59 protein-coding genes, 1 tRNA gene and 2 pseudogenes (1 of these 62 only partly in view) are annotated in these 54,867 nt (G+C 64.6%); 23 read left to right on the forward strand and 39 right to left on the reverse strand.

The features are described from left to right. Positions 1 to 342: 342 nt before the first annotated feature. The 11 genes from OB916_RS11930 to OB916_RS11980 are packed head-to-tail and all read right to left on the reverse strand — an operon-like array spanning position 343 to position 8,919. Complete coding sequence (locus tag OB916_RS11930; protein WP_315909586.1) at positions 343 to 1,143, reverse strand: amylo-alpha-1,6-glucosidase; 801 nt, start codon at positions 1,141 to 1,143, stop codon at positions 343 to 345. After that, a complete protein-coding gene (locus OB916_RS11935) occupies positions 1,043 to 1,423 on the reverse strand; it encodes a hypothetical protein (protein ID WP_315909522.1) in 381 nt (126 codons plus the stop codon). Before OB916_RS11935 ends, OB916_RS11930 begins: the two co-directional genes overlap by 101 nt. Before the next feature lie 42 nt (positions 1,424 to 1,465). Further along, on the reverse strand, positions 1,466 to 3,121 hold the full coding sequence (locus OB916_RS11940; protein ID WP_315909523.1) for a proton-conducting transporter transmembrane domain-containing protein: 1,656 nt from the start codon (positions 3,119 to 3,121) through the stop codon (positions 1,466 to 1,468). Beyond that, complete coding sequence (locus OB916_RS11945; protein ID WP_315909524.1) at positions 3,118 to 4,713, reverse strand: complex I subunit 5 family protein; 1,596 nt, start codon at positions 4,711 to 4,713, stop codon at positions 3,118 to 3,120. Before OB916_RS11945 ends, OB916_RS11940 begins: the two co-directional genes overlap by 4 nt. After that, a complete protein-coding gene (locus OB916_RS11950; RefSeq protein ID WP_315909525.1) occupies positions 4,710 to 6,173 on the reverse strand; it encodes a proton-conducting transporter transmembrane domain-containing protein in 1,464 nt (487 codons plus the stop codon). The genes OB916_RS11945 and OB916_RS11950 overlap by 4 nt, the downstream gene beginning before the upstream one ends. After that, on the reverse strand, positions 6,170 to 6,520 hold the full coding sequence (locus tag OB916_RS11955; protein ID WP_315909526.1) for a cation:proton antiporter subunit C: 351 nt from the start codon (positions 6,518 to 6,520) through the stop codon (positions 6,170 to 6,172). The genes OB916_RS11950 and OB916_RS11955 overlap by 4 nt, the downstream gene beginning before the upstream one ends. After that, a complete protein-coding gene (locus OB916_RS11960) occupies positions 6,513 to 6,929 on the reverse strand; it encodes an MnhB domain-containing protein (RefSeq protein ID WP_315909527.1) in 417 nt (138 codons plus the stop codon). The genes OB916_RS11955 and OB916_RS11960 overlap by 8 nt, the downstream gene beginning before the upstream one ends. Further along, positions 6,926 to 7,453 carry a DUF4040 domain-containing protein gene (locus OB916_RS11965; protein ID WP_315909528.1) on the reverse strand — a complete coding sequence of 176 codons (528 nt, stop codon included), beginning with the start codon at positions 7,451 to 7,453 and terminating at the stop codon, positions 6,926 to 6,928. Before OB916_RS11965 ends, OB916_RS11960 begins: the two co-directional genes overlap by 4 nt. Further along, positions 7,450 to 7,764, reverse strand: coding sequence for a monovalent cation/H(+) antiporter subunit G (gene mnhG, locus OB916_RS11970; protein ID WP_315909529.1), 315 nt, complete (start codon positions 7,762 to 7,764; stop codon positions 7,450 to 7,452). The genes OB916_RS11965 and mnhG overlap by 4 nt, the downstream gene beginning before the upstream one ends. 28 nt (positions 7,765 to 7,792) lie before the next feature. Next, complete coding sequence (locus OB916_RS11975; protein WP_315909530.1) at positions 7,793 to 8,059, reverse strand: cation:proton antiporter; 267 nt, start codon at positions 8,057 to 8,059, stop codon at positions 7,793 to 7,795. Beyond that, positions 8,056 to 8,919 (reverse strand): Na+/H+ antiporter subunit E, encoded by an 864-nt coding sequence (locus OB916_RS11980; RefSeq protein ID WP_315909531.1) that lies wholly within the window; start codon positions 8,917 to 8,919, stop codon positions 8,056 to 8,058. The genes OB916_RS11975 and OB916_RS11980 overlap by 4 nt, the downstream gene beginning before the upstream one ends. Before the next feature lie 104 nt (positions 8,920 to 9,023). Between OB916_RS11980 and OB916_RS11985 the strand changes: the two genes are divergently transcribed. Both OB916_RS11985 and OB916_RS11990 read left to right on the forward strand, forming a co-directional pair. Further along, positions 9,024 to 9,398: a DUF7857 domain-containing protein gene (locus OB916_RS11985; protein ID WP_315909532.1), complete on the forward strand. Its 375-nt coding sequence runs from the start codon at positions 9,024 to 9,026 to the stop codon at positions 9,396 to 9,398. Continuing rightward, positions 9,395 to 10,093, forward strand: coding sequence for a MinD/ParA family ATP-binding protein (locus tag OB916_RS11990; protein ID WP_315909533.1), 699 nt, complete (start codon positions 9,395 to 9,397; stop codon positions 10,091 to 10,093). The genes OB916_RS11985 and OB916_RS11990 overlap by 4 nt, the downstream gene beginning before the upstream one ends. Positions 10,094 to 10,102: 9 nt before the next feature. Here OB916_RS11990 and carB read toward each other — a convergent pair whose 3' ends face one another. Further along, positions 10,103 to 13,333, reverse strand: a complete 3,231-nt coding sequence (gene carB, locus OB916_RS11995) for a carbamoyl-phosphate synthase large subunit (protein WP_315909534.1) — start codon at positions 13,331 to 13,333, stop codon at positions 10,103 to 10,105. A 154-nt stretch (positions 13,334 to 13,487) separates the two neighbouring features. Here carB and OB916_RS12000 point away from each other — a divergent pair. Then, positions 13,488 to 13,905, forward strand: a pseudogene (locus OB916_RS12000) (phosphomethylpyrimidine synthase ThiC); the annotation flags it as partial. Positions 13,906 to 14,045: 140 nt separating this feature from the next. Here the strand turns inward: OB916_RS12000 and OB916_RS12005 are convergent. Together OB916_RS12005 and OB916_RS12010 are read right to left on the reverse strand one after the other, a co-directional pair. Next, the gene (locus OB916_RS12005) at positions 14,046 to 16,559 is read right to left on the reverse strand and encodes an efflux RND transporter permease subunit (RefSeq protein WP_315909535.1); all 2,514 of its coding nucleotides are present in this window, start codon (positions 16,557 to 16,559) and stop codon (positions 14,046 to 14,048) included. 176 nt (positions 16,560 to 16,735) lie between these two features. Further along, positions 16,736 to 17,338: a hypothetical protein gene (locus tag OB916_RS12010; RefSeq protein WP_315909536.1), complete on the reverse strand. Its 603-nt coding sequence runs from the start codon at positions 17,336 to 17,338 to the stop codon at positions 16,736 to 16,738. 195 nt (positions 17,339 to 17,533) lie between these two features. Here OB916_RS12010 and OB916_RS12015 point away from each other — a divergent pair, with 195 nt between their 5' ends. Beyond that, complete coding sequence (locus tag OB916_RS12015) at positions 17,534 to 18,031, forward strand: universal stress protein (RefSeq protein ID WP_315909537.1); 498 nt, start codon at positions 17,534 to 17,536, stop codon at positions 18,029 to 18,031. Positions 18,032 to 18,063: 32 nt separating this feature from the next. Here OB916_RS12015 and OB916_RS12020 read toward each other — a convergent pair whose 3' ends face one another. The 4 genes from OB916_RS12020 to OB916_RS12035 all read right to left on the reverse strand — a co-directional run bounded on the left by OB916_RS12020 (position 18,064) and on the right by OB916_RS12035 (position 21,615). Continuing rightward, positions 18,064 to 18,738: a LiaF transmembrane domain-containing protein gene (locus tag OB916_RS12020; RefSeq protein WP_315909538.1), complete on the reverse strand. Its 675-nt coding sequence runs from the start codon at positions 18,736 to 18,738 to the stop codon at positions 18,064 to 18,066. A 77-nt stretch (positions 18,739 to 18,815) separates the two neighbouring features. Further along, a complete protein-coding gene (locus OB916_RS12025; RefSeq protein ID WP_315909587.1) occupies positions 18,816 to 19,346 on the reverse strand; it encodes a YqaA family protein in 531 nt (176 codons plus the stop codon). A gap of 114 nt (positions 19,347 to 19,460) precedes the next feature. Then, a complete protein-coding gene (gene mfnA / locus OB916_RS12030; protein ID WP_315909539.1) occupies positions 19,461 to 20,516 on the reverse strand; it encodes a tyrosine decarboxylase MfnA in 1,056 nt (351 codons plus the stop codon). A 208-nt stretch (positions 20,517 to 20,724) separates the two neighbouring features. Beyond that, on the reverse strand, positions 20,725 to 21,615 hold the full coding sequence (locus tag OB916_RS12035; RefSeq protein WP_315909540.1) for a PhzF family phenazine biosynthesis protein: 891 nt from the start codon (positions 21,613 to 21,615) through the stop codon (positions 20,725 to 20,727). A gap of 102 nt (positions 21,616 to 21,717) precedes the next feature. Between OB916_RS12035 and OB916_RS12040 the strand changes: the two genes are divergently transcribed. Next, positions 21,718 to 22,428, forward strand: a complete 711-nt coding sequence (locus OB916_RS12040; protein ID WP_315909541.1) for a phosphoribosyltransferase — start codon at positions 21,718 to 21,720, stop codon at positions 22,426 to 22,428. 51 nt (positions 22,429 to 22,479) lie between these two features. On the opposite strand, the gene idi is transcribed toward OB916_RS12040, so the two are convergent. After that, positions 22,480 to 23,031: an isopentenyl-diphosphate Delta-isomerase gene (idi, locus tag OB916_RS12045; RefSeq protein ID WP_315909542.1), complete on the reverse strand. Its 552-nt coding sequence runs from the start codon at positions 23,029 to 23,031 to the stop codon at positions 22,480 to 22,482. A gap of 192 nt (positions 23,032 to 23,223) precedes the next feature. Here idi and OB916_RS12050 point away from each other — a divergent pair, with 192 nt between their 5' ends. After that, the gene (locus OB916_RS12050) at positions 23,224 to 24,234 is read left to right on the forward strand and encodes an AAA family ATPase (RefSeq protein WP_315909543.1); all 1,011 of its coding nucleotides are present in this window, start codon (positions 23,224 to 23,226) and stop codon (positions 24,232 to 24,234) included. A 9-nt stretch (positions 24,235 to 24,243) separates the two neighbouring features. Here OB916_RS12050 and OB916_RS12055 read toward each other — a convergent pair whose 3' ends face one another. The 6 genes from OB916_RS12055 to OB916_RS12080 all read right to left on the reverse strand — a co-directional run bounded on the left by OB916_RS12055 (position 24,244) and on the right by OB916_RS12080 (position 28,509). After that, positions 24,244 to 24,834, reverse strand: coding sequence for an IMP cyclohydrolase (locus OB916_RS12055; protein ID WP_315909544.1), 591 nt, complete (start codon positions 24,832 to 24,834; stop codon positions 24,244 to 24,246). A gap of 124 nt (positions 24,835 to 24,958) precedes the next feature. Then, complete coding sequence (locus tag OB916_RS12060; RefSeq protein WP_315909545.1) at positions 24,959 to 25,294, reverse strand: ArsR/SmtB family transcription factor; 336 nt, start codon at positions 25,292 to 25,294, stop codon at positions 24,959 to 24,961. A 76-nt stretch (positions 25,295 to 25,370) separates the two neighbouring features. Next, on the reverse strand, positions 25,371 to 25,616 hold the full coding sequence (locus tag OB916_RS12065) for a thioredoxin family protein (RefSeq protein ID WP_315909546.1): 246 nt from the start codon (positions 25,614 to 25,616) through the stop codon (positions 25,371 to 25,373). A 36-nt stretch (positions 25,617 to 25,652) separates the two neighbouring features. Then, entirely contained in the window at positions 25,653 to 26,816 is a 1,164-nt protein-coding gene (locus OB916_RS12070) for a permease (RefSeq protein WP_315909547.1), read from the reverse strand. 225 nt (positions 26,817 to 27,041) lie between these two features. Continuing rightward, positions 27,042 to 27,542, reverse strand: coding sequence for a macro domain-containing protein (locus OB916_RS12075; protein WP_315909548.1), 501 nt, complete (start codon positions 27,540 to 27,542; stop codon positions 27,042 to 27,044). A 79-nt stretch (positions 27,543 to 27,621) separates the two neighbouring features. After that, the gene (locus OB916_RS12080; protein WP_315909549.1) at positions 27,622 to 28,509 is read right to left on the reverse strand and encodes a universal stress protein; all 888 of its coding nucleotides are present in this window, start codon (positions 28,507 to 28,509) and stop codon (positions 27,622 to 27,624) included. A gap of 94 nt (positions 28,510 to 28,603) precedes the next feature. Here OB916_RS12080 and OB916_RS12085 point away from each other — a divergent pair, with 94 nt between their 5' ends. Further along, positions 28,604 to 28,978, forward strand: coding sequence for a metal-sulfur cluster assembly factor (locus OB916_RS12085; protein WP_315909550.1), 375 nt, complete (start codon positions 28,604 to 28,606; stop codon positions 28,976 to 28,978). Here the strand turns inward: OB916_RS12085 and OB916_RS12090 are convergent. The 6 genes from OB916_RS12090 to arsD form a co-directional block, all read right to left on the reverse strand. Next, entirely contained in the window at positions 28,975 to 29,418 is a 444-nt protein-coding gene (locus OB916_RS12090) for an arsenate-mycothiol transferase ArsC (protein ID WP_315909551.1), read from the reverse strand. The genes OB916_RS12085 and OB916_RS12090 overlap by 4 nt on opposite strands. 99 nt (positions 29,419 to 29,517) lie before the next feature. Beyond that, on the reverse strand, positions 29,518 to 30,771 hold the full coding sequence (locus OB916_RS12095; RefSeq protein ID WP_315909552.1) for a M20 family metallopeptidase: 1,254 nt from the start codon (positions 30,769 to 30,771) through the stop codon (positions 29,518 to 29,520). 63 nt (positions 30,772 to 30,834) lie between these two features. Further along, complete coding sequence (gene hcsS / locus OB916_RS12100) at positions 30,835 to 31,017, reverse strand: halo-CC-star protein HcsS (protein WP_315909553.1); 183 nt, start codon at positions 31,015 to 31,017, stop codon at positions 30,835 to 30,837. Then, positions 31,017 to 31,379, reverse strand: coding sequence for a halo-CC-star protein HcsL (hcsL, locus tag OB916_RS12105; protein WP_315909554.1), 363 nt, complete (start codon positions 31,377 to 31,379; stop codon positions 31,017 to 31,019). Before hcsL ends, hcsS begins: the two co-directional genes overlap by 1 nt. Then, positions 31,376 to 33,268, reverse strand: coding sequence for an arsenical pump-driving ATPase (arsA, locus tag OB916_RS12110; RefSeq protein ID WP_315909555.1), 1,893 nt, complete (start codon positions 33,266 to 33,268; stop codon positions 31,376 to 31,378). The genes hcsL and arsA overlap by 4 nt, the downstream gene beginning before the upstream one ends. 1 nt (position 33,269) lies before the next feature. Further along, positions 33,270 to 33,596, reverse strand: coding sequence for an arsenite efflux transporter metallochaperone ArsD (gene arsD / locus OB916_RS12115; RefSeq protein WP_315909556.1), 327 nt, complete (start codon positions 33,594 to 33,596; stop codon positions 33,270 to 33,272). A gap of 244 nt (positions 33,597 to 33,840) precedes the next feature. Here arsD and OB916_RS12120 point away from each other — a divergent pair, with 244 nt between their 5' ends. Beyond that, entirely contained in the window at positions 33,841 to 34,236 is a 396-nt protein-coding gene (locus tag OB916_RS12120) for an ArsR/SmtB family transcription factor (protein ID WP_315909557.1), read from the forward strand. Positions 34,237 to 34,264: 28 nt separating this feature from the next. Here the strand turns inward: OB916_RS12120 and OB916_RS12125 are convergent, their stop codons facing one another. Beyond that, entirely contained in the window at positions 34,265 to 34,714 is a 450-nt protein-coding gene (locus OB916_RS12125) for an arsenate-mycothiol transferase ArsC (RefSeq protein WP_315909588.1), read from the reverse strand. 56 nt (positions 34,715 to 34,770) lie between these two features. Here OB916_RS12125 and OB916_RS12130 point away from each other — a divergent pair, with 56 nt between their 5' ends. The 4 genes from OB916_RS12130 (at position 34,771) to OB916_RS12145 (ending at position 38,681) form a co-directional block, all read left to right on the forward strand. After that, positions 34,771 to 36,060, forward strand: a complete 1,290-nt coding sequence (locus OB916_RS12130; RefSeq protein WP_315909558.1) for an RNA-guided endonuclease InsQ/TnpB family protein — start codon at positions 34,771 to 34,773, stop codon at positions 36,058 to 36,060. A gap of 446 nt (positions 36,061 to 36,506) precedes the next feature. Beyond that, a complete protein-coding gene (locus OB916_RS12135) occupies positions 36,507 to 37,799 on the forward strand; it encodes an RNA-guided endonuclease InsQ/TnpB family protein (protein ID WP_315909559.1) in 1,293 nt (430 codons plus the stop codon). Positions 37,800 to 38,168: 369 nt separating this feature from the next. Beyond that, positions 38,169 to 38,582 carry a hypothetical protein gene (locus OB916_RS12140; RefSeq protein ID WP_315909560.1) on the forward strand — a complete coding sequence of 138 codons (414 nt, stop codon included), beginning with the start codon at positions 38,169 to 38,171 and terminating at the stop codon, positions 38,580 to 38,582. A gap of 26 nt (positions 38,583 to 38,608) precedes the next feature. Further along, positions 38,609 to 38,681, forward strand: a tRNA-Gln gene (locus OB916_RS12145). A gap of 96 nt (positions 38,682 to 38,777) precedes the next feature. On the opposite strand, the gene OB916_RS12150 is transcribed toward OB916_RS12145, so the two are convergent. After that, positions 38,778 to 39,194, reverse strand: a complete 417-nt coding sequence (locus OB916_RS12150) for a GIY-YIG nuclease family protein (protein WP_315909561.1) — start codon at positions 39,192 to 39,194, stop codon at positions 38,778 to 38,780. A 153-nt stretch (positions 39,195 to 39,347) separates the two neighbouring features. On the opposite strand from OB916_RS12150, the gene OB916_RS12155 reads away from it, so the two are divergent. Genes OB916_RS12155 through OB916_RS12170 form a run of 4 tightly spaced genes read left to right on the forward strand, consistent with a single transcriptional unit; the run spans position 39,348 to position 42,271 of the window. Continuing rightward, positions 39,348 to 39,581 carry a FeoA family protein gene (locus OB916_RS12155; RefSeq protein ID WP_315909562.1) on the forward strand — a complete coding sequence of 78 codons (234 nt, stop codon included), beginning with the start codon at positions 39,348 to 39,350 and terminating at the stop codon, positions 39,579 to 39,581. Next, positions 39,578 to 41,458: a ferrous iron transport protein B gene (gene feoB, locus OB916_RS12160; protein ID WP_315909563.1), complete on the forward strand. Its 1,881-nt coding sequence runs from the start codon at positions 39,578 to 39,580 to the stop codon at positions 41,456 to 41,458. Before OB916_RS12155 ends, feoB begins: the two co-directional genes overlap by 4 nt. Beyond that, the gene (locus OB916_RS12165) at positions 41,455 to 41,616 is read left to right on the forward strand and encodes a hypothetical protein (protein ID WP_315909564.1); all 162 of its coding nucleotides are present in this window, start codon (positions 41,455 to 41,457) and stop codon (positions 41,614 to 41,616) included. Before feoB ends, OB916_RS12165 begins: the two co-directional genes overlap by 4 nt. Before the next feature lie 43 nt (positions 41,617 to 41,659). Further along, positions 41,660 to 42,271 carry a rhomboid family intramembrane serine protease gene (locus OB916_RS12170; protein ID WP_315909565.1) on the forward strand — a complete coding sequence of 204 codons (612 nt, stop codon included), beginning with the start codon at positions 41,660 to 41,662 and terminating at the stop codon, positions 42,269 to 42,271. A gap of 35 nt (positions 42,272 to 42,306) precedes the next feature. On the opposite strand, the gene OB916_RS12175 is transcribed toward OB916_RS12170, so the two are convergent. The 4 genes and pseudogenes from OB916_RS12175 to thsA all read right to left on the reverse strand — a co-directional run bounded on the left by OB916_RS12175 (position 42,307) and on the right by thsA (position 46,689). Next, entirely contained in the window at positions 42,307 to 43,062 is a 756-nt protein-coding gene (locus tag OB916_RS12175) for a ribonuclease H-like domain-containing protein (RefSeq protein ID WP_315909566.1), read from the reverse strand. Between the two features lie 88 nt (positions 43,063 to 43,150). Continuing rightward, positions 43,151 to 43,981 carry a hypothetical protein gene (locus tag OB916_RS12180; protein ID WP_315909567.1) on the reverse strand — a complete coding sequence of 277 codons (831 nt, stop codon included), beginning with the start codon at positions 43,979 to 43,981 and terminating at the stop codon, positions 43,151 to 43,153. A 743-nt stretch (positions 43,982 to 44,724) separates the two neighbouring features. Then, positions 44,725 to 45,114 (reverse strand): annotated as a pseudogene (locus tag OB916_RS12185) (zinc ribbon domain-containing protein); the annotation flags it as partial. A gap of 21 nt (positions 45,115 to 45,135) precedes the next feature. Beyond that, complete coding sequence (thsA, locus tag OB916_RS12190; protein ID WP_315909589.1) at positions 45,136 to 46,689, reverse strand: thermosome subunit alpha; 1,554 nt, start codon at positions 46,687 to 46,689, stop codon at positions 45,136 to 45,138. A 184-nt stretch (positions 46,690 to 46,873) separates the two neighbouring features. Between thsA and OB916_RS12195 the strand changes: the two genes are divergently transcribed. The 5 genes from OB916_RS12195 to OB916_RS12215 all read left to right on the forward strand — a co-directional run bounded on the left by OB916_RS12195 (position 46,874) and on the right by OB916_RS12215 (position 50,853). After that, positions 46,874 to 47,692 (forward strand): amidohydrolase family protein, encoded by an 819-nt coding sequence (locus OB916_RS12195; protein WP_315909568.1) that lies wholly within the window; start codon positions 46,874 to 46,876, stop codon positions 47,690 to 47,692. A 68-nt stretch (positions 47,693 to 47,760) separates the two neighbouring features. Further along, positions 47,761 to 48,396, forward strand: a complete 636-nt coding sequence (locus tag OB916_RS12200; RefSeq protein ID WP_315909569.1) for a MogA/MoaB family molybdenum cofactor biosynthesis protein — start codon at positions 47,761 to 47,763, stop codon at positions 48,394 to 48,396. A 92-nt stretch (positions 48,397 to 48,488) separates the two neighbouring features. Further along, positions 48,489 to 49,199 carry an O-methyltransferase gene (locus OB916_RS12205; RefSeq protein ID WP_315909570.1) on the forward strand — a complete coding sequence of 237 codons (711 nt, stop codon included), beginning with the start codon at positions 48,489 to 48,491 and terminating at the stop codon, positions 49,197 to 49,199. Between the two features lie 138 nt (positions 49,200 to 49,337). Then, positions 49,338 to 50,156, forward strand: coding sequence for an aldo/keto reductase (locus OB916_RS12210; RefSeq protein ID WP_315909571.1), 819 nt, complete (start codon positions 49,338 to 49,340; stop codon positions 50,154 to 50,156). A gap of 31 nt (positions 50,157 to 50,187) precedes the next feature. After that, positions 50,188 to 50,853 carry an MBL fold metallo-hydrolase gene (locus OB916_RS12215; protein ID WP_315909572.1) on the forward strand — a complete coding sequence of 222 codons (666 nt, stop codon included), beginning with the start codon at positions 50,188 to 50,190 and terminating at the stop codon, positions 50,851 to 50,853. A 134-nt stretch (positions 50,854 to 50,987) separates the two neighbouring features. Here OB916_RS12215 and OB916_RS12220 read toward each other — a convergent pair whose 3' ends face one another. Further along, a complete protein-coding gene (locus OB916_RS12220) occupies positions 50,988 to 52,544 on the reverse strand; it encodes a (R)-citramalate synthase (protein WP_315909573.1) in 1,557 nt (518 codons plus the stop codon). A gap of 221 nt (positions 52,545 to 52,765) precedes the next feature. Here OB916_RS12220 and OB916_RS12225 point away from each other — a divergent pair, with 221 nt between their 5' ends. Then, complete coding sequence (locus tag OB916_RS12225) at positions 52,766 to 53,650, forward strand: IS1595 family transposase (protein ID WP_315909574.1); 885 nt, start codon at positions 52,766 to 52,768, stop codon at positions 53,648 to 53,650. Between the two features lie 108 nt (positions 53,651 to 53,758). Here the strand turns inward: OB916_RS12225 and OB916_RS12230 are convergent, their stop codons facing one another. Beyond that, positions 53,759 to 54,151 (reverse strand): DUF192 domain-containing protein, encoded by a 393-nt coding sequence (locus OB916_RS12230; RefSeq protein WP_315909575.1) that lies wholly within the window; start codon positions 54,149 to 54,151, stop codon positions 53,759 to 53,761. A gap of 86 nt (positions 54,152 to 54,237) precedes the next feature. On the opposite strand from OB916_RS12230, the gene OB916_RS12235 reads away from it, so the two are divergent. Next, positions 54,238 to 54,867: the 5' portion of a deoxyribonuclease IV gene (locus OB916_RS12235; protein WP_315909576.1), read on the forward strand. 198 nt of this gene lie beyond the right edge of the window; 630 of the gene's 828 nt are visible here — the first part of the coding sequence; it begins with the start codon at positions 54,238 to 54,240; its stop codon lies beyond the right edge, outside the window.

Below are 54,867 nucleotides of genomic sequence, written 5' to 3' on the forward strand. Positions count from 1 at the left end.
TTCGGGACAATAATGATCGTGGCGTCGATGACCTGATGGAAGAAATCGATCACCTGTTCGTTCATTCAACAGCTGACGCTAACGTGCAAAGCTGAGTTAGTAGTCATAACAGCCCGGGAGGAGTAGTTGTAGTACTTGTCTTTCCCGCTCATGCGTGTCTCACCGGTCTGTTCCGCGTGGAAATCGCGGACGAGCCTGCGTTCATACAGGACGAGACGCCGTCAAGGCGGAAACGACATCGGATGACAGCCATATCGGAGACGGGAAGCGGTCAGTCTCGACGGCGCGGTCGAGGCGTTCTCGAGTCGAATTGCAGCCCTGGTGTCGCCGAGAGAGGGAGAGTCAGGCGGTCCGCTGGGAGACTTCGTGTCTCCCGTTGTCCTGGCGGGACTGGAGCGCGGCGTGACAGACCAGCAGGGCGCCAGCAGCCCAGGCCTGTGGTTCGCAGGCCACGCCGTACTCGATCGGGACGGCCGTCCGGTCGCGCTCGAACCCGGCGAACAGTTCGGGAACCCTCCGGTTCCCGCGGGCGTCAGCGGCCTCGAAGAGCCCCTCAGCGACGCGTTCAGCAGCGCCGGGCCGGTCATAGTTGAGCATACCCAGGACGATCAGCGAGTTGTCGTGTGGCCAGACGCTCCCGAGATGGTAACTCTGCGGGTTGTACGCGTCGTGGTCGGCGGAGATCGTCCGGATTCCCCACCCCGAGAACATGTCGTCAGCGACCAGTCTGTCGACGACGGCGTCCGCGCGGTCCTCGGGGACGACCCCGCTCCAGAGACACTGCCCGGGGTTCGTGGCGACGCAGTCGACGGGCTCGTTGCCGCCGTCGAGCGCGACGGCGTAGAACTCCCGCTCCGGTAACCAGAACTGCTCGTCGAAGGAACGCTTGAGATCGCGGGCCCGCTCGCGAAGCGACTCCGCTTCGGTCTCCTCGCCGAACTCCGCATGGAGATCTGCCGCCCGGACGAGCGCGTCGTAGTAGTAGCCCTGTACCTCTGCCGGCGCGATCGGCCCCTCGGGAACAGCCGTACGATAATCCGTATCAGATGTCCAGACGATCGCGGCAGTCCTCGAAGAACCCCGGGACCGAGATCTCCGCGCCCTCGGCGAGCTTGATAACCACGCCCGTCTCGTCGGTGAGATAGAGGTGAACGGCCATCGCTTTCTCGTGTTTGACCAGCAACGCCTCGGCGTCGCCCAGGTGGAAGTAGACGTCCTCGACGTGATCACGGCTCAACACCGCCATCGAGCGGTGGATGATCGTCTCGAGTTCCAGACCGGAGATCTCGGTTTTGAGATCCTCGCGGATGTACTTCACCTTGTAGGAGAACGTCCGGTGGTTGAACGAGGCGACCCACCGGAGGTCATCCCCAAAGTTCGTCTCCAGCCACTCGACCAGCGCGTCGTAGTTCGGTGCGGCCATACCCATACAACGCCGCCGTCGGGTAAAAATCTGGAGGGTCAGTCAACTCAGCAAGAACACGACGACCAGCGCGGCGACGAGCGTCAACAGCAGGACGCTCCGTCCGATCGACGCGGGTCGGCCCACGTCGACACTGGCCGCCCGGTAGATCGCGACTCCAGTCGACCGGCGACTTCGACCGAGAGTGTCTGCGACGCCGGTGGCCGCCCGGACGACACTGTCCCGGAGCACCGCACCTGCCGGATGGTAGACGCTATCGAGATCCGGGACGGCTGTGATCCGCTTGAGCGGGCGCCGGAGAACGGCGAACGCGACCAGCCCGACCGCGGCGATCCCCAGTGCCTTCTCGAACTGCGAGGCGGCGAAGACCTTGGCGGCGTCCCTACCGGCCGGGAGCAGGTCCAGCAGGAGATCCGGAAAGAGTCCGAACCCGACGACGACCGCGGCAATTCCGCCCATCGCGGTGATCTGTGCGGGCGTGGCGCGGCCGGGGTCGTGACCGTACTGGTCGGCCCTGACGAACGCGTAGTAAGCGATCTTGGCGAAGGAGATCACGGTGCCTACACCGCCGACGAGAAGCATCCACCACAGCGCGTCCAGCCCGGCCGCGTCGACGCTATCGACGACCATCCCCTTGCTGACAAAGCCCGAGAAGCCCGGGATGCCCGAGATCGCCAGCGCGGCCACTGCGAACGCCGCTGCAGTCGCCGGCATCGCCCGGCCGAGGCCGCCGAGTCGCTTGAGGTTCTCCGTGCCGGTCTCGATGAGGACGACGCCGGCGATCATGAACAGCAACGTCTTGTAGAGGACGTTGTTCGCCAGGTGGGCCATCGCGCCACCGTAACCCAGCCCGGAGGCGACGCCGACGCCCGCGACCATGTAACCGACCTGCGAGACGATGTGGTACGACAGCAGCCGACGGAAGTCCGTCTGGAGGATGGCCATCGTCACGCCAAACAGCAGCATCGTGCCGCCAGCGTACGCAAGCAGGACGTTTCGGCCGGGGACGACGCGGACGAGCGTGTAGACGCCGACCTTCGTCGTGAAGCCACAGAGGACGACCGACGTAGTGACGCTGGGCCGGGGGTAGGTGTCGACGATCCAGACGTGGACGCCGAGCATGCCGACGTTGACGAGCACGCCCGCTGTGGCCAGGACGCGGGGGAGTCCGGTCGCGATTCCCGCAGCGTAGACGAAGGATCCGGTCGCGGCGTAGTGAGCGACGACCCCCGCGATGAGCAACGCACCGCCGATCTGGTGGTAGACCGCGTAGCGATAGCCCGCCCGGCCCGCCGTCGAGCGCCAGACGAGAACGGTCGCGGCGACAGCCATCAGCTCCCAGCAGACGACCAGCGTCAGCCAGTCACCGGCGAAGACAGCCCCGAGGCTCGCACCCGCATACGCCAGTGCGATCGCCGTCTCCTGGCGGTCGGCACCGCTCCCGTAGGCGTAGACGGTGTTCGCCGCGGCGATGAACGCGAGCACTCCACCGACGACGCGAGCGAATCCGTCGACTGCGACCGGGCGAGCCGGGAAGCCGAACAGCGTCGCGTCGGTGACGGTCCCCAGCGGCGTCGTCAGCGCGACGACGAGTGCACCCAGTGCGGCCAGGACGCCGGCAGCGTGGCCGATCCGTCGGGGGACGACGGCTGTGACGGCGGCCGCAACGAGCAGGAAGACCGCTGGCGGGACGATCATCCGAACACCTCCGCGACGGCCTCGGTGGCGAGGTCGAACAGCGGGAGTCGATCCGGAACGAGCCCCAGCACGATCGCGCCGAGCGCGACGGCGACCACCGGGACGAGCAGTGCCGGTGCGCTCTCCCGCCAGACCCGCGACGGAGCCTCCCAGGCGCGTGCGCCTGCACGGTCAGAGAGAGACGATCCCGCGGTCGACGCCGACGATTCGCCGTCAGGCGCGCCGCCGTCCGCCGCAGTGCGTCCGGCCTCGTCACGCGCTGGCCCCGAAGCGAGCGGGTCACCCCGGAAGAACGCGGCCCGGATCATCGGCCAGAACAGCAGCAGTTTCAGCACGCCGGCGGCCAGCAGCGCGGCCGCGAAGCCGATCGCGTCGGCGCGGAGGCTTCCGACGAGGAGGTACCACTTGCTGACGAACCCGGCGACCAGCGGGAAGCCCGCCAGTCCGGCAGCGGTGACGGCGAAAGCGGCCATCGCGACCGGGTGCCGGCGCCCGAGCCCGTCCATGTCGTCGACGTCCGTGACGCCGCTCTCGACGTACAGCAGGCCGGCGACGAAAAAGAGGGAGATCTTCATGAAGGCGTGGGCGGGGACGTGCAACAGCGCCCCGAAGACGGCCGTCCGCTCGGCCAGGCCGAACCCGAGCGCGATGTAGGCCAGTTGACTCACCGTCGAGTACGCCAGCGCGCGCTTGATCCGCGTCTGCCTGAGCGCGACCACGCCGGCGTACAGCATCGTCACCGCCGCGAGCGTCGACAGCGGCAGGCTCAACCCCAGATCCGCCACCGTCTCCGGGCCGTAGACGTGGGTGACCACCCGGCCCAGCCCGAACGCGCCGCTCTTGACGACCGCGACGGCGTGCAACAGCCCGGAGACGGGCGTCGGTGCGACCATCGCGGCCGGGAGCCAGGTGTGCAGCGGCACCAGTGCCGTCTTGACGCCGAACCCGGCGACCAGAAGACCGAACGCCGCCCGTGCGAGCAGCGGGTCGGCCGCGAGGCCACCGACGCCGCCCGGGACGAACGAGAGCGTGCCCGCGGCGACGTACACCAGCGACAGGCCCGCCAGCAACGCGACGCCGCCGCCCAGCGTGTAGAGGAGGTACGTCCGGCCGGCCGCTCGCGCCTCGTCGCTCTCGCTGTGGACGACCAGCGGGTAGGTCGCGACAGTCAGTAGCTCGTAGCAGACGAACAGCGTCAGGAGGTTCGCGGCCAGGGCAACGCCCATCGTCGCCGCGATAGAGGCCGCGAACGCGGCGAAGTACCGCCCCTGGGAAACCTCGTCGTGGCCGCGCATGTATCCGACGCTGTAGACCGAGGTCACGAGCCACAGCGTCGCCGCCAGCAGCGCGAACATCGCTCCCATCGGGTCGGCCCGCAGCGACAGTTCGACGTCGGCGACGTAGGTCCCGGCGACGGCTTCCGGGCGAGCGCCTGCGAGGACCACCCTCGCGAGCCACCCGGTGGCCCCGAGCGTCGCCAGCGCCGCGGCGAACGTCCAGGCCTCCCGGACGTTCGGGCGATCCCGGAAGTACAGAATCGCCAGGACCGCGGCGGCGGGCGCGACGACCACCGCAACCGGCAGGAGACTCACGGGACCACCCCCATTGCGAGGCCGGCATCCAGCCCGTCCAGTACCGGCGCGAGCCACCCTTCGACGAGGGGGCCGACGCCGCCCAGCGCGAGCGTCGCGAGCACGGCGACGGCGACAGCGGCGTACATCCCAGGTGAGGCCGCTCCAGTGGGCCCGGCATGGGTGTCACCCTCCCCGACGTACATCCGTTCGAGGACCCGGCCGAGATAGACAAGCCCGAACAGCGTGCTCGCCAGCACGAGCGCGGCGGCGGTCCACGAACCGGCCTCGATCGCGCCCAGCGCGATGTAGAACTTCCCGGCGAAGCCGACGGTCGGCGGGATGCCGATCAACCCGAGCGCGAGGACGGCAAAGCCGGCCGAGACATACGGGGAACGACGGGCCAGCCCGGCGTACTCCGCCACGGTCCGAACGTCGTGCGTCCGCGCGAGCAGACCGACGACGAGGAAACTCCCAGCTTTCATCACGGCGTGGCCGATCAGGTGGACGACGCTACCGGCAATGGCGGTCGGCGTGGCGACGACGAACCCGACGACGACGATGCCGAACTGCGCGAGCGAAGAGTACGCGAGCAGACGGGCGACCGACTCGGAGCGGTACGCCAGCAGACTCCCGGCGACGATGCTGGCGGCGGCCAGCCCCAGGAGCGCGGCGTCGACGACGGCCTCGGCGACGCCGGGGAACACCGCGAGCAGGAGTCGCCCGAGAGCGTAGGCCGCGACTGTCGAGGCCAGCGCAGCAAGCAGCGCCGCGACGCCCGGCGGCGCGGCCTCGTAGGCGTCCGGTTTCCAGGTGTGCAGCGGGAACAGCGCCACTTTCACCGACAGTCCGAGAACCATCAATCCCAGTGCCGCGAGCGCGAGGGGATCGCTGGCGGCCGGAAGCGCGGCCCGGAGCGCGGCCATATCCAGCGTCCCGGTCGCCACGTAGGCGTAGCCGACCCCGAAGAGGTACAGCGACGCGCCGACGGTGCCCACGAGGAGGTACTTCAGTGCCGCCAGCGCGGCCGCGCCGCGGTCCGCCTGGGCGACCATGCCGTAAGAGGCCAGTCCGCTGATCTCCAGGAAGACGTAGAGGTTGAACACGTCTGTGGTGACACAGACACCGGTCAACCCACCGATCAACAGGAGATAGAGGCTGTAGAACGCCCCCGAGCGCGGACCGCCCCGGCGCGTGTACGCGAGCACGGCCAGAGCCGCGAGCGCGATCAGGACGACGAACGGCGCGGAGAGCGCGTCGACCAGCAGACCGATGCCGAACGGCGCGGGAATCCCGGCGACCTGCGTCCGGACGGGGTCACCGGCCAGCGCCGCGGCGGCAACCCACACGGCGAGGACGCTCTGGACGAGCAAGACGCCGAGCGCCAGCGGCCAGCCGGTCCGCGGGCGCAGACGTGACGCCACCGCCGGGAGGGCGCTCCCGGCCAGCGGTACCGCGACGAGGAGTGCCGGGTCGATCACTCTCGACCCTCCTCGATGGCTGCCCTGACGGCGTCTTCCCTGAGCGTCCCGTATTCGGCGTGGATCCTGACCAGCAACGCCAGCGCCACCGCAGTCACCGAGACGCCGACGACGATAGCCGTCAGGATGAGCACCTGCGGCAGCGGGTTGGCGTACGGGCCTGCCTTCGCGACGTTGGGTGCGCTCCCGCCCTCTCGTGCCGCCGCGGTCACGAAGAACAGGAAGATACCTGTCTGGAAGACGTTCAGCCCCAGGACCTTCTTGACGAGGTGCTCGTCGTCGACGAGGACGGCCAGGCCGATCCCGACCAGGGCGATGGCCGCGAGATACGGCAGTCGCTCAAGCATCGTCGGCCCTCGCGAGTTCGAAGAAGAGCCCGGTCACGACGCTGGCGACGGTGACGCCGATGGCGACCTCGATCACCTCGACGGGGTAGACCGGCGAGACGCCGAAGGCCGTGGTATCCAGAAACGGCCGACCCACCACGAGGGCGGCCCCGGCGACGGCGGCGAACGACAGCAGACCGAGCGCGGCGAAAGCGACGATGCGGACGCCGGGAAGCGTGGCCTCGGTCTGGGAGACGCCGAAGGCGAACGCGAAGAGGACGGCGACGCTGGCGACGATGACGCCGCCCTGGAACCCACCGCCGACCGACTTCGTGCCGTGCAGCAGCGTGAACAGCCCGAACGTGAGGATGAAGGGCGCGACTACCCGGACCGTGTGGGTGACGACGGGGCTCTCGTGGTAGGGTTTCACGCGTCACCCCTCCCGCGGACGACCAGGACGGCGACGACGGCGGTGAAGACGACCGCGATCTCCCCGAAGGTGTCGAACCCCCGGAAGACGACAAGCACTGCCGTCACGGCGTTGTCGATCCCGTACGCGCCCGTCTCCTGGAGGTAGTACGCGGCGGCACCGTCGAACGCGGGTGCATCGGGGTCGCCGACTGCCGGAAGCGACGGGACCGTCGCGACCAGTGCCGCAGTCAGCGCCCCGACCACGATCACTACGGTGGGTGAAACCGACAGCGAGAACGACCGTCCGCCAACGGGACGGGTCGTCCGGGAGAGCACGGCGACGAACAGCGCGGTGACCACGCCGGCGCCGACTGCGGCTTCGGTCAGCGCGACGTCGGGGGCGTCGAAGACGACCCACAGCACTGCCAGCCCGAGGCTGTAGGCCGCGAACGCGACGGTCGCGACGAGGACGTCGCGGGCGAGTGCGGTCACGACGGCGACCGCGACCACGAACGCTAGCAGCGCGGCAACGAGCGGCGTCACTCTCCGTCCCCCCGGGTCCAGGGTTCGATACCTTGCTCGTGGGCCGACCTGACGATGGCGTGCGTGGCGGTGGGGCTCGTCACGAGGACAAACACCGCAAGCAGCGCGAGTTTCAGCGTCGGCTGACCCGCCCCGAAGACGACGGCTGCGCCGGCCAGCGCGAGCAGCGCCCCCAGCGTCTCGCTCTTGGAGGTGGCGTGGGCCCGGCTGTACAGGTCGGGCAACCGGACGAGACCGACGAGGGCGACGACGGTGAACGCCAGCCCGCCGGCGACGAGCGCGGCGGCGACCGCAGTGGCGGGGGCGACCATCAGCGGTCACCTCCTCGAAGGAGAGCCATCAGAGGACACCTCCGCGCTCGACGAGGAACTTCGCGAGCCCGATCGACAGCACGAAGTTCAGCAGGGCGTAGACCAGCGCCACGTCGAGGACGCCGGGCGCATCGAGGCCGGCAGCGACCAGCGCGAGGACGACGACGGTGATCGTCCCGACCGCGTTGACGGCGACGACGCGATCCTGGACGGTCGGGCCGGCGACCACGCGGTACAGCGTCCCGAGCCCCGCGAGGACGAACCCGGCTGCCCCGAGCAGGAGCCACTCGGTCACGACGCTCCCCCCTCGAAGACGAACCGGACGGCTCGCTCCAGCGGCCCGCCGGCCAGTCCCTCGCGGCTCTCGGCAGTCAGCGAATGGACGAGCAGCCCCTCCTCGTCGGCGTCGACGGTGAGCGTCCCCGGGGTCAGGGTGATGGCGTTGGCCAGCACCGCCCGGCCGAAGCGATCCTCGACGTCCGGCTGGAAGACAACGGTCTCGGGATCGATCGGAAGCGACGGGCTGAGGATGACCGCCGCGATAGCGACGTTGGCGCGAACGATCTCGTAGAGCAGGTACGGAAGGAACAGCGTCGCTCGCGCGATCCGGGGGAGGGTCCGCCCGACTGTCGGCTCGGTATCGAAGACGACGGGCGCGAGGGTCGCGGCGACGACGCCTGCGGCCGCAGCGCCGGTCACGAGATCGAACGGGTCGAGCGGGTCGCCCAGAAGGAGGTAGAACGCGTACGAGACGAGGAAGGTGCCGACGAACCGTCGGGTCGTCGCGCGGTGGCGAAGTCGAGGGTGGCGGGTCTGCCGGCCCGCCGGAGCGAGTTCGATCGGCGTCTCTGTGGCCTCGCGGACGGCGTCGGGCCCGAGCGTCCCGGGATCGACGAGAATCTGCTCGGCGTCGTCGGCACGGGCCCGGATCGCAGCCAGCGCGTCCGCCGTGTCGACGACCCGGACGGTCACCCCCGGAGGGACGTCGAGCCCCCCGAGTCGCCGCTCGACGGCGGCTCTCTCGTCGGGATCGACGAGAACGACGACCTCTACCGGGGTTCCGGATTCGACGACGGCGTCGCGGGCTTCCGCGAGCGCGTACTGGAGCGTTGGCTCGGCGGCGCCGGCGACGAGGAGTCGAGATGTGTCGGCCATGGAACCTCTGTACGACCCGGCAAACTTATACCCTCTCCCGGAACCGACCACGGCCACCAGTAGCCGTGTCCACATTTATATACGAATGCGCGGCGAGTAGCCGTATGGTCTCGATCGAGTCGGACGCCAGCAGGCGCGACGCCGTGACCCTCGTTTCGGTTCGGGTGTCGAACGCCCGGCGGACGCCCCAGCGCGTCACCATTCGGAGCAGGCTCGACGGGCCGGTCTGGGCGCCGCGGACGGGCGTCGTCGACGCGCCCGACTGGGACGACGGGGTCTGGACGGGGACGATCAGGCCGGGACGGACGCGAGGGATTGGGTTCGCGAGCCCGGCAACGCTTCCCGAGGTTCCAGGCCTCGATCCGGTCGAGCTCGTGGAGGCGAAGCGAGCGCACAACGACGAATCCGACCCGGAGGAGGTCGTCGCAAAACTGGAGGGATGGGCACCGCCGACAGCACTGTTCGCCGACGAGCCATGATCCTGGCCGTGTGTGGTGGCAAGGGCGGCGTCGGCAAATCGACGGTGTCGTTGAATCTCGCCCGCGAACTCGACGCTGTCGTCGTCGACGGTGACCTCACGACGCCGGATCTCCCCTGGGGGCGGGGGCCGGACCTCCACGACGTGCTCGCCGGGCGTGCGTCCCCGCTCGATGCCGTCGAGCGGATCGGAACCGTCGACGTACTCCCCTGCGGTCGGACGCTCGCCGGGGCGCGGGCCGCCGATCTGGAACGGATCACCGACGCCGTCGGTCCGCTCGATCGCCGGTACGGCCGGGTGATCGTAGACTGTCCTGCCGGCATGGGTGCAGACGTCGGCTCGCAACTGTTCAGTGCCGACGCCGCCGTCCTGGTGACCGTCCCGACGCGTGCGGGGCTGTCGAGTGCGCTCCGGACGCGCCAGCTGGCACGGGCACTCGAGACGCCAGTCGTCTCGGCCGTGCTCAACAAATCGACCGACGACGAGGTGATCGCCGACCGGCTCGAACGGGCGATCGGCGCACCGGCGGTCACGATCGAACGTCACGACGACGTCTCCCGGGCCCAGCGCACGTGGCAACCGGTTCGTGACGCCTGTCCGGACAGTCCGGTCGTCGAGGCGTTCGAGACCGTCGCGGAGACGATAACTGACGCCGAACGGGAACTCAGAGAACGAAGTCGTCGCGCTTCTGTTTGATCCCCGTGACTACCGTCCCCACTCGCGCTGGTCGGTGGGGCGCTCGCCGATGGCCTGGACGTTCAGCGGTTCGTCGGCGCTGTTGATCGCTTCGAGACCCGCCTCGCCGCTTTCGATCGTCGAGAAGTAGGTCACGGTCTCCTCGACGCAGGCTTCGAGGATCTCGCGGTTGCGCGAGAGCACGAGGTCGATCTCGCCGTTTCTGATCGCCTCGACGACGGCGTCGGTGTCCTCGAAGTCGTCGAGATCCACCGTCTCGAAGTGCTCTTCGTACCCGAGCACCGGCAGGTCGACCAGGGCCGTCCCCGCCAGGGGGATCGGCTTGCCGACAGCCATCTGTGCCTTCTGATAGGCCTTGCCGAAGCTGCCGGCAGTGCCCATGACCTCGCCGGTGGATTTCATCTCCGGGCCGAGACGCGGGTCGGAGCCGGGCAGGCGGTCGAACGGCAGGACGACCTCCTTGATCGAGACCTGATCGGGGATCTGCTCCTGGATGTCCAGTTCCTCGAGGGTCACGCCGGCCATGACCTGCGCGGCGATCTTCGCGATCGGGACGCCCGTGCTCTTGGAAATGAACGGCACCGTACGGGAGGAGCGCGGGTTCGCCTCCAGGACGTACACCGTACCGTCGCGAACTGCCAGCTGGACGTTGAGCAGGCCGACGGTATCGAGCGCTGTCGCGATCTGCTCGGTCACCTCGCGGATGCGCGGCATGACTTCCTTGATCTCCTGGCTGCGCGGCGGGATCATGCAGGCGGAGTCCCCGGAGTGGACGCCCGCAGTCTCGACGTGTTCCATCACGCCGCCGATCAGCACGTTCTCTCCGTCGGCCACGGCGTCGACGTCCAGTTCAACCGCGTCGGCGAGGAAGTCGTCGACGAGAATCGGCTTGTCCGGACTCACGCGGACGGCCTCCTCGATGTAAGTCTTGAGGTCCTCGTCGTTGTAGACGACGTCCATCGCGCGGCCACCGAGCACGTAGCTCGGACGCACCAGCACGGGGTAGCCGATCTCCTGGGCGAGTTCCAGCGCCTCCTCTTCGCTGGTGGCCGAGCCGCCCTCGGCCTGGGCGATGCCCAGGTCGTCCATCAGGCGGTTGAACCGATCGCGGTCCTCAGCGAGGTCCATCGCGTCGACACTGGTGCCCATGATCTCACAGTCCAGTCCCCGGCGTTCGATCTCCTGTTCGAGCGGGTGGCCGATGTCAACGGACGTCTGGCCGCCGAACTGAACCATCACGCCGTCAGCGTTGGTCGCTTCGATCACGTCCGCGACCTCCTCGGCGGTGATCGGCTCGAAGAACAGGCCGTCGGAGGTGTCGTAGTCCGTCGAGACCGTCTCGGGGTTGTTGTTGACGACGTGGGCGTCGATGCCCATCTCGCGTAGCGCGCGGACGGCGTGGACCGAACAGTAGTCGAACTCCACACCCTGGCCGATGCGGATCGGGCCGCCGCCGACCACGACGACGCTCTCGACGTCCCTGTCGACCATCAGTTCGTCGCGGTCGATGCCCGAGACCGGGTCCCGCGTCGAGTAGTAGTACGGCGTCGTCGCTTCGAACTCCCCGGCGCAGGTGTCGACCAGCTTGAAGTCCCGGTCGGTCGTCTCGGCCTCGACGGTCTCGACGGTGACGCTGTCTGGAATCGTTGATTCTGTGGCGGCCCCACCGTCGGCAGCCGCCTCAGTGCCCTCGTCACCGTCGTCTACCTCGACGTCCGCGGGCAGCCACGAGCGATGAGTGTCGTTGAACTCGCCGCCGGCGATGGCGGTGATCTCCTGGTCGGTGAAGCCGGCCTGGCCGGCGGTGTAGAAGTCGCCCTCGGCGGCCGCATCGGCGGCCTCGGCGACTTCCTGGTAGCGTTCGAGATACCACTCCTGGATGTCGGTCAGTCCGGCGATCTCCTCGACGGAGTAGCCCCGTCCGAACGCCTCGAAGATCGCGTACGTGCGGTCGGGCGTCGGGCGTTCCAGATACTCCGATTCGAGGGTCGCGTCGTCGACCTCGGTCCAGTCGACGGCGGGATCGTACTCGCTCGACCGGAGGGCCTTCAGCATGCTCTCGGGGAACGTCCGGCCGATAGCCATCGCCTCGCCGGTCGATTTCATCGCGGGGCCGAGCTCGAACTCGACGTCGCGGAACTTGTCTTTGGGCCAGCGCGGCACCTTCGTGACGATGTAGTCGATCGCGGGCTCGAAGGCGGCGGTCGTCTCGCCGGTGATTTCGTTTTCGATTTCGTGGAGGCGCTTGCCCATCGCGACCTTGGCGGTCACGCGAGCGATCGGGTAGCCCGTCGCCTTCGAGGCCAGCGCGGAGGAGCGGGAGACGCGGGGATTGACCTCGACGACGCGGTACTCGCCGCCGGGCGTTCCGTCGTCGTGCCACGCGAACTGGATGTTACAGCCACCCTCGATGCCGAGTTCGCGGATCACCTTCAGTGCGGCGTCGCGCATCTCCTGGTGACCCTTGTCGGGAATGACCTGGCTGGGCGTGACGACGATCGACTCGCCAGTGTGGATGCCCATCGGGTCGATGTTCTCCATGTTGCAGATGATGATCGTCGAGTCGGCGGCGTCCCGCATAACCTCGTACTCCAGTTCGACCCAGCCGTCGATGGACTCGGTGATCATCACCTCGTTGTTCCGCGAGAGGCGCAGCCCCTTGCGGGTGGCCTCCTTGAGTTCGTCCATGTCGTCGATGACGCCCGATCCTGCGCCACCCAGCGTGTAGGTCGTCCGCATGATGACCGGTAGCCCACCGACGCTCTCGACGGCCTCTTCAACCTCGTCCATCGACTCGATGGTGACGGATTGAGGGACCGGCTCGTTCACCTTGTGCATCCGGTCGCGGAACTTCTCACGGTCCTCTGTCGCGTAGATGGTGTCGAGGGGGGTGCCCATGACCTCGACGTCGTGCTCGTCGAGGACGCCTTCCTCGGCGAGTTCCGCGGTGACGTTCAACCCGGTCTGGCCGCCCAGCCCGGCGATGACGCCGTCCGGCTGCTCCTTGCGGATGATCTCGGCGATGGCCTCGGTGTTGATCGGTTCGAGATAGACCTTGTCGGCCATCTCCGGGTCGGTCATGATCGTCGCCGGATTGGAGTTGACGAGCACGACCCGTGCGCCCTCCTCCTGAAGCGCGCGACACGCCTGTGCGCCGGAATAGTCGAACTCCGCGGCCTGGCCGATCTGGATCGGGCCGCTCCCGATCAGCAGAATCGTGGGTCTTTCGTCGTCTGTCATTGTCCCACCGGAGTCCGCACATCGTAATAAGTCCGGCGAAAGATTACGAACCTCGAAATCGAGTTTCGGAAATCGTAATGTGGGCGAGTGTCACACCGGGACGGTCCGAGTGCCGTGTGACTGGCGATCGTTGCTACAGGAACCTTATCGCGTAGCCGGTCGGAGAAGTGCCCACGCCGCCGACGTCGCCAACGACCTTCCCCGGAGCACGGGACTGGGACGACGCCATCTCCGAGGCCCGCTATCAGTTCGACTGGCGCGAGCAGTTCGACCTCGCGCTGGATCCCCAGCGGGCGAAAGCCTATCACGATCAGACGCTCCCCGAGGACAACTACAAGGAGGCCCGCTTCTGCTCGATGTGTGGCGTCGAGTTCTGTTCGATGCGAATCGATCAAGACGCCAGGGACGGCGACGGCGAAATGGGCGCGCTAGAGACGGGAACAGACCTCGAGAACTCGCCCGCAGCCGAGGCGAGCCGGCCGCCGGTCGGCACGCACGACGCCAGCGGCGTCCCCGAGGAGATCGAGATCGACGGCGTAACGTTCACGCCAGAGTGTCACGCCGACGATTGATGCGGACTGCTGTACGTCTGTTCTGCATTGGTCGCCCGACTGCGTCCTCGTGAACGAAGGCTCGGAAGTCGAGCTCGACGAGTCTTTCGGCGGGCGGTCAGAGTGGCAAATCGCTATAGCAGTCACAATGGTAGGCTACTCTACGCTTCCCCGAACCGAGCCCACAGTTTCAGGATACTCGGGAGGACGAAAACCGCGACCACGAACGAACTGAGAAGTGCGAACGCGACCAGAAATCCGATCTGGCGGACGTCCGGAAACGCCGACAGCGAGAGCGTCACGAACGCCGCCACCGTGGTCACGGTACTCCCGAGGAGTGCCCCACCAGTCCCGGCTGTCGCCGACTCCAGGGCCGCCATGACGTCCGGCGTTCGCTGCAGTTCCTGTGCGAACCGTTCGCTGATGTGAATCGTGTAGTCAGTCCCGAGGCCGATCGCGAGGCTCATGAGCAACGCAGTGAGCAGTGTCAGCGGGACGTCGAACACCCACATCGCCCCGAAGACCCACGTGACGACCATTCCGATCGGAGCGACGGTCACTGCCCCCAGACTCGCGCTCGATTCCTTGAGGCGATAGAAGACCATCAACAACAGAAAGATGACGCCGAGTGCAATGAGAAGCGTCTGGATGACGTTGTCAGTGAGAATGTCTATTTCGACGAGGAAGATAACGTCCTCACCCGTCGCGGTGGCTGTCACATCCGGGCCGGCGTCAATAATACTGGCACTGTCTCGCATCGCATTCGCCGAGTCACGGAAATCAGCGTCCTGTCTGACGGGCATGATGATGCGCGCCGAGCGATATTCACCGTCGCGTCGCTCGATGACAGCTGCGGCCCGGTCCGGCGCAGCCTCGAACAACGCGTCGTACACCTCGCGGACGTTCCGGTCCGGAACGCCGTCCCCCGTCGCATCTGCCGCCTCGAACGTCGCGGCGAAGCTCTCGTTTTCGGCTGCGGTCACACGCATCACCGTGAGGGGACTCTGGACGTCCGTCGTTCCATCCGCTCGCTGGAAGGCGACGCCGGACTCGACAAACGTCCGTTGTGCACGCGACATTCGTAGCTGCGTCTCCGCAGTGGTTACGTCCCCCTCTATCAGGATCTGTCCGGAGGTCACACCCGGACCGGATCGCATGAAATTCTCCTGCACGTATCCCGCGTTGTTCAGGTACTCGTACTCGTCCATCCCGAATGGCTCAGGGAGATCCTGTTGCCACTGGGCCGGCTGATCGGGTTCATACGCCAGACTCGTATCGAGCGCTCCGAACGCGAGGATGCCACCGGCAGTGAGCAGGAGTGCGATGACGACGACACTCACTGCGGAGAGACGTGCCGCCGAAACGCCGGCGGTGAGAAAGCGCCGCACGCGCCCGGATCCGATACCGAGGGCCGGTTTGCGCCGATCACGGCCGAATCGCTCGGCGAGACTGTCGAGTTCGACCTTCAACGCGGGAACGATCGTCACGAACACGACGAACGCGGCGACGACACCGAGCGCAGTAGCGATGACGAGGACTCGAATGTCCGACAGCGGGCTCGTCGCGTTCGACAGGAATCCGATTGCGGTCGTCATCGTTACCAGCAAGAGCGCGATCCCGACCCCACCGAGCGCACGCTGCATGGACGGACGGATTCCCCGGTCTCGCTCCTCGCCTGCCTCTGCGAGCGTGTGTCTCTCGCCACCAGACCGTTCCTCCCGGTACCGCATGAAGACGTGTAATCCGTAGTCGATGCTCAGCCCGATCAACAGAATGGGTGCGATGATCGAGGCGTTTCCGAACGGGACGTTCAACCAGCCAAGAAGCCCGAACATCCACACGAGCGTCAGCAGGACACCGAACATCCCAACCAGAACGTCGAGGACGTCACGATAGGCGAATGTGAGCGCAATCAGAATCAAGAGGAGCGCAATCGGACCGATGAGCAACAGCGTGTCGGTCGTTGCCTGAACCTGGAGTTCCTGCAACGCTGGACCGGTAAGCATGAAGTAGTTGTCCTCCGCCTCGCCGTCGTTGATCCGCTCAAATAACACCTGTTGGGCGTCGGCGACCGGCCCAGTGAGCTCGAACGCTTCCTGTGGTTCGCCCTCGAAGACGAACACCATCGTCCGTGACTCTGCCGTGGCCGTCCCCCGGTCGTAGGTCCGGGGCATCAGTCCCAGTACCTGTTGCTCTTCCTCGAGGACGCGAATCACAGTGTCACGGACCTCCGCTTCGTCGGCCTGTTCCAGCGCGTCGATTTGGGTCTGGAGATCGGCTTGCGGATCACCGGCCAGTCGAACCGCGACCCGGTTGGAAACGTCGACGACTGGAACCTGCGGATTGGCGATGTCTCTGACTGCCTCCTCATCCAGCACCGTCTGCTGGAAGCGGAGCGTTGCGAGCATCGATTCTTTCGAGAGAACGTTCCCACCCCTGTTCTGGACGTACACCGGAACCGACGTGGCGTCTTCAGTGTCCTCGCCGTAGTTCGCGTCGATGTAATCCAGTTTCTCCTGTTCGATGCTGTCGGAGGCGAATGCGTCCTCCGTCGGCCCAGGAATGGACGTTGCGCCGGTCCCGACCACCACTGTCGCCAGCAATACGACCCCGATCGTCACCTTGCTGTGGGCTGTGACGACGGAGACGAGACGGTCGATCAATGTCTGGATCATCTGTCCCCCCTACTGTTATGTGTTCACAGTCAACAAATATATTGGGTCTATACACCGGTTGCCGAAGGGTCAGTGACTGACACGCGCGTTATACCTTGTTGGAGCGGAGTCTCAGCGGTCTATTCGCGCGCTTCATGCGATGACAATTCCTCAAACAGACGATTTCGTTGCGTCGTCTACTGTTCCTCACAGTCCATGTCCGGTGGCAAGATCGGATCTGTCTCTCCCCACGAATGAAAGTCGATGCTCCCGTTGTCGTCGTCGTGTGCGAACCGACGTGGATAGCCGGACTCGGTATCGAGGGACAGTCGCCCCTCGTCCACGTCGAACCGATAGACGTCTTGCCCGTCGATCGTCTCGCGCCCTGTCGCTCTCACGTCGCCGGACTCCTCGACGAGCCGTTCGGGTTCGAAGAACTCACCTGTCGAGGTCCCTGCCGGGATGAAACACTGGCCCTCAACGACGATATACTCGTCCGTGCCGATCCGATAGGCTTCCATCTCGTATCCGCTGGGCGTCACCCACGACGTGTACGTGTCTCCCTCGTGGACGACCATCGTCCCGCTACCCATCGGTACGTCCAGTTCCATCACGTACGACGGCTCCCAGTCGAGTGTCTCCCGAAGCGTCGGGTATTCGGGCGATTCGTCGTCGCCCGGCGAGCTCTCGCCGTCTGATCCGCCCAGACACCCGGCTGTCAGGCCAGTACAACCGACGCATGCCAGTTGGAGAAACCTGCGTCGCCCGAGTTGCCCAGCCCGGTTCTTTTTGTCAGCCATACCTGAGATACGAGTTGGGAAAAGATAAGTACACTTATATTTATCTCTGAGTGACTTATTAGTCGATAGTATTTCTGACCAAATGAGCAGTTAGGCAAGAGTTCCGACGGCGCGCTCGCGGTCCTCCCGGGACCGCTGTTATCTACCACTGACAATCGACAGTGGTTATTTGTTTTTCATGTGCATAGGTTACATATGACACTTGTGGTTCCGTTCGACGGCTCTGATCTCGCCGAAGCGGCGCTGATACGTGCGGCTGAGTTCGCGGTCGTCTTCGACGAGCCGATACTGGCTGTCACCGTGATACCACAAGGAAACACCAGATACGCCAGGGAGAACGGCTGGATCGGCCCGGACGAGGAGTGGGATGAAAAAGTCGTCGCGTCGCGGTTGCACGAGCGCGTCACGCGGCTCGCCCCGGGTGCCGATTTCGAGCCGAAACTCGTCGATCGCTATCCCACTGCCGGGACGATCTCGAACCGCGTGCGCAGGGTCGCAAAGGACGTGAACGCGTCGATGGTGTTCGTCGGCAGCGAGAGCGCCGGGCAGATCGTCACGTCGCTGAGCAGCGTCGGCAGTGGCATCGCGACCGACCGATCCTACGACGTGGTCATCGTTCGACACCACGACCCAGCGGAGGTCTCGAAGTTCGAGAGCCGGACGGAACTCTCGGAAGCGGATCGATCCGCGTGATCGACATTGCCGACCGTCCACCCGTCAGACGGTCAATCCTTGACCGTGACGCCGCCGAAAACGGCGAAGCCAGTCACGATCAGATCGACGTCCTCGTGTTCGTGTTCCGTCCGGAGCCGGTCGTCGCTCGCCCCGCCGAAGATCGGCAGCACGTCCAGCGTGACGTTCCATTCGCGGGGGACGATAACGTCGACGCCGCCAAAAGCGGCCGTCGCGGCGATGGTCACCGGGCGGTCTTCGAGCGTCGCGCCGCGCAGGTCGAGCGTCGCGCCGCCGAACAGCGCCGTCAGCGTTCCGCCAGTGAACAGTTTCGACGCCCGTTTTTCGGATCCGCCAAACACGCCCAGTCCGGTGACGTACGATCCATCGACGCTCTTGACCCGCGAGCGGTACTGTCCCAACACGATCGACAGGCCGAACAGGACGATCGCGAGCGGCCACAGCTGGATGACTTCCTCGGCCGTGAGATACTCCAGGGCGACGAGCTGCCACGCGCTTGCGACGGCGACGACGATCACCGGCCCGACGACGTTCCGGAACCCGCTGGCGACCAGCGCGAACAACCCCAGCAGGACGAACAGCGACGGCACGTACGTCCAGAACACGCTGACGTCGGCGTATCCCGTCGTCTCCGCCAAGAGCGCGAGTCCGATCACGATCACGAGTGCTCCGAGTATCGACTGTGAAGAAATACGACGTGTTTGCATGCTGAATAGACGGTGGCTGAGGTGATAAGTGTACCTGAGTGACAGGATAGCACGCGAAGTGGTTGCCGTTCCGGCCGTCACAGCAGTGCGGTCACGCCGGCAAAGCCGGCGATCGTCACGACGAGCCGGCCGACGCTGCCGACGAACGTCGCCGCGGCGAAGCGGTAGTAGTCCCGTTCGAGCACAGAGAACGCGTAGATCGAGATCGTATCGGGGAACCCGGGCACCGACAGTGCGGCGGCAAGCCCGATGTACCCGTACTCCTGGGCGAGTCGAACAGCCTTCTTTTCCGACCAGCTCACCACGTCGAATCGCGACTGTCGGACGAGCCTGATGACCGGTCCCGACCGTTTGGCTTCCTGGCCGATGTGGAACGCGAAGACGCTGCCAGCTGCCTTGCCGAGCCCGCTCGCGAGGACGATCAGCGCCAGGTTCGCTTCCGTCGGCAGTCCGAGGTTCAGGTGGCTCGCAGGGGCGAGAACGATCTCGCTGGGCAACGGGAGCACGAACGCGATCAGAAACGAGTAGATTCCGATCAGAACGAGTCCGACCGGCCCCGTCGCGGTTCTGACCGCCCCCTCGATAGCCGTGTAGAACCCCTCAATCATACCGCTATCGAGGACGGGGACCAGTTCGACGGGCACGGTGAGCACTGGGTGTGGTTGGACGTAAAACGTATCGGTTTCGGACCACCAGCGGCGGCCGGTTTCGCGGGTCTGTCGCTAGTACCAGTCGAGATCGGCGACGAACGACCGTAACATCGACCGCGTGACGTGGGGCATACAGACCACGCGAAGCTCGTCGGCACCGGTCCTGGCGACGCGCCAGCCCCGATCGCGGAGTTTCTCGACCAGCGGCTGTGAGACGTCCGCGGCGACCAGCGGCAGCTCCGGTTCGACGACGTCGTAGCCTCGCTCGGCCAGTTCGTCCGCGAGCCACCGGGCGTTGTCCATCGAACGGCGGTACTGCTCGCGATACCCCTCGGGCCACAGCGCCTCCATGGCTGCGACGGCGCTGGCGACGCCCGCTCCCGAGCGCGTGCCGGTCAGCGTGACCTGCTTGGTCGATTCGAGATAGGGCGTGTCGATTGCCAGTTCGTCCAGCAGCTCCGGCGACCGCGCGAGGAGTCCGCCCGCGGGCACCGCGGCCTGACCGACCTTGTGCGGGTCGATCGTCATCGTGTCGACGTCGGCGTGGCCGAAGTGCCACCGGTGGTCACTGAAGGGGAGATAGAACCCACCCCAGGCGGCATCAACGTGAAAGAGCGCGTCGGCGTCGTGGGCCAGCTCTGCCAGGCCCGGGATCGGATCGACGTACCCGTACTCGGTCGATCCCGCGACGCCGACCACGAGCACGGTATCGGCATCGATCAACTCGGCCATCGCGTCGGTATCCGCGCGGTGGTCGCGTGCCGGCGCGGTTCGGAGTTCGACTCCCAGAAGATCGGCTGCCTTCCAGAAGCTGAAGTGGGCGTGGGTCGGGACGACGACGTTCGGGTCGTCGGTGTCGGCGCGGTTGCGCGCGATCCGCACGGCCTGAATGTTCGCCTCGGTCCCGCCGCTCGTGACGTAGCCAGCTGGTTCGGGCAAGCCGGTCACCGTCCCGAGCAACTCGACCGCGTCACGTTCTAGATCGGCAACCGTCTGGTAGGTCTCCGGGTCGCCCGGATTGGTCGCGAGAAAGCGTTCCGCTGCCTGTCGGGCCGCCGGATGTGGTTCGGTGCACATCGAGGACAGCACCCGATCGAAATCCTGCGGCGCCGACTCGAGCCGCTGCATGCTGACGTCCTATTTGTCTTTCTTCCGTATAGGAGTTGCGCTATCGGTCGATTTCGGCCGATAAACCGTTGAGGATTCCGAACTGGGGTCGCGTCCACTTGATCCGGGCGAGCAGTACGTCGATTCGATCCAGGCACGGGTCGCGTCCACTTGATCCTGATCAGTACACGCCCACGCAATCACGACCGGCGCCACGTTCGCTGGACTCTCACACCTCGATGATCTCGTCCTCGTCGCTCTCGGGGACGACGATCGTCCCCTCGAGCGTCGTGACGGCTCGTCCGCCGACCTTGACCTCGGCTCCGATGCTGACCGAGACGGTCCCGGGCCGGTTCAGGAAGTGCCCCTGCTCGAAGGTCATCGCGGCGGTCTCGTCCAGCGCGCCCAGCCGGTCGAGGTAGGCTCCGACTGCGCCGCTCGCCGTTCCCGTGACCGGGTCTTCCTCGACGCCCGCGCTGGGAGCGAACATCCGCCCGTGCAGCGTCGACTCGCCTTCGAGGGTATCGAAGGTGAACGCATAGATCCCGGTCACGTCGTGCGCTTCGGACAGCAACTCGATAGCTCGCATGTCGGGTTCCATCCCCGAGAGATCCGAGAAGTACTCGACCGGCACCGCGAGGAAAGGCAGTCCGGTCGAGGTCCGCGCGATCGGGAGCCCCACGGCTCTGATCGACTCGGCGTCGGTGCCCAGCGCGTCGGCCACCCGCTTGGTATCGACGTCGAGTTCGGTCACAGTCGGGTCGTTCTGGGTCATCCAGACGATCCCGTCCTCGCCGATCGAAACGTCGAGCACCCCGGCCTCGGTCTCGACGGTGTGTTCGCCGGCCTCGATCACGCCCCGCTCGGACAGCAGCGCGTGGCTCGCGATCGTCGCGTGCCCGCAGAGATCGACCTCCGTCTCGGGAGTGAAATACCGGAGCTGTCGGTCGGCGACGTCGCTCTCGCGGACGAACGCGGTCTCGCTCGCGCCGAGTTCGTTCGCCAGCGCCCCCATCTGGTCAGCGTCGAGGTCGTCGGCCTCAGGGACGACGCCAGCGGGATTGCCGTCGGTCGGTGTGTCGGTGAACGCGTCGACGAGATAAGCGTCGCGAGTGTCCATGGCTGTCGGTGCGTGGGCCGGCAGGTTAACGGTTTGGCGTTCTGGCCCGAACCCGCCGGGTTAATAGCCGGTCGGTCCAATCGTTCGGACGGTGAACACCGGATGAGCGATCTGCCGGAGGAGTTCCCCTGCACGATCACGAACTGGGAGTACATCTACGGCCTCACGCGCGAGGTCAGCGACGAAGTCAAGGCCGACGACTTCGAGCCGGACGTCGTCGTCGCGCTGGCTCGCGGCGGCTGGTTCGCCGGTCGCACGCTCTGTGATTTCCTCGGTCTCGACGACCTGACGAGCCTGAAGATCGAACACTACGTCGGTGCCGCCGCAAAAGGCGACGAGCCCGAGGTGCGCTACCCGATGCCGGAAGGCTCCGTCGAGGGCAAGGACGTCCTGATCGTCGACGACATCGCCGACACCGGCCAGTCGATGGCCCACGCCGCCGAGTACGTCCGCGAGCGCGACCCCGGCGCGGTACGGACGGCGACTCTGCAGCTGCTCGGCACCAGCGATTTCGAACCGGACTTCGTCGGCGAACGCCTCGAACAGTGGGCCTGGATCGTCTACCCCTGGAACTTCATCGAGGACATGGTGGATCTCATCTCGGGCGTGATGGAGAAGTCGGATGCCGAGGCCTTCGACCGGGACGACATCCGCACGGCTTTGCGGGAGTATCACGGGATCGAACGCATCGAGATGGAGATCGCCCAGCCCGACCGACTCGGTGAGGTTCTCAAAGAGATGGACCGACGCGACGTGATCGAGCCTGTCGACGCATCCGCCGACGAGGACACGACCGAGTGGCGACTCGTTTGAACGCAGCAGGTCGCCCCGTCCCCTCGTCGAGCCGGCCGAAAGAAACTATCGCTACTCTGAGTCCCGACGCATCGCGATTTCGAACCAGGGGCAGAGCCGGAGCTGGCGGTACTGCTCGGGGTTTTCCTGTAGGCGCTCGTAGGGCACCCACAGCAGGCCGGCGACCTCTTCGGGGTCGGGATCCAGGGTCGTGTCGGTCAGGGTCGCCTGCAGCACCGTACAGACCTCGTGTTCGACGCCCGCGTTCTCGAAGTACCGCTTGTACTCGAACCGATCCGTGACCCGCAGGTTCTCGTACTGGTCCGGCGTGACCCCGAGTTCTTCCTCCAGACGGATCTCCGTCGCCTCCTCCTGGGTCTGTCCCTCCCGGGGGTGGGAGGCGACCGTCCCGTCCCAGAACGTGTTCCACAGCCGCTTTTCGGGGGCGCGCTGGGCCAGCAGGACGTTCCCGTCCCCATCGAACAACAGCGCAGTGAAGGCGCGGTGGCGGATCCCGTCGCCGGTGTGGGCGTCCAGCCGGTTGACCAGGCCTTGCTCGTTGTCGTCAGCGTCGACCGCGATGACGTCCTGCTCTGCGTTCTTGTGGGTCTCGTCGGCACTCATTGGTCGTCACGTGGGTTGGCTGGTTCATACTCTCTTCGACTCGCCCCACTGGCTGTCACAGAGTGACCGCTGTAGCGATTTACCGGTACGACCACACCAGTCGTGCGGTCGATACGGAGGGGACTGACACCGGTCGCTATCAGCGCTCGTCGCTCGCAGGATACTTCAACGCCGCCCGTCTACGTCGATCCGATGGACGGGCCGCTGTGGACCGAGACGCACGCGCCGGCGATCGACGACCTGCCCCAGCAGACGGTGCGAGAGCGACTGGGACGCGCTCGCGAGGAGCCGATGAACCTCTTCGTCCACGGACCGAAGGGGGCCGGCAAGACCGCCGCCGTCAGAGCGCTCGCAGCCGAGGTACACGAGGGGGCCGAGAACGACTTCATCGAACTCAACGTCGCTGACTTCTTCGATCGCTCGAAGACGGAGATCAAAAACGACCCCCGCTTTCGGTCGTTTCTCTCCGGCAAGAGCAACCTTCCCAAGCGGGAGATGATAAACTACGTGCTCAAAGAGTCCGCCAGTTACACGCCCGTCGGCGGGAGCTACAAGACGATCCTGCTGGACAACGCCGAGTCGATGCGCGAGGACTTCCAGCAGGCGCTCCGTCGGGTCATGGAGCAGTACTACGAGGCGACGCAGTTCGTCATCGCGACGCGCCAGCCGAGCACCCTGATCGCGCCGATCCGCTCGCGCTGTTTCCCCATTCCCGTGCGCGCGCCGACCCACGAGGAACTCGTCTCCGTCCTCGAACGGATCGTCGACGCGGAGGGCGTCGCCTACGACGAGGAGGGGCTGGAATACGTCGCTGGCTACGCGAACGGCGACATCCGAACGGCCGTGCTGAGCGCACAGACGACCGCCGAAGCCGAAGGCGAGATAACGATGAACACGGCGTACGAGGTCCTGGGCGACATCGAGGCCGACGACGAGGTCGAGGCGATGCTCGCCGCCGCCGAGGAGGGACGCTTCGACGACGCCCGCTCGACGCTCGACGACCTGCTCGTCGACGAGGGGTACAGCGGCGCCGAGTTGATGGAGGCGATTCTCCGGACTGCGCAATCGCGCTACACCGGCCGACGACTCGCCCGGGTCCACCGGCTCGCCGGCGAGATCGACTTCGATCTGGTCGAGGGGACCGACGAACGCCTGCACCTCTCGCATTTCCTGGCGTCGCTGCCGGCGGAAACGCGAGCCTGACTCGGAACGCTACTCGTTGACGATAGCCGTCTCGAAGCCGTCACCGTCGACGGCGACGCCCGCCGCACAGACGGCGTGCTCGAAGTCCAGGTCGTAGGCCTCGCGGGCGGCCTCGGCGGCGTCGCCCGCCTCGAAGGCGAACGCTTCGGGACTGTCTTTCTCGTAGGTCGCAACCAGCGTCGGCTCAGTGACGTCCTCGACGAGCAGGGCGTCCCGGCGGACTGTTCCGATCACGGCGTCCTCGGCCGTGGGGTCGTCGTCCAGCCCGACGATACCGGCGATCCGCGGGGTGTCGTAGTCGTCTTTCTCGAAATCGAGCGCCAGCAGCGGTTCGGCCAGCGCGTCCCGGGCGGGATAGCCAAGTTGCAGTTTCTCGGCGATGGGGTCGACGTGGCTGCCGTTGCCGACGACCGCTCCCCGGTCGGTCACGCGAAGCCCGTTGTAGGAGATGTAGGGGTTGTCCGACGGCGGTGCGTCCGGCGTGGGTTCGATCGTAATCGTGCCGTCGCGGTCGACGGCCTGGCGATTTGGAAACGAGCGCGAGGAGACGCGATAGGCGCCGACCTCGGGCCCGACGATCACGAATCGTCCGACGTACATGTCTACCCGTGCTCGCGCCGCTGACATGGTCGTATCGGTCCCGAGATGTCGTGGTATAGACTGTCACACCTCGGTAGCGGCGCCTGGCGAAGCGGACAATCCCAAAAGCACCCTGTCAAAACGGTCAGCACATGCTACGAACGATCTCGATGACGTCCTCGCCGCGCTCGGTCGGTCGGTAGGTCACGTAGTTGCCCTCCCGATCCGCCTCGACGAGGCTCGCCTCCTTGAGTTTCTTGAGGTGATAGGAGAGCTTCGAGTACTCGATGTCGAACAGCTCGACCATGTCACAGACACAGAGTTCCGACTCGCCGAGCAGCCGCATAATCGTCAGACGTCGGTCGTCAGAGAGCGCCTGGAAGATGTCGCGGGCGCTCTCGACGTTGCACGTCGAGGCCATCGACTCCAGATCCGACATCGTCTCGGGCGAAATCCGGTAGTCGTTCGATTGGGAGGACATGGGTTGTTGTGTGGTGATAGGACGTACACACAAATCAGTGTGTGCATCCGAACGGTCGCGGCGACCGAGAAAAGCCCTAGGCAGTCTGGAACAGGTCGACGAGCTGATCGACGTCGGGGATTTCACCCTCGACTGCGATATCGCCGTCGACGGCGACCGCGGGCGTGTGCATCACGCCGCGGTCGATGATCTCCATCTGGGCTTCGACCTTCTCGACGGTCGCGTCGTTGGCGCTGCCGTCGAGTTGCTCGAGTGCTTTGTTGACGTTCTGTGCGGTCTTCTTGCACCTGGCGCAGCCAGGTCCGATGACTTCGATTTTCATGGGTTGTGTTATCTGAGTTGGTTGTGAATCGATACGTCAGACTATCAGCAGCCCCCAGATCAGGCCCGCGCCGGTCGCGGCGGCCGCAACGAGGCTGATGTACAGGGCCGTCCGCTTGGTGCCGATGGTCTTCCAGATGACCAGCATGTTCGGCAGTGACAGCGACGGGCCGGCCAGTAGCAGTGCCAGCGCCGGACCGTCGGCCATCAGGCCGTTGGTGTAACCGAACAGCGACCCGATGATGGGCACTTCCAGCAACGTCGGCATGTACAGCACCGCGCCGATGACCGACGCCAGACCCGACGACAGTAGCGTCGTCTCACCGAAGATCCCCTGGGTCAACAGCCCGGGTGCGACCTGGTGAGCTTTGAAGGTCTCGCCGGCCTCGGTCGTGACCGTCTCCAGCGGGCCCATCCCCTGGGCCATAGCGGCGATCGCGCCGATGATGCCGATGACGAACGTCCCGGCGATGAGCAGCGGGAAGATCGTCTTCGTGAAGAACCACGTCTCCTGGAGCCACTCCTCGATCACGTCGCGGTCGAACTGCGCGTACAGCAGGTACCCCAGCAGCGCGAACCACGGCGCGAGCAGCGGTGCCTTGACCGCCCAGGTGAGCAGACCGGTCGCCGCGATCAGCAGGATCGCGACCTGACTCCCGAAGAAGCCGCCGGTCACCCACAGGGGGCGGTCACGTTCGGCGACGTACCCGCCGTCGGTGGCGACGGTCTGACCCTCGGGCGACTCGCTGTCGTCGCTGCTGCCGAAGACCAGCGCCATCGTCAGACCGATCCCGGCGGCCATCGCGACCGCGAAGAACGCTCGCGCGCCGCCGAGCGGCAGCCCGAGCACGCGGGCGGTAAACACGATCGCCAGGACGTTGATCGCCGGCCCCGAGAACAGGAAGGCCGTCGCAGGGCCGATCCCCGCGCCCTTCTTGTAGAGGCCGGCGAACATCGGCAGGATCGTGCAGCTGCACACCGCCAGCGCGATCCCCGACACCGACGCCAGCGAGTACGCCTGGAGCTTGGGTGCGTCGCTGCTGAGATACTTCTTGATGAACCGGTCCGACAACACCGCGGAGATTCCCCCCGCGATGAAAAACGCCGGCACCAGGCACGTGATGACGTGCAGCGTCAGATACGACAGCGTCTCGTCGATTCCGGCCCGTATCACCGGAACGAAAACGTCAACTGGACTCACTGTCCGACCACCATTTCAAATCAATCTAAAACGTAGACCCACATATAGTTGCCGGTTTCAAAAACTATTGAAACAGTATTAACCGTGTAGAATGCGGCGCCAGCTACCCATCGTGAAGCGGTGGGCTTGTCGGTGGCCTGTGTTCCGATCAGGCAATATCGGGGGTCTCGTCCACGAGCCGGTCCAACAGCGAGAGCAGAAGCTGACGACGGCGGATCACGACGATCACACGCGATCGGCGACCGCCTGGACGGTCTCGTAGTCCGTCTGTGAGTAGGCGATGAGCCGGACGTCCGACAGCGTCTCCGGTTCGTAGCGGTCGATCTCCTCACAGACCAGCTGTGCGCCGTACTCGAGGTCGAACGCGGCGGAACCGGTCCCGAGGACCGGCATCACCAGCGACTCACACCCCAGTTCGTCGGCCTTCGCAAGCGAGTTGCGCGTCGCGTCGCGGATACTCTCTTCGGTCGCGCGGCCGTCCCCGTAGTGAGGCATCGCCGCCGCGTGAATCACGTACTCGGCGTCGAGGTCGTAGGCGTCGGTGACAGCGACCGCACCGAGGTCGACCGGCCCGTTCTCCATGGCTTCCTCGTTGATCGGTCCGTTCGCGCCACGTCGAAGCGCTCCGGCGACGCCGCTGCCCATCCGGAGGCTCGTCCCGGCGGCGTTGACCAGCGCGTCCGCGCTCTCGGCGGCGATGTCGCCCTGGATTACTGTGAAATCCATGTGAACATATAACGATCCGAAGCATAAAAACCTCTACCAGAAGGCCTGGGAGAGAAGGAGACCCACGATCCCGCTGCCCTCATACGGACGTGCCAGTCTCGTGCGTCTCGTGGACTGTGACGACAGGGACCGGAGCCGAGCGGACGGTCTTCTCGGTGACGCTCCCCAGCAGGATGCGCTCGACGCCACGGCGGCCGGTCGTCCCCATCACGACGGCGTCGACGTCCTCGCTCTCGACGTATTCGAGGATCTTGGCATCGGGCGAGCCGTACTCGACGTGCGTGTGAACGTCGTCGACGCCACGCCGCTGGGCCGCGTTGGCGACAGTATCGACCGCCTCCGAGGCCACGTCTTCGGCCGCCGCCGTGAGCGATTTCAGCGGGACGTCGGGACCGTGCGGGCCGGTGTCGACGACCGAGAGAACGTGGACCGCCGCGTCCAGCGTCGCGGCGAGATCCAGCGCGTGGACGGCCGCGTTCTCGGCCGCAGAACTGCCGTCCGTCGGCACGAGGAGTCGCTGGTAGGGATACGCGAGCTTCTCGTCGGGTTGCATCCGTGCAGTCAGGACCGGCGTCTCCGACAGTCGGACGACCTTCTCGGTGACGCTACCCAGCAGATATCGCGACATCCCGGTCCGGCCCTGAGTCGGCATCACGATCACGTCGTGCCCGTATCGCTCGGCGTAGTCGACGATCGTCTGGGCCGGCACTCCCTGGACGACGTCGGTCGAGTAGTCCGCATCGAGCGTATCCAGGGTCGCCGTCGCGGCTTCGAGGATCTCCTCACCCTGTTCAACCAAGCCGTCGACGACATCACCACCGACGCGCGTAGTGCTGACCTCCGTCGTGTCGGCGACGTACAACAGCCGGATCGTCCCGTCGGCCCAGTTGACGATCTCAGCAGCGTGGTGTAGTACGTCGGCAGCCCCGTCGCTGCCGTCGAACGGGAAGAGAATATCTTTGTACATATGTGAACATACAACGAGGTGACGGATAGTGTTTTCCCGATGAAAACAAACAGCGCGCTGAAAGGTTGAAATCCGTCGACCTCGAAGTAGGGCTATGGTCGAACGAGCGGCAGTCGTCGAGGCGCTTCGGGGCGTCCACGATCCCGAGATTCCGGTCAACGTCTACGACCTCGGCCTCGTCTACGAGATCGAGATCGCCGAGGACGTCGTCGACATCGAGATGACCCTGACGAGTACGACCTGTCCGATCGCCGGCCAGATGGTCGAACAGGCGGAAAACGCCGTCCGGGCAGTCGAGGGCGTCAAGGAAGCGACCGTCGAACTCGTCTGGGACCCACCGTGGTCGCCGGAGATGGCCACCGACGAGGGAAAGATGAAACTGCAGTCAATCGGCGTCTCTGTCCCCGACTCGAGCGGCGATTCGGACGGAGACGATGACTCACACTCAGCCGAACAAAGCCCGTTCTAGTCCTCGAGCACTTCGGACTCGAGTTCGTCGAACAGGTCCGTGACGCGCCGTTCGATTTCCTCGCGGATCGCGGCGACTTCGTCCGGCGGTCGGCCGTCCGGATCGTCCAGGTCCCAGTCGCGGCTGTCGCCGCTCCAGGTCGCCGGGCAGACGTCCTCGGCCGAGCATCCCATCGTGATGACGTAGTCGCTGTCGCTGGTCTCCTCGAACGTGATCTCCCGGGGCTGGCGGTCTGCGAGGTCGACGCCGATCTCGCTCATCGCCTCGATCACTTCTTCGTGGACGTGCTCGGCCGGTCGGGTCCCGCCCGTGACGACCGAAATCTCGTCGGCGAGTTCCCGCGCTTCGAGTTCCCGCTCGGCGAACGCGTAGGCCATCTGTGAACGTCCGGCGTTCTGGACGCAGACGAACGCGATCTGAACCTCGTGTGATCCAGTCATTGTGATTTCCCTTTGGGTTGTCGGTGTCAGCGACCTGTCCCGCTTTAGAAGAAGCGACGCATAACCGTTGCTCTGTCCGCTCAATAGCAGTATATATTTCTATCCGGAAGTACGCCCGGCGAACAGCGACGGGATCCGCTCGTACCACGCCGCCGTCAGTTCGAGCGCGTCCAGGGTGACGTACTCGTCGACGCTGTGTGCGGTGTCGCTGCCGACGGCACACTCGACGGCTGGGACGCCGGCCGCGCGGAGTTTCTTGGCGTCGCTGCCCCCAGTCGCGCACCGTCCCAGCGGCCGCTCGGGTAGCACGCCCTCGGCGGCGTCGGTAACCGCCTCGACGATCGGTGCCGACGGATCGACGTACGTGCCTTCCGTCCAAGAGACCTCCCGGATCGAGACGTTCTCGCGGGCGTCGATACACGACCGGATGTGCTCGAGCACGCCCTCGGTCGAGGCACCGGGCGTGACTCGCACGTCGAGTTCAGCGGTCGCGGTCTGAGGGACGCTGTTGACGGTGTTGCCGCCGTCCAGCCGTCCGAGGTTGACCGTCGGAGACTCGAACAGTTCCCCGACGTGGGTCCCCGCGCCGCAGGGACAGGAGCCGTAGTATTCCCGGGATTCCTCGATGATCCGTTCGACCGCCTCACCGTACTCCAGGTCCAGCGAGCAGATCGACTCCCGACAGGAGTCGACCACCGAGTAGAGGTAGTCGATAGCGTTCTCGCCGTTCATCGGCCGCGAGCCGTGGGCGGCCCGGCCGCTCGCTTCCAGCGTGAGCCAGATCCAGCCCTTGTCCGCGACCGCGATCGAATAGTTATCGCCCACGCAGGTCGTCTCGCCGACGACGGCCGCATCCGCGTCGATCGCGTCGGCCTCCAGGACGGCGCCGATGCCGGCCTCGCCGCCAGTCTCCTCGTCGCTGACGAACGCGAACTGCAGCGTGACCGGTGGCTGCTCGGCGGCGGTCGCGAACCTCTCCAGCGTTTCGAGCATCACCGCGACCGTCCCCTTCATGTCGGTCGCGCCACGGCCGTAGAGACGACCGTCGCGGACCTCGCCGAGCGGATCGGCCGACCACGCTTTCCGATCGAACGGGACCGTATCGAGATGGCCCGCGTACAGCAGCGTCCGCCCGGCATCGCCGGGCAGGGTCACGACGAGGTTCGGCTTCTCGGGATCGGACGCGACCCACTCCGTCCGGACGTCCAGCCGGGAGACGCGCTCGCGAAGCCATTCCATGGCCGCCCGCGTCTCGCCCGGCGGATTCTGGGTGTCGAAAGACAGTAGCTCCGCTGTCGTCTCGATCAGGCGGTCGCGTCGTCGGTCTGTTTCGTGGGGCTGGTTCGCGTTCATCTGGTTACTATCGACGGGCCCACAGCGTGAATCGGGTGATTCGATCGCGCGTTCGCGAGACGGTCAGCAACACTCGTCGTCGCCACACACCGATCCGTAATCGATACCGATCTCCTGCTCGATCGCCTGATTACACCGCGAGACGAGCCCGAAGAACTCCGTGCGGTCGAGCTCCTCTTTTTCGGCGGCCAGCGCGTCGCCGAAGGCCTCGGCAGCCTCGATGACCTCGGATTCGGTAGTGCTCATCAGCAACACCCCCCGCCAGTCGAGCGGGCGAACTCCTCGCCGATCCGGTCGCTTATCACGTCGTCAGTCCGGTCGAGTAGATCGATCAGCTCCTCCTCGGCCTGCATGTATTCGCTGATCGTCTCGTTGTCGTCCATCTCGCTCTTGACTTCACGGAGTTCGGCCATGATCTCCGGGTCGTGTCCACCGCGCTGCAACTGGATCTGCTTTTGCTGGTAGGTCTGCAGGAGTTGCTGAGCGTCTTCGTCCTCGTCGAGGCGCTCTCGCGCCTCGCGGAACGTCCGGTACCGCTCGCAGTCTTCGATCGCGTCGACGAACGCGCGCAGTGCCGCGTTCACGTCGGCGGTCTGGTGTTCGCTCATTGTATCTCCATCTGTGGTTTCGCTTCTGGTCGGTCGAGCATCTCGGCCCCGAACGACCGCAGGTCGTCGAGGCCGGTCGGTTCCTCCTGCTGAAGCGGCGCGAGCAACATCGGCACCTCGAAACGGTCCTCGATCCGTTCGAGATACTCCGTCTGTTGGCGGCGACGGCTCTCGAAGAAGGCGTTGTCGCCGTACTCCTCGGGGAGCAGGTAGTTGACCGCGACCAGCGAGGTCTCGATCCCGACCTGATCCCGGAGGTCCTCGGCGGCCCGGTAGGCCTCCATCATCGGCGTGTACTCGGGGTTCATCACGAACACGAACGAACTCTTTTCGGGGTCACGCATCGTCTCGATGACTCGATCGTAGCGTTCGCCCGACTCGGAGGCCTCCTTGGTCAGCGAGCCCAGGTCCATGAAGCCCTTCCAGTCGGAGGGCAGTTCCAGCAGCCTGAGAGTGTGACCCGTCGGCGCGGTGTCGAAGACGACGGTGTCGTAGCCCTCGACCTCGACGTAATCGACGAACTTCTCCAGGGCAGCCATCTCCTCGGCACAGGGCGACTCCAGTTCCTCCATGACCTGCGCTTTGGCTTCCTCGAGGTCGTCGCCCTCATAGGACTGCTCGACCTGGGCGAGCGTGCGCTCCTTGTACTCCTCGAGGGCTTTCTCCTGGTCGATCCGGGCCGCGTCCAGTCCGTCGGTGATCGGCGTCGGCTCGTGGCCGACTTCAGCTCCGAAGACGTCCTTGAGGTGGGCCGCCGGATCGGTCGTCACGATCAGCGTCTCCTGGCCGTCGCCGGCCAGCGCGGTCGCCGCCGTCGCCGCGATCGTGCTCTTGCCGACGCCACCTTTGCCCGTGAAGAACAGGTATCGAGTGTCCTCCAGGGGGCGGAGTTGCTCCATGACGGCCTCGGTGTCGGTCATCGTGTCGGGACTACCCGCAGCCGCCGCGGCGTCCGTCTCGGTCGCCGACTCGACGTCGATCTCGGGTTCGGCACCCTCGTACAGCGCCGCCGCGACGTCGGCGAGCAACGCTGACCCTGTAATCTCGCCCGGCCGGAGCGGATAAGTCGCGACCGGTCGATCGTCGAATGCCTCGCGGACGTACTCGATGACCTCCTGTTCGTCCTCGCGCTTGCTCTCGAAGAACGGGTCCTCACAGACCGCCTCGGGGAGATGCCCGTTGACGACCAGCAGGTCCGTTCCGATCCCGAGGTCCGCGAGTTCGCCGGCGCTACGCTCGATCTCCTCGATCGCCGACTCCTCGGGCTTGCCGACGAACACGAACGAGCTCCGATCGCCTTCGAGGGTCTCCATGGCGTTCTCGTACTGGGCCTTCTGGTCCTCCATAGAGGCCGCGGGGCCGATACAGGTCGCCCCACCTTCTTCGAGTTCCGCGTTCCAGCTGCTGGGCAGCTCCATCAGCCGGATGGTGTGGCCCGTCGGCGCAGTGTCGAAGACGATCACGTCGTGCTCGGGCTCGTCCATGAACTCGACGAACTTGTCGAAGGCAGCGATCTCCTCGACACAGGGGCTGTTGAGTTGCTCCTCGACGGTCTGCAGTTGCTCCTCGTCCAGCAGCGCTCGCATCGGTTCGAGGGTCTCCTGACGGTACTCCTCGGCGGCCCGGTCGGGATCGATCTCCATTGCCGAGAGGTTCTCGATGCCGTCGATGGCCGTCACGCTGTGCCCGATCGACTGATCGAAGATGTCCCCGAGGTTCGGCGCGGGATCGGTCGTCACCAGCAGCGTGTCGTAGCCCTCCCCGGCGAGCCACTGGGCGGTCGCGCAACTGACCGTGCTCTTGCCGACGCCGCCTTTGCCGCTGAAGAAGACGAACTCCGTCTCCTCGCCGGACGGTTCGACCAGTTCCCGGGAGGGGGTCTCGCTCATCTCAGGCCTCCTGTGGAACGCGCTGTGAGACCGCGCTCTCGATCCGGTCGTAGTCGAGGTACTCACCCTGTGCGATCACCTCGCCGCCGACGGTGGTGATCGGGAGCACTTCCGGACCGTTCTCCTGGACCGTGTCGTAGATCTCCTGGTGGTTCAGGAACGCGTCGACGTCATGGGCCAGACTGGCCCGCCGCACTTCGACGTCCTCGTACTCCTCCTCGAGCCGGTCGACGGTTCTGGTGAACCGGACCAGTTCCTCGTCGGGATCCGGCCCACACACGCCGGTCGTACAACACATCGCTTCCTCGAAGACAGTTACCTCGATCATAGTTTACTCGCTGTTGAAAGACTGAGACAGCCGCCGGCCGCCGGACCGACTTGCTCGGGATCTGCCGCCGGACCTCCGTCGGATTCCCAGTCCATCGTTACACCATCGTTTTAGACTTCACTAAAATAAACGCTTCGGGGATCCTCCCCTCCCGGGATACGTAACAGTCTTTTGTGCGATAATGCCGGTGTCGCTGCACAAGACGAGGAAAACAGTTATTTCAATACATTCTTAATTGGTCCGTATGGCTACTCACGATCGGCTCCGGCGGTACATGGAGGAGGACCTCGGGAGCTGTCAGGACGACGAGTTCGAACAGCGGGTCGAACAGCTCGAAGCGCTCGATGCGGCAGTCGGGGACTCTATCGAAACGGACGTCGAAATCCTGTCGGCGCTCGCCAACGAGACGCGGTACAAGATCGTCCGGTTGCTGGAGGCAGCAGAAGGGGAACTGTGCGTGTGTGAGTTCGCGCCGCTGCTCGACGTCAGCGACGGGGCGATCAGCCACGCGCTGTCGAAACTCACTGATGCCGGACTGGTGACCCGCCGCAAAGAGGGCAAGTGGCGCAAGTACCGGACCACGAGGCGGGCGACCGCGCTCCTGGTCGCTCTCGACGGCGCTCGCGAGAGCGACCGGTAGCCGCTGGGCTTGCTGGCTCTCGAATCAGCTACGCCTCGACGAACTCCTCGAAGAGTTCGGTGACTCGACCCTCGATCTCCTCGCGGATCTCGCGAACGGTCTCGACGTCTTTGCCGTGTGGGTCCTCCAGGGCCCAGTCGCGGACGTCGACGTCGGCGTCGAGTTCGAGCGTCGAACAGCCCATGGTGGCGACGACGTCACAGTCGTTCAGTTCGTCCGTCGAGACCGCCCGGGGTTGGCGGTCGGAGATGTCGATATCGAGTTCGGCCATCGCCTCGACGACTTCCGGATGGACCTCTTCGGCGGGGTCGGTCCCGCCGGTGAGTATTTGGACGTCCCCGTTCAGCCCTCGTCGGTCCCGTTCTCGGCGCGCGAACGCGGCTGACATCTGGCTTCGACCCGCGTTCTGGACGCAGACGAAACCGAGTTTTACAAGCGGTCTAGGAGAATGCCCCGGGGCTTGACCCCGGGGTTGAATCCGATAGGTGGAGATACAAATCATTAAGCGAACATGTACCTAATCAAGAGGTTGCGATGGAGTACAGTCACCGCTACCCCGCCTATCCGACACAACAGGTAGCGGCTGAACTAGAACGACACATCGACGTTCATCGCCAAGCGTACAACTACACTCGGTACGAGTACGAGAACGTGGACGCCGACAACATCGGCTCCGCGTACAAACACCACAACCGACTTCCCGACTGGAAAGACGAGTTCCCTGTCTTCTCGGAAGTCAACTCGAAGGCTCTGCAACGAACCGTCACGCGGTTCTACCAGAACCTCTCGGGCCTCTCCGAGCAGAAACAGAACGGGAACAAGGTCGGGAAGCTCAAGTGGAAGTCACCGAGGGAGTTCCAGAGTATGACGTACTCGCAGTCTGGCTTCGAACTCAAAAACACGAGTGGCCGACGTGCAACGCTCTGGCTCTCGAAAATCGGTGACATCAAAATCCGCTACCACCGCGAAATCCCTGACGAAGCGGACATCAAAGAAGTCACGGTCAAGAAAGAACGGACTGGCGAGTGGTTCGTCTCGTTCGGTCTCGAAACCGACGACGCTGACTTACCCGAGAAACCCGCGCTGGACGAGTTAGATTCAAGCAACAGCGTGGGTATCGACCTCGGAATCCTCAACTACGTCCACACCAGCGACGGCAAAACTGTGGATTGGCTCGATCTCGAAGACGAGTACGAGCGGCTCCGCCGTGAGCAACGCAAGCTCTCACGGAAGGAGAAAGGGTCGAACAACTACGAGAAACAGCGTCGGGAAGTGGCGAAGATCAAACGTCACATCCGCCGGAAGGTACTGGACTACCAACAGAAGATTACGACGTGGCTGGTCCGCGAGTACGACGCAGTGTTCGTTGAGGACCTGGACGTGAAGAAGATGCTCGAACAGTCGCACAACGCTCGCAACAAGCAGGATGCGGCGTGGCGACAGTTTATCACCCTCCTTGATTACAAGGCCGACCTGTACGGTTGTCACGTCGTGGAGGTCGAACCCGATAGGACGACAAAAGAGTGCGCAAAGTGTGGCGTGGAGACGGCGAAACCAATCTGGGTGCGTGAACACTCGTGTCCATCGTGTGGGTTTGAGACAGATAGGGACGCGAACGCGGCGATGAACGTCCTGCAACGCGGCTTTTCTGAACTAGGGCTGGGATGGCCCGAAGACACGCCTGTGGAGACTGCGCTCCCTACGGACACCGCTGGCTTTCAGCGTGTGTCTGCAAAGCGCGTTGTTGAATCAGGAAGCCTCGGGGTCGTACGGAAGACTGCGTCTTCCGTGATGACGAGAGACGAAGTCTCTCGAACCACTTGACCCCGAGGCGATTCACGTTGTCGGTCACGTTCGTCGGGACGGAAAGCCATGGAATAGCGTTTGCTAAGATGGCTATTGTTACGTATATAGTCGCTTTCTCGAACAGCGTGTGGGTGTTTCTCTATCCCCTGATTGATCGAGCCGGTCCGGCTCTTTATATCCGAAGACGGCACAACGCGTGGCGTGACCACCGAGTCCGAGTGTGTCGACGCGTTGCGGGCCGCCGCCGAGGAGCTGGGCGAGTCACAGCGGTAACAGCGCGGAAGCCCACCGGCTTCAGCCGTCCCCAGAACCCTTCGCGTTCTGGTGGGCTGTACAAGACCTTCGGTCTTGTGAACGTGGGAGGAAGCGCGTACGCTCCGCGAAACAATCCACCGACTACAGCAGTGCCGACTCCCGACGTTATACAAAAATATTAATAAAGAGTAACCATTACTGTGATATACATGGCGTGGGAGGTAACTCGGACGGTTCGCGTCCGTCTCGACGTGCCTAACGACCGCAAGAGTGACCTCCATGCCACCAACTCCAAATTCCAGTACTGCGCGAATCGGACCGCAGACTGGGCGTGGCGCTATCCCGAACAAGACTGTGTAACCAGCAAGAGCGAAGCCGAAGCCGCCATCTACGACACCCTTCGTGAAGAAACAGACCACCTACACGCGAACCTCGTCCAGAAGGCCATTAAACGCGCCACCGACGATATCGACAACTGCGTTGACCGGCTTGCTGACGGCGAGAACACTAGCAAGCCACAGTACGATACATTCAGCATCGTCTACGACAAGCGAGCGGCTACTTACTACCGTGACAAAGTGAGTCTCGCCACAGTCAACGGGAGAGTCGAATGCGAATACGACCTACCCGACGACCCCGAAGGCACACCACACGGCAAATACCTACTGAACGACGACTACTCATTTTCGACCAGTACCGTCCACTACGACAGCGAAACCGACGAGTTCTACCTGCACGCGGCGATGGAACGGGAACTCGATGCGAGCAGTCCTGAGAAAGCCGAGCATTCGAGAGTGCTTGGCGTGGACTGCAACGTCGATGACCACATTGCCGTGACCTCAACAGGTGCATTCGTCGGGAACGCTGATTACCTCAACCACCAGCGCCGCGAGTTCGAGAAGCGACGTGCCAGCCTCCAACAGACGGGAACACGGAGCGCACATCTGACCTTCCAGCGCATTGGCGACAAGTTCGGTCGCTGGAGTAGAGACTACCTACACCAGTGTTCCCAAGAAATCGTTGCCGAAGCCAAGCGCCACGACTGTACGCATATCGCGTTCGAGGACCTGGAGCAGATTCGAGAGCGTATCAGCGACGACAAGAAGTTCCAGCAATGGGCGTTCCGCGAACTGCAGGAACAGACCGAACACAAGGCGGAACTGGCTGGTATCGTGGTAGAAACAGTCGAACCGTCCTACACCAGCCAACAATGCTCGAAGTGTGGCTGTACGCTCGAAGAAAACCGGGACGGCCAACACTTCCAGTGTCTCGACTGCTCATACTCGGCAAACGCCGACTACAACGCGGCGAAAAACGTTGCTCGAAAACTCACAGTCAAACTCCAGCGAGGGCAGAAGCCCCCCGCTGGAGGGGCGTTCTGTCAGTACGCCCTGAAGTCGGGGACGATGACCGTGAACGCTACTGAAGTGGCGTCCGACACGCCTGTGTCGGCAGAACGGGAGTCCACCGACAAGCCAACGGCTGCAGCCGTTGGTAGCTGACCGACGAAAGCCCAGTACGAGGAGCTGGGGCTGACCCCTGCCTCGGGAACGATCCAGCGCGTGATGGGGAGCTGGAACGAGGCGAAGGACGCGGCGGGGCTGGAGACGTACGACTCGCACGGATCCCGCGTCCAGCCCAAACCGGATGACGTCGACCTTCCAGACGAACTCGTCTGGGAAGACCTCACGAGATATCAGCGCTGGCATTACAAAAACCGGGAGTGGAATACCGAACGGACCCTCAAACGCCGTGCGCGCCTTCGCGAGTGGATACACAAGCGAAAAGCCAACAGTGACGGATGTCGCAACTGCACCGAGTCTGACCCGGCCTGTCTTGATTTCCATCACCTATCGAGTGCGGACAAGGAGATGGCCGTCAACAAGATGGTCCCGTACGGATACTCGAAATCCGATATCGAGGCCGAAATGGAGAAATGTGAGATTCTGTGTGCAAATTGCCACGCGAAAGAACACGTTTCAGCGCCAGAGACGCACGTGATGGCGGAAGGGCCTCAGACTAGAGTGGAACGGCTCCGGCAGTGGGCTTACGAGTACAAGCGCACGCGTGGCTGTCAGCGTTGCTCGGATACCGATCCAGTGTGTTTGCAGTTTCATCACGTCTCGGAGAAACACGCGGGTGTCAGCGAGATGATCGCCAATGGCAAACCCGAGTCGGATATACGCGCAGAAGTCGAGAAGTGTGTCGTTCTCTGCGCGAATTGCCATCGGAAAGAACACTACGAGCGCCCCGTAGTTACCCCAGAAGAAAGCGACAACATTTAGTAAACCCACGGCGTTCTGTCGAATGCAGTCCTGTGGTGTAGTGGCCAATCATGTAGCCTTCTGGGGGCTACGACGGAGGTTCGAATCCTCCCAGGACTACTTCTCTGGGGGCTAATTCGAGAGTAGCGACGCGATCCCTCGCAACGATTTCCGGCGAACGGAAGCCGTCTTACGGTCTCGAGTCGTTCTACGAACTCAGTCGTTTCGCGCACTCGCGTGCGCCCGCCGAACCTCGTCGAGAAACGCCTCCGACCGGCCGCCATACACCAGATGTGTGTCGCAGTCACAGTCCGACGCGCCGATCCCCTCGACCGGCTCGCCGGCCAATCGCTGGCTGACGGCACACTCGATGTCAGCGTCGGCCGAGCGGACGACCTCGACGATGCGCGTCCCTGGATGACCGAGCAGGTAATCGACATGCCAGTGGCGGGCGTCGTGCTCGCCGCTCGCGACTCGCCGGTGGCGGTCGATCCGGGAGAAGCCGCCCGGGCCGAACGCACTGCCGGTGTAGGCGTATACGCCGGCCGCCAGCTCGCGGTCGCCGGCCGCCCCGAACGTGATCGTCGTCGCCTCGGGCAGCTCGATCAACAGCGTGTAGGTGCCACTCGTCACAGTCGCCCTTGCTCCGTCGCGCACAAAACCGCACTGCCCGCTGTTTTTGGTCGGCCGAATTCTACACAGTTGTCCATATCTGTTTTCACGGCCTGGGAACACCCGCCCCTTCTTTACCTCCTTGGTTGGCTACTCTTAGTTAGGTGGACCTAAATGACCGAGGTGCTGGCCGACACGGCCCCGGGCGAGTCTGTCTCCCTAGAGCGCGTGCCGGACGAGGACGTCCGGGCGCGTCTGCTCAGACTCGGCTTCCTCGATGGGGCCGTCGAGTGTCGCCATCGAGTACGGAAGGGACCGATCGTTCTCAGGCGCAACGGCACGGAAATGGCACTCGGGGCCGATCTGGCCGCCGAGATCGAGATCTCGCACGCGGAGGCCGATAGATGAGCTGTCACGAGACCGGTGGCTGTGACGTCGACGCCGACGAGACGGTGGCGCTGGTCGGCTGTCCCAACGTCGGCAAGAGCGTCGTCTTCGGCGGGCTCGCCGAGCAGTACGTCGATGTCTCGAACTACCCGGGAACGACCGTCGACACGACCGAAGCCGCGTTCGGCGACGCGAAACTGACCGACACCCCGGGCGTGTACGGGATCTCCAGCTTCGACGAGGAAGAACGAGTCACACGCGAGATCGTCCTCGAGGCCGACGTAGTGGTCAACGTCGTCGACGCGACCCAGCTGGATCGGGATCTCTTCCTGACGCTGCAGTTACTCGACATGGGGATCCCGACGGTCGTCGCGCTGAACATGATGGACGAGGCCGAAGCCGACGGGGTCGACATCGACGCCGACGCGCTTGAGGCAGAACTCGGCGTCCCGGTCGTCCCCACGGTGGCAGTCGACGGCGAGGGGATCGACGAACTCCGCGGGCGAGTCGACGAGGCTCGCGCGCCCGAATCGACGCCGATCGAACGGTGGTTCGACGAACTCCCCGACGACGTCGAGGCCACGCGCGCCGAGAAGACGTTGCTCGTCGAGGGCGACGAGCCGACCGCCGAGCGGGTCTCGACGGGCAAGGTCGTCGCCGACGGCGGCGTCCCTGCACTCACGGACGTCGGCCAGCGCGAGGACGTCTACGGGCATCGCCGTCGCCGCGTCGAGGAGGTCGCCGGGGGCGTACTCTCCCGGGAGGAGCGCGATTCGTCCTGGGCCGAGCGGTTCAGCGACCTCATGCTCAATCCGCTGACCGGGACGCCGATCGCGCTCGCCATGCTGGGTGCGATCTTCTACTTCATCGGGGTCGTCGTCGCCCAGAAGGTTGTCGACTTCCTCGAGATCACGGTCTTCGGCGAGTACTACAATCCGGTCGTCGAGGGCGCTATCGAGAGTCTTCTGCCAGCCGCGTCCTGGGCCGAGCCGATCGAGTTCCTGCTGATCAACGGTAACCTCGGCCTGCTGACGATCACCGTCCAGTACATCGTCGGTGTCCTGTTACCGCTGGTCATCGCCTTCTACTTCGTGATCGGCCTGCTAGAGGACTCCGGAATGCTCCCGCGGCTGGCGGTGTTGACCGACCGCGGGCTCAACCGGATCGGGCTGAACGGCCGGGCGATCGTCCCGATGATCGTTGGCGTCGGCTGCGTGACGATGGCGGTCATCACGACCCGGATGGTCGGCGACCGCCGCGAGCGGCTCATCTCGACGGCACTGCTCGGGCTGGCTGTGCCCTGCTCGGCCCAGCTCGGAGTCATCATGGGACTGCTCGCCGGTCTGGGACTGATCTGGTGGTTCGGCTACGTCGGCGTCCTGCTGGTCGTGCTCGGGGTCGCCGGGCTCTTCCTCGACCGGACGCTGCCCGGCGACAGCACGCCGCTGGTGACCGAACTGCCGCGGATGCGCGTGCCACGACCGCGCAACATCCTCCGGAAGACCTACAACCGGACGAAGATGTTCCTCCGGGAGGCGATCCCGCTGTTCGGCGCGACCGCGGTCGCCATCTCGGCGCTCGACTACTTCGGCGGGTTCGCAGTGATCCAGCGAGCGCTGGCACCGATTACCTCACTCATCGGGCTCCCCCAGGAGTTCGCCCGCGTCCTCCTGCTGGGGCTGGTCCGGCGTGACTTCGCCGCGGCCGGGATGACCGACATGGCGCTCGGCACTGCCGAGATGTTCGTCGGACTGGTCGTCATCACGCTGTTCGTCCCGTGTATCCTCTCGATGGTGATGATCCTCAAGGAACGGGACGCAAAGAGCGCGCTACTGATGTGGGTCGGCTCCTGGATCGTCGCGTTCGGCGTCGGTGGCCTGCTGGCGGTGATCCTATGATCTGTCCGAGTTGCAGCTTCGAGTTCGATCCCAGCCGCGGGCTGCAGTGCCCGCGCTGTGGCGAGGCCATCGACTGCAGCGAGATCGGCTGTGCGAACTGCGACGCCTGCAACGACGTCTTCCAGCAGGTCACCCGGCGGATCCGATCGAAGTCGTAGCCGGTTCGACCAGCTTTTTTCCGGTCCACCCCCTTCACCCGGTATGGACGAGCCCTCGAGTCCGACCCTGACACTGGCTGTCCTCGCTGTCGTCGTCGGCGTCGCCCAGGTGCTGCTGGCGGTCGTCGGCGTCGACCCCTGGACCCTCGCACTCGCCTGGCCGCTCGCTGACCGTCCGTGGACGCTACTGACGAGCGTCTTCGCCCACAGCGGTCCCGGCCACCTCCTGTCGAACCTGCTCGGCCTGCTACTGGTCGGCCTGTTCCTCGAACGCCGAACCTCGCCCGCCCGGTTCTACGCGTTTTTCCTCCTGGCGGGAGTCGTCGCCGGAGTGACGGAAGTGACAGTCGCGGCGCTCGTTTTCGGACACCGAGCGGCAGTGCTCGGCGCCAGCGGCGCGGTCTTCGCGCTGTTCGGATACGTCCTGGGCGGAAACCGCCTGACCGAGTTCGTCGCGGGCGGGATCACGATCAGCCCGGTCGTGCAACTCGCCGTCCTCGTCGTGTTGGCAGGCGGCCTGACGCTCGCGACTGCCGGCCCACGGACCGCCCTGATCGCACACTTCACCGGGCTCGTGGTCGGCTTTCTCGCCGGTCGTCGACACCTGCTTCGGTCGTCCATCCGGGCGTCTCCGAACCGTCGATTCCAGGGCTGATACCGATTTCCACAGGAAATATCGGGGTCGTCCCGTCACCGCAACGTCGCCGTCTCCGGCATGACCGCCCGTTCGAGGCGCTCGCTGACCCGTTCCGTGAGGGGTTCGAGGTTCTCGACGTCCTCGCGGTTGTACGAGACGAGCGTTTCTAGTGCAGATTCGTCGCCGCGCTCGTACTGGTACCACAGGTCGACAGCCTCTTTTCCGGTAATATCGGGGCGATCACGACCGATGCCGATCTCCTGTTCGATCGTCTTCAGGCCGCCAGTGAGATCCAGGCGACGGCAGGGGTACATGAGATCGAGATGCGGCTTCTCCGAGAGCGAGACGTCGAAGTGCGTCTCCAGGAAGGGGACGTCGAAGCGCTTGCCATTGAAGGTCACGAGCAGGTCGGCGTCGGCGAACAGGTCCTGCAGGGCGTCGTCGTGCAAGTCCCTACCCTGCACAAGCGTCGTCGTGTCGCCGTCGAGTCGGGCGCTGACGGTCGTCACCTTGTTGCGGTCAGCGTCCAGTCCCGTCGTCTCGATGTCGAAGAAACACGCGTTCTCCCGAAAGGTCTCGAACAGCCGCCACTGCTCGGCGCTGGGGAACTCCCGGGCGAAGAACTCGGCGTCGCCAGCACGGAGCCGGTCGCTCGCCCGATCGATGAACGACTCGATGCGTCGGCCGGTCGTCTCGCCGACCGCGTCCGGGTAGAAGTCGTTCCAGTGGGTGATCCCCTGTTCCCAGAGGCGTCGCTCGGTCGTCTCGCCGACGCCCTCGACCGGAATGAAGCTGTTCTCGACGCGCACACTTTCTCTGTGATTCGGGGGCACGTAAATCTCGCGTTTGGCGTGTTCGACGTGTCGTCCATCTGACCCACCCGACCCCGCCGATCGGTCACCACGAGGGCGACGGCTGAGAGTGACCGGCCAGATCCGAGGGGGCGATATCCTCGATGACACGCAGCGAGGCGACCGTGAGCACGAACCCGACGGGAACGGCAACCACCAGGCCGAGCAGGATTCCGACGAAACCGCCGTTGACGACAAGTCCCGAGACGAAAATCGAGAAGGCCGCGCTCACGAGCAGGTGAAACACCGACCATCGGACGTACTCGCTGCCGGCAATCGCCAGTCGGTAACTTCCCCAGAGAGCCTCGAACGTGTCGTCATCTGTCGTACAAACGAGAAACCACGCTCCCCAGAACAGGTACGTGACAGCCAGCACGACCGGGATGGTAACGAGGACGAATGCCACAGAGAGCAGGACCAGCAGTGCATTGAGAGCGAAGACGCCGAACAGGAGCAGCGAGAGGGCGACGTATCGGCCCGTGAATCGGCGGACGTTCGCGATGACGTCGTAGGTGCCCTGCTGTCTGTACTGTGCGATGCTGCCGAGGTAGGCCGCGACGAACACCCCCCGTAGCACTGCGTACCCGATCATCCCGGCGAGCAGCACCCCGATCGCCGACGGCGGGAACATCGAACCGACGCCACGTACTGTCTCCACCGAAGCACTCTCGATCGATGGGAGACTGACGAACGTCCAGAGATCGGCGATCGGCGCGGGAAACGGAAACGTGATGCCGAAATACTGCCCTCGATGGGACACGACGGTCCGTATCGCGCTCTGGTTGAGCAACGACAGGAGGACCGGAAACGCGAGCAGCGCAGCGAGTTCATCCAGATGATCAACTCCTTCGGAGACGTACTCGCCGTATTCAACCATCGATACCCACCCCTGTGCGGACGCGTCTATCGGAGACTCCCCTGACTGCCATCATCAGTGATTCAAATACCGAGCTGATTAATCCACCGAAAGTATAGCTGAACGTATAGAGCACAGTCAGAAAGAGTCGCCCCGATATCAGGTCGCGAACGCGCGTCAACGATTGGTTATCTGCCGGCTGACGGCGTCACGCCCGATCAGTGCACCCGCCATCAGGACAAGCAGGACGGGTCTGTCGACAGACACAGTCGTATCGCACTGAACGAGGGTGTCTGATCGCTGCAATCGCCCCGTTCAGTTGTTGAGTAGATCGATTGATAAGACACTACATTGAGAGGACGTCTCTCGGCGTTACCGATCCCAGAAGATGGGAGACGTCAAAGTAATTTATATGCACCCATGATGATATTCACTTGCCCCCGTTTGGGGCAAGCTAAGAGTGCAACTGGTCGGGATCACATTACCGAACCCCCCCACCCCCCATTTGCCACCCCCCATTTTCACCTGATTGCGAGGCGGAGGTCCCGTCTTCAGGGAGTCGTTCGAGAGAGCGAAGCTCTCTCGTGATCGCGAAAATCAAAGATGTTCGGACGACAACGCAGCGACCAACGGGAGCGAGTAGCGCAGTAGCCGTGTGGATTGATAGTGATCATCGTGAGCCACGATGGACTGTTCGCCACACGGCGTGGCGAATATATCCCCCAGTGACAAGAGCCGCTATAGAATCGTGAACCGCCTCGGGGTCAAGTGGTTCGAGAGACGAAGTCTCTCGTCATCACGGAAGACTGCGTCTTCCGTACGACCCCGAGGCTTCCCGTTTCAACGACGCGACTTACAGGAACCGACGAAGACCGACCTCCGTCAGTCCCCATAGCGGTCGCAGTCTCCACGGGCGTGACTTCGGCGTGTCCCTTACCTAGTTGTTGAAGACCGCGAGAAAGAACGTTGTACGACGCATTCGCGTCCCTGTCCGCCTCGAACCCACAACTCGGGCAACTGTGTTCCCGCACCCACAACGGCTTCTCTGTCTCGACACCACACTCGGCACACTCTTTGGTCGTCCCCCCAGGGTCTACTTGGACGACGTGTGTGCCGTACAGGTTGCCCTTGTACTCCAACATCTCGGTAAATCGACCAACAGCGACCGTTTCGATTTACGAGGAGGCGATGACGTCGTCGATACGGACGATCATCGTGGCCGCTTCGGTCGCGCTGTGGACAGCTTCGTGTTTGACTGCAGCGGGGTCGAGGACGCCGTATTCGAGCGGGTCCGTGACGGTCCCGGTCTGGCCCTCGGAGATGATTCCCGCAAGGTCACCGCCGTCGTAGGCCGCGCGGAGATCGACCAGCGCGTCGATGGGGTCCATGCCAGTGTTCTCCGCGAGCGTACGCGGCAGGACGTCCACGGCGTCGGCGAAGGCCTCGACGGCCAGCTGCTTGCGCCCTTCGATCGATGCGGCGTGATCGCGGAGGTGCGCCGCGATGGCGATCTCGGTCGCGCCCGCACCAGGGACGACGCCACCCTTGTCGAGCGCAGCAGTCACGACGTCCAGCGCGTCCATCAGGGACCGCTCGACCTCGTCGAGGACGTGCTCAGTGCTGCCGCGGGCGAAGACCGTCACGGTCTCGGCCTCCGGGCCCTCGATGAACGCGAGTTCGTCCTCACCGTAGATCCGGACGCTGACCGAGGCCGTGCCCAGATCGTCGTCTTCGAGCGCGTTGACGCCGCTGACGCGGGTCGCGCCACTGGCCGACCGGATCGAGGCCAGGTCGTCGCTGGAGAGGTCCTCGAACGCGAGGATCCCCTCTTTGGCGAGATACGCCTGGACGCGGTCGTCGATGTCGTCGGTCGTGAAGACGATCTCGGCACCGAGATCGGCCAGGGCCTCTGCGTAGCCGCGCAGTTCCTTCTCTTCGGCGTCGAGCGCGGCATTGAGCTGGTCGACGTTGGTGACGTTGTACTCGGCGTCGACGTTGCTCTCCTGCAGTTCGATCGCCCCGTCGATGATCGCGACTGCGCCGTCTTCGACGGTGCGAGGCATGTTCTCGTGAGCCGGCTCCTCGTCGACGATGACGCCCTCGATGAGCTCCGTCGCGGAGGAGGCGGCACCGATCTGGGTCTGCAGCGCGATGGCGTCGCGGTCGACGCCGTCCTCGCCCTGGACGGCACGGACCGCGTCGACGACGACCTCGGCCAGCACGTCACCGGCGATGTCGCCGGTTCCCTTGCCGGTCATGCTGGATTTCGCGACCTGCAGGAGCTGGTCGTCGTCGAGATCTGTCGCGATGACCTGCTCGTCGATGGCCTCCTGGGCGAGCTGGGACGCCTCGTGATAGCCCTCGACGATCGTCGTCGGGTGGACGTCGTCGTCGAGCAGGCTCTCGGCCTTCGAGAGAAGTTCGCCCGCGAGTACCGACGCCGTGGTCGTGCCGTCGCCGACGTCTTCTTCCTGACTCTCGGCGACCTCGACGATCATCTGGGCCGCCGGGTGCTCGATGTCCATCTCGCCCAGGATGGTCGCGCCGTCGTTGGTGATGACGACGTCGCCGTCGTCGGAGACGAGCATCTTGTCCATGCCGCGCGGACCGAGTGTGGTCCGGACGGCTTCGCTGACGGCCTTTCCGGCCGAGATATTCGAACTCTGTGCGTCTTTCCCCTGTGTCCGCTCGGTGTCTTCCTCCAGGATGAAAAGGGGCTGTCCGCCCATGCGTCGCTGGCCACTAGACATGATTGTGATCCTCGGTTTATTGGTCGTTAGCGGTTCTATATAAATCTATCGAGTCAGTGGAAGCGAACGTGACGGAGGAGCCGGCCAGCGGGGACTGGCGCGGGAGCGGGACCGCCGAAGCGGCCGAGGGTATTATTAGTATTTGCCTCCGAACACAGAAGAGATGCTCGAGCTGGAGCACGAGTTCCGGGTCGTGGACGTCAACGCTCGTCTGGAGCCGGACGTCGAGCGCCGGCCACGAGAGGGGATCGGCGGACCCGAGCGGCTCGAACGGGAGATGCACCAGGCGGGAATCGTGCGGTCGGTCGTCTACCCGCCGGGACGAGACAGGGACTATCTCAAGGCGAACAACGCTGTCGCCCGGATGAGCGTCGGCCGGCCGCTCGTGCCGCTGGCTCGGATCACCGGCGCGCTCGATCCCGGGACCGGTCCCGGATCGAAGCTGAAGAACCTCACGGCGTCCCGGAGCGAGGACCACGCCGATCCCGAAGACATCGAGCAATACGCCTACGACGACCGTTTCGCAGGGTTCGTCGTCCACCCGGCCCGCGACGGGTTGCCCGACGACGAGGTACTTGCGACGCTCGCGGACGTCGAGTTGCCGGTACTCGTCCACGCCGGCGAGGGGTTCCCGCCGGATGCACTCGCCAAAACGCTGCTCGCCGAGGACATCACGACGATCGTCGCGAGTTTCGGCGGCTATCCGCTCGACCGGGCGATGATGGAGCAGACGATCGATCTGCTCGAAGACTGGGACCAGTGCTATCTCGATACCAGCTTCGTCCGCTTTCGCGAGCCCCTCGAGCGGGCGTTGATGGAACACCCGGATCGGGTACTGTTCGGCAGTGGCGCACCCGGTGCCCACCCGAACGTCGCGATCATGGAGATCCTGACGCTCGACGTCCCTCAGGACGCGATGCGGAAGGCCTTCTCGAACAACGCCGGCCGGGTCCTCGAAGAACTCGCGCCGCGATCGTTCTAGCGACGATCGGTTTCGCGGAAGCTATCGGTTTCGCGGAAGCTTTTCTCTCGCGCGCTCGAAGCGCCGGTATGACCGACAGCGACGAATCCGTCTCCGAAGACGAGCGAACGGATCCCGCTCCCGAGGGCGACACACACGCAAGCGACCACGATCACGACGAGCACGACCACCACGAGCACGACCAACACGAACACGAAGGACACGAGCACAGCCACCACGAGCACGACCTCGAAACGCTCGGGATCGCGATCCTGACGGTCTCCTCGACACGGACGCGAGAGGAAGATACAGCCGGGGATACGATCGTCGCCATCCTCGAAGGAGAGGGCCACGAGATCGTCACCCGGGACGTGGTGCAGGACGCCTACGACAGCGTCCAGGGAACCGTCGACAGGTTCGTCAACCGATCGGACGTCGACGCCGTGGTGACGACCGGCGGCACGGGCGTCACGCCGGACGACGTCACCGTCGAGGCGGTCGAACCGCTCTTCGAGAAAGAACTCCCCGGCTTCGGCGAACTGTTCCGGCGACTGTCCTACGAGGAAGTCGGAACGCGAGCGATCGCAACGCGTGCGACCGCGGGGATCGCTGACGGCGTCCCCGTGTTCTGTCTGCCCGGGAGCGAGAGTGCGGTCCGTCTTGGGGCCGAAGATATCATCGCCGAGGTCGTCGGCCACCTCGCAGGGCTGGCTCGCCAGACGTGATCGGTGCTTCTCTCCGCCGTATGCATCGTTTTAAAACGATTTAAGACCCTTCGGCGTGTTGAAACCCTGACGTATCCACCTGTTCTCAAACCATGATCGAAATACTCCCGGATCACAGCGATCGATTCGTGCGGCTCGTGGGGCCGGAAACCGACGAGGTCGTCGAGGCGATGGACGAGTTCGGTACGGAGAACCCGCCAGACTGGGTCGAGAGGTTCCCCGAGGCAGACGAGTTCCCGACCGTCGGCCCGGCCGTCGGCGGGTGGCTCCAGATGCTCACCGAACTCACCGGCGCGAAGCGCGTCTTCGAATTCGGCTCCGGATTCGGATACTCCGCGTACTGGTTCGCCAGAGGGCTCCCGTCCGATGGCGAGATTGTCCTCACGGAAGTCGACGAAGACGAACTGGAGATGGCCCGCGAGTTCCTCAGCCGCGGCGGCGTCGACGAGGTCGCACGTTACGAACTCGGCGACGCCTTCGAGACGTTCGAGCGGTACGACGGCCCGTTCGACATCGTCTTGCTCGATCACGAGAACGACCGGTACCGCGAGGCCTTCGAGGTCGTCCGCGGGAAGCTCGCCGACGGCGGCGTCGTGGTCGCGGAAAACGTCATGCAGGCACCGAGTCTCGAATTCGACCAGCTGCTGCGCGGGCTCTCGGACGGGGACTGCCCGGCCAGCGCCAACGAACACACGGTCGGGATCTTCGAGTATCTCGATGCGGTTCGGGAGGATCCTGCCTTCGAGACGACAGCACTGCCCCTCGGCGGCGGGATCACAGTGAGTCAGAAGACGTGCGAGTGACGTATCGTGGTGGCAAACGAGACGGTCGACGCTGGCTCGGTTGTATACGTCCGCCGGAACTCTCGGAATTACGTCGACCTCGCCGGATGTGCTTCGACCGTCGCCGGGATTTTGACCCTCGAAGTCGTACGTCGGCGCATGGAATACGAGACAGCGCAGGGCGTCGAGGTGCCGGCGCTCGGCCTGGGGACGTGGCAGCTCACCGGCCAGGACTGTCGCAACGCCGTCGAGACGGCCCTGCAGGTCGGCTACCGTCACATCGACACCGCCCAGGCCTACGGCAACGAGGCGGAAGTCGGCGAAGGGATCGCCGCCGCCGACGTCGATCGCGAGGAGGTCTTCCTGACGACGAAACTCGACGCCCGTAACCGGACCTACCAGCGAGTGGTCGATTCGACCCGCGAGAGCCTCGACAAGCTGGGAACCGATTACGTCGATCTCCTGTTGATCCACCAGCCGAACTACCTCACGCGGGCCAGCCACGAGGAGAGTCTCCGGGCGATGGCCGATCTCGTCGACGAAGGGCTGGTCCGACACGTCGGGGTGAGCAACTTCAGCGTCGAGAAACTCAAGCGTGCCCGGGAAGTGAGCGACGTGCCGATCCTCACCGATCAGGTGCAGTATCACCCCTACTGGGACCAGGCGAAGCTGCTGGATTACTGTCGCGTCCACGACGTGCTGCTGACGGCCTACAGCCCGCTCGCCAGAGGGAGCGTGCTCGACGATCCGATCCTCGAACGGATCGGAACGCGATACGACAAGTCTCCGGCGCAGGTCGCGCTGCGGTGGTTGCTCCAGCAGGACGGCGTCGTCACGATCCCGAAGGCAACGAGTCGCGAGCACATCGAGGCGAATTTCGACGTGTTCGACTTCGAGTTGACCGACGCCGAGATGCGCGAGATCCGCCAGCCATCGAAACTCCGGACGGCCGCGGCGTACCTGCGGTCGATGGTGTGACTTTTCGGCGCTGGCACGAGTACCCCTGCGTATGGTGACGGAACTCATCGAGGGTGTCTGGTGGTTCGAACTCCGCGGTGTGAACGCCTACCTCGTCGAAGACGGGGACAGCCTGACGCTCGTAGACGCGGGAACGCCGCTGTCTCGTCGCGCGTTCGTGCGCAAGCTCGGAGGGCTCGGGCACAGCTTCTTCGACATCGATCGAGTACTGATCACGCACTACGACGTCGATCACGTCGGCGCGTTGAACCGGGTAAACGCGCCCGTCTACGCCGGGGCGACCGACGCCCCGCTGGTCGCGGGCGACCGGCTTCCGAGCCCGAGCACTCGAAAGGGATTGAGTCAGCGGCTCGCGACGCCGTTCTGCCCCGCGGCGTCGGGACCGGTCCGATCTATCGGCGACGGCGATACAGTCGGCTCGTTTACGGCCTATCACACGCCGGGTCACACGCCGGGACACGTCAGTTACGTCAGCGAGAGCCTGTCGGTCGCGTTCGTTGGAGACCTGGTCCGGGAGTCTGACGGTCAACTTGAACCCTCGCCCTGGCTGTTGAGCCACGATACGGAGCAGGTTCGGGCGAGCATCGAACGACTGGCCGAGGAACTCCCGGCGGTCGACGTGCTTGCGATGGGACACGGCGTCCCGTTCAAGCAAAACGGCCACGAGCGGTTGCGAGAGCTGGCCGACCGGTTGTGAGAAGCGTCGCTCCCCGACCGGGCGCCGGTGGAGCGAAACGTCCCGGAGAACGCGCCGCGAGCTGCCCGCAGACAGTTCGGACGAGAGGCGGCCAGCAGTGTTGCTTTCGCTCGAGAATGGGTTTCGCTGGCGATTCAGTCGTCAGCGATGACCGTGTCGTCTTCGTTGGCGACCAGCCGATCCATCGCGTCGACCATCGCCTCGATCGACGCGCGGGTGATGTCGGCCTCGCTGGCGCTGACGGTGACGTGATCGTCGCCGCGGGACATCTCGACTTCGACAGTGACGACGGCGTCGTGACCGCCGGTGATCGCGTCGACGTGATAGGACTCGAGTTGCGCGTCGGCGGTGTGGCTGAGTGCGGCTTCGGCGGCTTTCATCGCGGCGTCGACGGGACCGGTCCCGGTTGCGGCCTCCTCGCGGACCTCGCCGTCGACTTCCAGCCGGATGCTCGCAGTCGGCACCGACGACCCGGAGACCGCAGTGAGATCGAGCAACTCGACGCGGCGCTCGCGCTCTCGGTCCTGGACGTCTTCGGTGATCGTCAACAGGTCGGCGTCGGTGACACGCTTGCCGCGCTCGCCGATCTCCTTGACGCGGGCGACGATCGCCCGGAGGTCCTCCTCGTCGACGTCGATCCCGTGCTCGTTCAGGGTCGCCTCGACGCCCGCGCGACCGGCGTGTTTGCCCAGTGCCAGCCGGCGCTCGCGACCCACCTTCTCGGGCGGGTACGGCTCGTACATCGACTCGTCTTTGAGCGTGCCGTCGGTGTGGATTCCCGACTCGTGGGTGAAGGCGTTCTCGCCGACGACGGCCTTGTTCGGTGCCAGCGGGATCCCGGTCTTGGAGGCGATCAACTGCGCGAGGTCGTAGACCTTCGTGAGGTCCATCGTCTCGATTCCGTATCCGTGATCCAGGGCGATAGCGACCTCTTCGAGGGCGACGTTACCGGCACGTTCGCCGATCCCGTTAATCGTCCCGTGAACGAGATCCGCGCCCGCCGCGAGCGAGGCCATCACGTTCGTGACCGCCAGCCCCAGGTCGTCGTGGGTGTGGGTGCTCGTCGGCCCCAGTTCGGCGAGCCGCGAGACGGCCTCGATCGTTCGGTCGGGCGTCGCGTGGCCGACGGTATCGGCGTAGCAGACCCGATCCGCGCCGGCCTCAAGCACCGCGCGCATCAGCTCTTCGAGATAGTCCAGGTCGGCCCGGGAGCCGTCTTCGCCGATGACTTCGACCCACAGCCCGTGGTCTTTGGCGTACTCGACGAGTTCGACCGTCCGGTCGACGTTCTCGGCGTGGGTCGTGCCGACCTTGTCCTCGATGTGCTGGTCGCTCGCGGGCACGACGAGGTTGACGCCGTCGACCCCACAGTCCATCGCGAGGTCGATGTCGTTCTGGACGCCACGGGCGAAACTGGTGACCGTCGCGTCCACATCGAGGTCAGTGACTCGCGAGATGGTCTCACGCTCGCCGGGCCCGGTGACCGCGCTCCCGGCCTCGATGACGTCGATCCGGGCGTCGTCGAGTGCCCGCGCGATCCGGGCTTTCTCCTCAGGCGTGAGTGAGACACCCGGAGCTTGTTCGCCGTCACGCAGCGTCGTATCGAGAAGCTGTACGTCTTCGGGTCGTCCGGACGACGAGCCGAGGCCGGTGCCAAACAGCCCTGCTCTGTCGCCGGAGCCGTCAGTCATGGGGTAGAATTTCGCGGCCAGCCGCCGTGGGGCGACTTCCTCTATCCTCCGTGTCGTTGGAATCCGACATCGTACTTGCCTGATATGGTGTGATCGTTCATTAAGCTGTTGTCTTCGGCAGACGGAAAATCTCTATTCGCTCTTGCGAAGTAGATTGTTGATAGCGAGAGCTGCGGCTGAAAGTCGAAGAGGGCAAGGGCACCGCGCTAGCGGTGCCCGATATGTTCCCGATAAACCGATTCGTGTCGGAATCGGCTGCAGCGGACCTGCTGCAACAGGTTCGCTGGCGTGATGGCGTCGAGTGCCCCCGCTGCCGTTCTGACCTGACGGTCAGAAACGGCAGCTATCGGGTGTATCAACGATATCTGTGTAAGAATTGCGGTCGGACGTTCAACGACAAGACCGGCACAATCTTCGCCCACTCGAAGCTCTCGCTGAAAGAGTGGTACTTCACGATCTACGTGTTCTTGCGGTTTAACACGAGTATTCGGCAAATCGAGGCGGAACTCGATCTTTCGTACAGAACGGTGAGACGGCGCGTCGAGCGCTTCGCCAAGGCGCTCGACGCGCCTTCGATCACACTGTCTGGACCGGTCGAAATCGACGAGGTGTACGTGTCTGCTGGCCTCAAAGGCCGCGAGCGCGACCAGGAGTCGCGCTCGCGTGGCCTGTCCACGCGTGGACGAGGTTCGTACGACGGCGACAAACCGCCGGTGTTCACGCTGGCCGATCGTGGCTCGGACGATCGGTACGTCGTGCCAGCGAAATCCGCCAACGAATCGACGATTCGACTCCTGCTTGCTGACCACGACGAGGAGTCGCTAACCGTCTATACGGACGGATTTCGAGCGTATGAACCGCTCGAAGAAGACGATGCCTTCACCCGCGAGTACGTCGTCCACGGCGACGGCGAATACGCTGACGGCGACATCCACGTCAACACCTGCGAGAGCCACGCGTCGCTGACGCGACGGTGGCTCTCGGCCCACCGAGGAGTGTCAAAAGACAAGCTAACACCGTATCTTAGAGCCTTTCAGCTCCGCCGCGAACTCTACAGAAAGCCAGGTGACGAAGCACTCAAACATGCTCTCGACGCCGCTCTCTGAAAATCAACAACGTGCTTCACAAGAGCGTAATGGTTTGGGTCAGCTTCTCGATTTGCTGCTGAGTGCTGCTGTTTGCTGCCGAATTTTGTAACTGTTACATAACCTACCCTACGATTCGAGCCGGACCGTATCGCCAACTGCGACGTCCTCGGCTGCTCCCGCCGGGAGTTCGACGATCCGGTCGGCGCTGGCCATCCCGATCCCGGTCCACGGTCGGAGCGTCTTGGCGTGGACGACCGTCTCGCCCTGCAACCAGAGCACGTCCAGCGGCATCCGGACGAACAGCATGTGGATGAACCGTCTGGCGACGGCGTCGTCGCCGGCGAACGGAAGCTTCGCGCTGATTCCGGACGGCGGTTCGAACTCGAAGACCAGCGCGTACTCCTCGGGGACCGACGACCGGAACATCAGTCCTTTCGAGGTCTGGACGAACCCCTCGGCGATCTCGACGTCGCTGGCGAGCATGGCCGACTCCCCGTCGCGCTCGTGGACGAGACGCATGAACTGGCAATCGGTCAGCGGGGGCAAAACGCTGTCGGCGTCGCCGGCTTCGAAGCCCCTTTGATCGGGCCGGCCCTGGCTGAAGTATGCTGATCGGAGCCCACACGAGCATCGCCGGTGGCGTGTACAACGCCGTCGACGAGCAGGTCGAATACAGTGGTAACTGCGGGCAGATCTTCAGTCACTCTCCGCAGGTCTGGCAGGATCCGAACGTCGGCGACGACGAGGCCGAACGGTTCCGCGAGCGCAGCGACGAGGCGGGCGTCGGCCCGTGGGTCATCCACTCCTCGTATCTCGTCAACCTCTGTACGCCGAAAGACGATCTCCGGGAGAAGTCGATCGACGCTATGCAAAAGGAGGTCGAGGCCGCCGACAAACTCGGGATCGAGTACGTCAACGTCCACCTGGGCGCGCACACGGGTGCCGGCGTCGAGGGCGGGCTTGACAACGCTGCAAGCGCGCTGGACGAACTCGACGTCCCCAAGGGCGTGACGGTACTCGTCGAGAGCGACGCCGGCAGCGGCACCAAACTGGGCGGGGACTTCGAGCACCTGGCGGGGGTGCTCGAACGCGCCGAGCAGGACCTGGAGGTCTGTCTGGACACCGCCCACGCCTTCGCCGCGGGCTACGACCTCTCGACGACCGGGGGCGTCGACCGGACTGTCGCGGAGTTCGACGAGGTCGTCGGCCTCGAAAACCTCGCGTGTATCCACCTC

The sequence above is a fragment of the Halapricum hydrolyticum genome (genome assembly GCF_025517535.1).
GTDB lineage: Archaea > Halobacteriota > Halobacteria > Halobacteriales > Haloarculaceae > Halapricum > Halapricum hydrolyticum.

Excerpts from the sequence above, each read along its gene's own strand:
- OB916_RS12025 (WP_315909587.1), bottom strand. The coding sequence starts at position 19,346 with ATGATTGAGGGGTTCTACACGGCTATCGAGGGGGCGGTCAGAACCGCG.
- hcsL (WP_315909554.1), bottom strand. The coding sequence starts at position 31,379 with ATGAGCGAACACCAGACCGCCGACGTGAACGCGGCACTGCGCGCGTTC.
- OB916_RS12060 (WP_315909545.1), bottom strand. The coding sequence starts at position 25,294 with ATGTCCTCCCAATCGAACGACTACCGGATTTCGCCCGAGACGATGTCG.
- OB916_RS12010 (WP_315909536.1), bottom strand. The coding sequence starts at position 17,338 with ATGGCTGACAAAAAGAACCGGGCTGGGCAACTCGGGCGACGCAGGTTT.
- OB916_RS12230 (WP_315909575.1), bottom strand. The coding sequence starts at position 54,151 with ATGCGTCTCGTCCACGAGCGCGACGGGGAGTCGGCCATGCTCGCCAGC.
- OB916_RS12050 (WP_315909543.1), top strand. The coding sequence starts at position 23,224 with ATGGACGGGCCGCTGTGGACCGAGACGCACGCGCCGGCGATCGACGAC.
- OB916_RS12020 (WP_315909538.1), bottom strand. The coding sequence starts at position 18,738 with ATGCAAACACGTCGTATTTCTTCACAGTCGATACTCGGAGCACTCGTG.
- OB916_RS12055 (WP_315909544.1), bottom strand. The coding sequence starts at position 24,834 with ATGTACGTCGGACGATTCGTGATCGTCGGGCCCGAGGTCGGCGCCTAT.
- OB916_RS11990 (WP_315909533.1), top strand. The coding sequence starts at position 9,395 with ATGATCCTGGCCGTGTGTGGTGGCAAGGGCGGCGTCGGCAAATCGACG.
- OB916_RS12120 (WP_315909557.1), top strand. The coding sequence starts at position 33,841 with ATGGCTACTCACGATCGGCTCCGGCGGTACATGGAGGAGGACCTCGGG.
- OB916_RS12210 (WP_315909571.1), top strand. The coding sequence starts at position 49,338 with ATGGAATACGAGACAGCGCAGGGCGTCGAGGTGCCGGCGCTCGGCCTG.
- OB916_RS11935 (WP_315909522.1), bottom strand. The coding sequence starts at position 1,423 with ATGGCCGCACCGAACTACGACGCGCTGGTCGAGTGGCTGGAGACGAAC.
- OB916_RS12005 (WP_315909535.1), bottom strand. The coding sequence starts at position 16,559 with ATGATCCAGACATTGATCGACCGTCTCGTCTCCGTCGTCACAGCCCAC.
- OB916_RS11985 (WP_315909532.1), top strand. The coding sequence starts at position 9,024 with ATGGTCTCGATCGAGTCGGACGCCAGCAGGCGCGACGCCGTGACCCTC.
- OB916_RS12220 (WP_315909573.1), bottom strand. The coding sequence starts at position 52,544 with ATGACTGACGGCTCCGGCGACAGAGCAGGGCTGTTTGGCACCGGCCTC.
- mnhG (WP_315909529.1), bottom strand. The coding sequence starts at position 7,764 with ATGGTCGCCCCCGCCACTGCGGTCGCCGCCGCGCTCGTCGCCGGCGGG.
- OB916_RS12130 (WP_315909558.1), top strand. The coding sequence starts at position 34,771 with ATGGAGTACAGTCACCGCTACCCCGCCTATCCGACACAACAGGTAGCG.
- OB916_RS12035 (WP_315909540.1), bottom strand. The coding sequence starts at position 21,615 with ATGGACACTCGCGACGCTTATCTCGTCGACGCGTTCACCGACACACCG.
- arsD (WP_315909556.1), bottom strand. The coding sequence starts at position 33,596 with ATGATCGAGGTAACTGTCTTCGAGGAAGCGATGTGTTGTACGACCGGC.
- OB916_RS12015 (WP_315909537.1), top strand. The coding sequence starts at position 17,534 with ATGACACTTGTGGTTCCGTTCGACGGCTCTGATCTCGCCGAAGCGGCG.
- OB916_RS12090 (WP_315909551.1), bottom strand. The coding sequence starts at position 29,418 with ATGACTGGATCACACGAGGTTCAGATCGCGTTCGTCTGCGTCCAGAAC.
- OB916_RS12215 (WP_315909572.1), top strand. The coding sequence starts at position 50,188 with ATGGTGACGGAACTCATCGAGGGTGTCTGGTGGTTCGAACTCCGCGGT.
- OB916_RS12095 (WP_315909552.1), bottom strand. The coding sequence starts at position 30,771 with ATGAACGCGAACCAGCCCCACGAAACAGACCGACGACGCGACCGCCTG.
- idi (WP_315909542.1), bottom strand. The coding sequence starts at position 23,031 with ATGAGTGCCGACGAGACCCACAAGAACGCAGAGCAGGACGTCATCGCG.
- OB916_RS12085 (WP_315909550.1), top strand. The coding sequence starts at position 28,604 with ATGGTCGAACGAGCGGCAGTCGTCGAGGCGCTTCGGGGCGTCCACGAT.
- OB916_RS11940 (WP_315909523.1), bottom strand. The coding sequence starts at position 3,121 with ATGATCGTCCCGCCAGCGGTCTTCCTGCTCGTTGCGGCCGCCGTCACA.
- OB916_RS12135 (WP_315909559.1), top strand. The coding sequence starts at position 36,507 with ATGGCGTGGGAGGTAACTCGGACGGTTCGCGTCCGTCTCGACGTGCCT.
- OB916_RS11980 (WP_315909531.1), bottom strand. The coding sequence starts at position 8,919 with ATGGCCGACACATCTCGACTCCTCGTCGCCGGCGCCGCCGAGCCAACG.
- OB916_RS12205 (WP_315909570.1), top strand. The coding sequence starts at position 48,489 with ATGATCGAAATACTCCCGGATCACAGCGATCGATTCGTGCGGCTCGTG.
- OB916_RS12200 (WP_315909569.1), top strand. The coding sequence starts at position 47,761 with ATGACCGACAGCGACGAATCCGTCTCCGAAGACGAGCGAACGGATCCC.
- arsA (WP_315909555.1), bottom strand. The coding sequence starts at position 33,268 with ATGAGCGAGACCCCCTCCCGGGAACTGGTCGAACCGTCCGGCGAGGAG.
- OB916_RS11955 (WP_315909526.1), bottom strand. The coding sequence starts at position 6,520 with ATGCTTGAGCGACTGCCGTATCTCGCGGCCATCGCCCTGGTCGGGATC.
- OB916_RS12140 (WP_315909560.1), top strand. The coding sequence starts at position 38,169 with ATGGCCGTCAACAAGATGGTCCCGTACGGATACTCGAAATCCGATATC.
- OB916_RS12040 (WP_315909541.1), top strand. The coding sequence starts at position 21,718 with ATGAGCGATCTGCCGGAGGAGTTCCCCTGCACGATCACGAACTGGGAG.
- OB916_RS12075 (WP_315909548.1), bottom strand. The coding sequence starts at position 27,542 with ATGGATTTCACAGTAATCCAGGGCGACATCGCCGCCGAGAGCGCGGAC.
- OB916_RS12180 (WP_315909567.1), bottom strand. The coding sequence starts at position 43,981 with ATGGTTGAATACGGCGAGTACGTCTCCGAAGGAGTTGATCATCTGGAT.
- feoB (WP_315909563.1), top strand. The coding sequence starts at position 39,578 with ATGAGCTGTCACGAGACCGGTGGCTGTGACGTCGACGCCGACGAGACG.
- thsA (WP_315909589.1), bottom strand. The coding sequence starts at position 46,689 with ATGGGCGGACAGCCCCTTTTCATCCTGGAGGAAGACACCGAGCGGACA.
- OB916_RS12155 (WP_315909562.1), top strand. The coding sequence starts at position 39,348 with ATGACCGAGGTGCTGGCCGACACGGCCCCGGGCGAGTCTGTCTCCCTA.
- OB916_RS12065 (WP_315909546.1), bottom strand. The coding sequence starts at position 25,616 with ATGAAAATCGAAGTCATCGGACCTGGCTGCGCCAGGTGCAAGAAGACC.
- OB916_RS12165 (WP_315909564.1), top strand. The coding sequence starts at position 41,455 with ATGATCTGTCCGAGTTGCAGCTTCGAGTTCGATCCCAGCCGCGGGCTG.
- hcsS (WP_315909553.1), bottom strand. The coding sequence starts at position 31,017 with ATGAGCACTACCGAATCCGAGGTCATCGAGGCTGCCGAGGCCTTCGGC.
- mfnA (WP_315909539.1), bottom strand. The coding sequence starts at position 20,516 with ATGCAGCGGCTCGAGTCGGCGCCGCAGGATTTCGATCGGGTGCTGTCC.
- OB916_RS12195 (WP_315909568.1), top strand. The coding sequence starts at position 46,874 with ATGCTCGAGCTGGAGCACGAGTTCCGGGTCGTGGACGTCAACGCTCGT.
- carB (WP_315909534.1), bottom strand. The coding sequence starts at position 13,333 with ATGACAGACGACGAAAGACCCACGATTCTGCTGATCGGGAGCGGCCCG.
- OB916_RS12170 (WP_315909565.1), top strand. The coding sequence starts at position 41,660 with ATGGACGAGCCCTCGAGTCCGACCCTGACACTGGCTGTCCTCGCTGTC.
- OB916_RS12225 (WP_315909574.1), top strand. The coding sequence starts at position 52,766 with ATGTTCCCGATAAACCGATTCGTGTCGGAATCGGCTGCAGCGGACCTG.
- OB916_RS12080 (WP_315909549.1), bottom strand. The coding sequence starts at position 28,509 with ATGTACAAAGATATTCTCTTCCCGTTCGACGGCAGCGACGGGGCTGCC.